Raw genomic sequence first — 57,671 nt, forward strand, 5'->3', positions numbered from 1 at the left:
GAGCACCTGGGCTTGGCTGGCGAAGGGTGTTCAGAAGGGCCGGCGGTTTCCGCGTCATCTTCCGGCCCGCCCCCGACGGCCGCCTCCCCGCCCCGCGGGGCGGGGCCGCGCCGCCCGGACGTCTCGTTTCGAACTTCATCAAGGCGATCAAGTCCCTTCACCTCCGCATGACATGAGAACCTGAAGACGGGAGAGGGGTTCGGACGTAGCCGTCGAGGTGTGTGCCGACAGGGGGTCCTCGGTGTTCGGGGCAGAGTTGTTCACCCAGACCGCTGCCGCCGCAGCGGGCACGATGGTCGGGCTGATGACCACGGATGCCTGGCAGGCTGCCCGGCAGCGGATGGCGAGGTTCCTGCGACGGGAGGACGTCGAGCGGCTGGACCGGGCACGGGCGGAGCTCGACGCGGCACCACCGGCCCGGCAGGAGATCATGCTGCGGGAACAGCGGCAGGAGTGGGACACCACCCTGCGCGACCTGCTGGCCCGCAACCCCGATCTGTCCGGTCTGCTGGCCGAGTTCGTCCAGGAGTTCTCCGGCTTCGCCCGTCCGCTCTTCATCCAGGTCCAGCAGTCCCCGGGCCCGCTGGAGCCGGTCCGTGGCCCGGGTGCGCTGACCGTCGCGCCTCCTCTGGGCCGGCTGGACCGCCGGGTGCGCGGCCGTGAGCCGCTCCTGGACACGCTCAAACAGCTGGTGGGCAAGCCGACTTCGGGTGTGCAGGTGCTGCACGGCATGGGCGGGAGCGGGAAGACGACCGTCGCCCTGGAGATCGCCGCCTACGCCGCCGCGCTGAACGTCGACGTGTGGTGGGTGACGGCGAAGAACCCTGCCACGCTGAGCGCCGGGATGCGCGAGGTGGTGGCCGCGCTCGGCACGCCCGCGGATCTCATCGACCGTGCCTGGTCGGGGCGTTCGAGCGCGACCGATCTGCTGTGGCGGCGGCTGTGCGACACCGCGAGCCCGTGGCTGCTGGTGGTGGACAACGCCGACGAGCCCGAACACCTGGCACCCTACGGCCGGTTGGCGGAGGGCACGGGCTGGGTCCGGCCCGCCGCGGAGCTGCCCGGCCTGGTGCTGATCACCAGCCGGGACAGCAGCCCGAGGACCTGGGGGCCGTGGGCCACGCTGCACTCGGTCGACGCCCTGGAGGAGGACGACGCCACCGAGGTGCTCTGGGACCTCGCCGGGGAACGGGCCGGTTCACGGGAGGACGCGCGGCTGCTGACCCGGCGGCTCGGCGGGCTGCCGCTGGCGCTGCGCATCGCGGGCTCGCATCTCGCGGCGGCCTCGGCGTTCCCCGCCTGGCCGGGCACGACGACCGTGCGGACGTACGCCGACTACCGCGTGGCCCTCGACGAGCGCTTCACCGAACTCCTCGACGAGCGCCCGCCCGGCCGGCAGGGCAGCAACTACTCCGTCCCGGTCACGGGTACCTGGGAGCTGTCGCTGGACCTCCTGGAGCGGCGGGGCATCGCGCAGGCCCGGCCGCTGATGCGGCTGTTGTGCTGTCTGGGCGAGGCGCCGGTGCCGCTGGTCGGCCTGTTGCGCCCCGACCGGCTCGCGGAGTCGTCGCTGCTGCCCGGCGTCACCCCCCAGGAGCTCTACACCGCGCTCACCTCGCTGGCCGACTTCGGTCTGGTCGAGCTGCACACCCCGCCCGGCGGCGACGACCACACGCGCACCCTGCTGATGCACCCGCTCGTCCGGGACGCCGGCCGGTTACAGCGGGACCTCGCCGAGCACATGAGGGAGTACGCGGCCGTCGTCGCCGACCTGGTCGTGTGCGCCACGGCCGAACTCAGCGAGGACGACCCGCGCGACTGGCCGCGCTGGCGGCTGCTGCTCCCGCACTGCGACGCCCCGCTGCCCCTGATCGGTGACCCGTACGAGGCGGACGACGAACTGGTCTCGAAGGCGCTGCGAGCGGCGGCCGCCGGGGCCCGGCATCTGATCCGGCGGGGCTGGCTGGACCGGGCGGAGGAGGTGCTCGGGGCGTGCGAGCCGGTGGTGCTCGCGTGCGGTCCGCGTGACCCCGACGCGCTCGAAGTACGGTCCGCCGCCGCACACCTGCTTCATCTGCGCGGCCGGCTGCCGGCGGCCGAGTCGCTGCTTCGCACGGTGCTGGAGGACACCCGGGCCCTGTTCGGCGACGCGGCCTGCGAGACGGCCGATGCCCGGTACGCACTGGCGAACCTGCTCAACGCCCGGGGCCGCCCGGTCGAGGCGGAGACCGAGTACCGCGCGGTCCACGCCATCCGGCGGGCCCTGCTGGGCGAGCGGGACCCCGGGACCCTCGCGGCCCGTAAGGGCGTGGCCTGGATGGCCCGGTACCGAGGGCTGCTCGCGGAGGCCGAGGAGGAGTACCGCCTGCTCCTGGACGCCTACCGGGAGACCCTCGGCGCGAACCACCCCGACACCCTGGTCACCCGGCACGAGATGGCCCAGGTGCTGCACGAGCGCGGCATGTTCCGGCAGGCCGAGCAGGAGCTGCGGGAGACGCTCGGGGTGTGCGCGGACGTACTGGGCGAGCGCCACCCGAGCACCCTCGCCGTACGCCACGACCTCGCGGACGTCCTGCGCGACCGGGGCCTGCTCGCGGAGGCCGAGCACGAGTTCCGTACGGTGCTGGGACTGCGCGCCGACGCCTATGGCGAGGACCACCCGGAGACCGTGGCCGCCCGGCACGGCCTGGCCACCGTGCTGCGCGACCGGGGCTGGCCCACCGACGCGGAGACCGAGTTCCGGGAGGTCTTCGAGGTCCAGCGCAGACTGCTCGGCGACATGCACCCGCACACCCTGGTGGTCCGGCACAACCTGGCCGACCTGCTGATGGAACGGGGCCAACTGGAGGCGGCGGAGGCGGAGTTCAGGGAGGTGTACGCGGCACGCCGGGAGGTGCTCGGCGAACAGCACCTGCTCACCCTCTCGGTACGGCACGGCGCCGCCCACGTCCTGCACCTGCGGGGTCGCACCGACCGGGCCGAGACCGAGTACCGTACGGTCCTCGCGGACTGTGTGGAGACCCTGGGCCCGCTCCACCCGGGCACCCTCGCGGTCCGTCACAACCTCGCCGACCTGCTCAAGGACCAGGGCCGGCTCGCCGCCGCGGAACAGGAGTTCAGGGAGGTCTACGAGGCCCGGCGGACCGTGCTCGGCGAACAGCATCTGCTCACCCTGTCGGTACGGCACGGCGCCGCCCACGTCCTGCACCTGCGGGGGCACGTCGAGCAGGCGGAGGCGGAGTACCGGACGGTGCTCGCGGATTGTGTGGAGACGCTGGGGCCACGGCACCCCGGGACGCTGGCGGTCCGGCACAACCTGGCCGGACTGCTCCGGACGAAGGGCGAACTCACGTCTGCCGAGGCGGAGTTCACCGAGGTACGGGATGCCTGCCAGGAGGTGCTGGGGCTACGGCACCCCCGGACACTGGCCGCCCAGGAGGCCCTTGCCCGTCTGCGTTCCGAGGATCAGGCGCCCAGGGATCCCGACTCGGCGGCCACCGGCTCGTAGCCCGGGAAGTGTGCCGGGATCTGCGCGAGGTCCCACAGGGCGAGCGTCTTGTCGTCGTAGAAGTCGTCGGACTCGTCGTCGCCGATGACCTGAAGCGGTTCGGGCAGCCCGAAGGGGGCCAGCCGGAGGTTGATCGGCCGCCACCAGCCCGTGACGATGTCGGTGTTGGCGGCCGTCCGGGAGAAGGTCGTGGTGAGCAGGTAGCGCGAGCCGCTCTCGCGGAAACGGGTCAGCGCCTCCACCACATGCTGGTAGGAGAAATGCACGAGGGCGTCCCGGCACACGATGAGGTCGACGCGTGGCACGGGCTGGGCGGTGAAGTCGAGCAGCTGGAACTCCCGCCCCGGGCCGGGGTGGTGGGCACGGTTGGCCGCGACGAGTTCCGCGACGACGTCCCCGCCCAGGTACGAGGCCCCGTGCAGTTCGACGTGCTGCATCCAGTTCAGGTCCCCGCACGGCGCGTCCAGTACCGAGCGGACACCCAGGTCCTCGATGAGCGCGCCGAGTCGGGCGATCACCCGCTTCATGCGCTGCAGCTCGGAGCCCGGTCCCGAGCGGGTCTCGTCGGAGCCCCAGCGGTTGGTGCGGTAGATGTCCGTGAACACGTCGTGCAGGTCGGCCTCGTCACGGGCATCCGTGACGTCGAGGTAGCGCCGCGCGTCCACGTCGTAGACGGGCTCCCCAGGATTGCTCAGGTACCGCGGGGTCAATGACGTCCTCTTTCGCTGCCCGTCGGCGGGACGTACGGCAGCCCACCGGTACAGGTCGGCAGCATAACGCCCCTCAGGGCCGGACCTGGATGAGCGCACGCGTCCCGCCGGTCCGCCAGCGCCGCCCCTCCGCCTCGGTCAGCGCGGCCTCCGTACGCCCGTCGAGGCCGGTGATCACATCGGACTTCAGGGTGCGCAGGGCGGCGACGGGTCCCGGGAAGTGGCCGGTCGCCTCGGCGAATGGTGTGGTCGGCGCCCACCACCTGTCGCCCACCAGACGCCGGTAGTTGAGGTCTCCCTTCAGGACGGTGAGCGCGGCCCCGCCGATCTCCGTACGAAGGTCGTCCGGCATGTCCGCGTACGGCAGCGGAGCGCAGGAGAACGCGTGCGCGCGGACATCGAGACGGCCGGCGGCCATGGCGTCCCACAGCCGGCGCCCGTACGCCGCGGCCTCCCCCTGCGCTCGCACGAGGCGGCGCAGCGCGTCGACCACGTCGGAGGTGGTCGCGTCGGAGACGTAGTAGGGGTACGGCTTCACATGCAGCACGGCCCGCTCGACCCGGCCGTGTTCGAGGAGGTGGGCGAGGAGAAGCAGATCGGGGATGAGCTCACGTCCGGCGTTGTCGGCGATGAGGCAGAGGGTGCCGGCGCCGCCCAGCAGCGACCAGAGCCGCTCGCTGTCGTCGGCGACCAGATCGGGCACGGCGTCCCGCCCCTCGGCCTCCCCGTCGGAGAGCCGGAACCCGAGGTCGGCGCGGTTGCCCCACAACGACCCGTGCAACAGGGCCGACCCCTGCTCCTCGACCGACCGGACGGCGAGTGCGTCCAGCGCCGCGAGTTCTTCGTCGGTCTCGCGGGAGTCCAGCTCGGCGAGCTTGGAGGGCCGGAAGGGGTCGATGCCGTGCCAGGGCCCGTCTCCGAAGTATCCGACGGCGTCGAGAAGCCGCCGGTAGAAGTAGCTCTCGGCCCAGAGCCAGGGCACATCGAACCAGGAGCGCCCCACATGGGCGTCGATCCCCCACTCGCCCCACGCCCCGCCGGGAAGCGGCTCGATCACACCCTTCGTACAGCTGTCGAGCAGCGCGTCGAGCGCGCGGTGCTGCTCGGGCCCGTACGGAAACGCCCCCCGCACCTGCTCGATGATCGCGGGATGCCGCTCGGCGAGCACGCTGTGCGGAAAGGAACCGGGTTCACTGCTGAGGATGACGGCGGCGCCGATAGACATGCACCGACTGTAACCACGAACCCGCTCACCCGCCGCTCCGAGCCTCCTGTTCCAACTGACTGACCAGGGCCAGATACCGCGCCCGTCGAGGAACCGGGACCAGGCCCCGGATCATCACGTGCCACATCTGCGCGAGCCGCCGCGGCTGCCGCCCCACCGGCTCCAGATGCGGCCCCACCACCCTCGTCCCGACGAAGAAGCACACCACCGAGTGCGCCACGGCGTCCACATCGGTGTCCGGGTGAAGGTCGGACTCCTTGACCGCGCCCTGCAGCTTCCCCGTGGCCAGGTCCAGCCACTCCGTGAACGGATGCCGCAGCGGCGGCCGCACCTCGACTCCCCCCGTGGCGAGCCGGAGCCCGGCCCGGAGCACCGGCCCCTCGACCGACAGGCGGGCTATCCCGAAGGTGACGCGGACCAGCGCCTCCAGTGAGGTGTACCCCCGGGCATCCACGTCCCCCGCCAGCTGCCGCGAGGCCCGCGACTGTATCTCCATGATCGCGTGCGCGAGATCGTCCTTCGCCGCGAAGTGGAAGTACAGCGCGCCCTTGGTGACTTGGGCGTGCGCGACGATGTCGCTGAGACTGGTCGATTCATAGCCGCGGCGGTCGAACAGATCGGCGGCGGCGTTGATGATCGTCGCTCGGGTCTGTTCAGCGCGTAACTGCCTCGGCATCGACTGCACACTCCTGGTACCGAAAAGAACGGGTCATGCCGTTTGTTTCTAACTCCCTGTACACGATAACTCACACTGCGGCGAGTCCCACCCGGCACCCGAAGACCTTCGACTCCCCTTGCAGCGCTATGACTTGTACGTCGGCGCCGCCCTCCCCGCTCACCTCCATCCAGACCGGTTGGTCGAGCTCCGCGTACTGGTGAAACATGGCGTGGAACGACGCCACCGCCCGGCCCTCCTCCCCTCCATGGGCCCGTACGGCCTGGCGGGCGGCCTCCAGGAGGAGCATGCCGGGGACGTGGTCCAGGGGATGGTCGAAGAAAACAGGATGTGCGGTATCGACGCGGAGCCGCCAGCGGCCGGGGCGTGCGGCGGGCGAGAGGAGGACGTCGGTGGGCAGGGCCCGCCCCACCGTGTCGGCCGGCAGCGGCGGTGACGGCGGACGCGGCAGCCGCAGGGCTCCGACATCGGCGGTACGCCCCGCGCGCAACCGGCGGTAGACGGACTCGTTCGCCCAGGTCACAGCGATACCGCCGGTCGCGACCTGCTCACCGCCCAGGTGCACGACGGCGTCGTAGCGGAGTGCGGTTGGGCGGCCGGCACGGCGGCGGAGCTCCGCGACGGTGATGTGGATGACGGGTTCGGCGGGGGCGGTACCCACGGCCAGGTGCTCGGGGCGAGTGGCGACCCGCAGTTCCTGGAGGACGAACTGATGCCCCAGCGGGACCTCGTACGCCGCGTGGGCGAGCAGCGCCCCGCACTGGCGGACCGTTTCTGCAACCAGCAGCGGCTCGTACGCCGAGCGGTCCGGGGACACGTGTAACTGGTGGGCGCGCGGCCACTGCGCGGTGATGGTGAACCGGTCCGCGGCCGTCCTGGTCCAGCCCGTGAGGAGGATCTCCGCGACGGCCACCCGGTGCACGAACTCACGCGGTACGGTCGCGGTCAGGGGCCCGGACCAGGCCCGGGCCTGCGTGAACTGCCGTAACTCTGGCATGTCTCCCCCTCGTTCCTCCGAAGCGATGACGGACGGTGAGGTGCCCGTGCCGGTGAGCGATAGAGTACGAGGGATTCCGGTCTGTTTTCAATGTGACCTGATCGAGACCGGACGAAATCCGAACTCGGCGCATGGGAGGGGTTCTTATGGCGAGACAGGAGCGCGCCATCAGGACACGCAGGACGATCGTGGAGGCCGCGGGCGCCGTCTTCGACGAGCACGGATACGCCGCGAGCACCATCGCGATGGTGCTGGAGCGGGCCGAAGTCACCAAAGGTGCCCTGTACTTCCACTTCCCCTCCAAGGAATCCCTGGCCCAGGCGGTGCTCGACGAGCAGTTGGCGCTGGGGGCCGTGCCGCCGCATCCGTGCAAGGTCCAGGAGATCGTCGACATGACGTTCGTCTTCGGACAGCGGCTGCGGAGCAACTCCCTGCTGAAGGGGAGCGTGCGGCTCACCGTGGACCAGTGCGCGCCGCCCGGTGTCGATCACACGGGACCGTTCCGGCAGTGGAGCGAGCATCTGGTGGCCATGCTGCAAGCGGCCCGGGATCAGGGCGAGTTGCTGCCCACGGTCGAGCCGCGGGACACGGCGGACCTGCTGGTCGGGGCCTTCGCCGGGGTGCAGTTGATGTCGCGGGCGCTGCACGGGCGGGAGGATCTCGGGCACCGGATCTCGGTGATGTGGGCCCATCTGCTGCCGAGTATCGCGGTGCCGGGACTGCTGATCGGCCTCGACAGCCGGCCCGACCGCGGGGCCCGGGTGCTGGCATCCGTCGAGAGCGGTGAACTGGTGGGCGCCGACGCGTGATCGGTGGCGTCCGTGTCATGTGCGGTATGCGAGAGGGGCCGGCCGGTGCACATCCGCACCGGCCGGCCCACTCGTTCAGGTCGGCCCACTCGTACAGGTCGGCCCACTCGTTCGGGTCTGTCCGCTCAGAAGGTCAGCTTCCAGCCGTTGAGCGTGCCCGTGTCCTGCGCGGCCGTGTCCTGCACGCGGAGCTTCCAGGTGCCGTTGGCCGTCTCGGAGGAGGCGTTCACGGTGTAGGTGGTGTTGACGTTGTCGGCGGAGTCGGAGGAGCTCGCCGCCTTCAGGCTGTACACCGTGCCGTCCGGGGCGACGAGCCCGATCACCAGGTCACCGCGGTAGGTGTGGGTGATGTCGACGCCGACCTGGAGGGTCGAGGGGGCGTTGCCGCTGCGGCCGCTGACCGTGATGGGGGACTCGATCGCGGAGCCGTTGTCCGGGATGGAGACGGCGGTGGTGCTGGAGAAGGTCGTCCCCGTCGTCGTACCGCCGCCGCTCACGGCCGCCACCGTCTTCGCCGCGTCGGCCAGACCCGCGCCGCAACCGCCGGAGCAGGCGCCCGGCAGTGGACGGGCGTTGTTCTTGATGGCGGTCTCGATCTGGGCCGGGGTCAGCGAGGGGTTCGCCGACTTCACCAGCGCCACCAGGCCCGCGATGTGCGGGGTGGCCATGCTGGTGCCCTGGTAGTAGGCGTACGACTCCGAAGACGGCGTCGAGGCACCGGAGTTGAGCGTGGACAGGATGCCGTTGGCGGTTCCGGTGCTGGTCTGGCCGCCGGGCGCCGAGATGTCCACGAGGGAGCCGTAGTTGGAGTACGAGGCCTTGGCGCCGGAACGGTTGGTCGCGGCGACCGAGATGATGTTGTTGCAGTTGCCGGGCGAGTGACCGGAGACGTTCTCGTTGTCGTTGCCGGCGGCCACGACGACGGTCGTACCGCGGCTGACGGCGTTGTTGATGGCGGTCTGGGTCGCCGAGGTGCAGGCGCCGTCGCCGCCGAGGCTCATGTTGATGACCTTGGCGACATTGGTGTTGGCGGGCACGCCGGAGACGGTGCCGCCGGACGCCCAGGTGATGGCGTCGATGATGTCGGAGTCGTAGCCGCCGCACTTGCCGAGGACGCGGACCGGGGAGATCTTCGCGCCGTACGCGATGCCCGCGACACCCTTGCCGTTGTTCGTGACCGCGGCGATGGTGCCGGCGACGTGCGTGCCGTGCCAGGAGGAGCTGGAGGCCGGGATGCCCGAGCCGCACTCGTTGGCCGCGTAGTAGTCGCCGGGGTCGGCCGGGTTGCTGTCGCGGCCGTCACCGTCGACGGAGACCGCGGTGTCGGAGATGAAGTCGTAGCCACCGACGATGTTCGCGGCGAGGTCGGAGTGGGTGACATACCCGGTGTCGATGACGGCGACGGTGACGCCGCTGCCGGTCGAGGTCGCCCAGGCACCCGGCACGTTCATACCGGCCGTGGTCTCGAACAGGTCCCACTGCTTGGCGTACTCGGTGTCGTTCGGGTCGGCCTGCGGCTTGTTCAGGCGGTCCGGTACGACGTAGGCGACCTGCGGGTCGGCCTTGAACTCGGCGACGGCGTCGGCCACTTCGGCCCTGCTCGGGTCCGCGCCCAGGTCGACGAGGGCGGCACCGGTGCCGAGTCTGCGCTGGAAGTCGGCGTCCTTGGCGGCGGCGTCGGCCTCGGCGGCCTTGTTCGAGGTGGCCTCGGCGGCGCCGGACTTGTAGCCGACGATGAGGCGCTCGGCCTGGATGCCGGGAGCTGCCTCGGTGAGCGCGGCCGGGACGGCGGCCGACCGGGCGGGGGCGTCCTGGGCGACAGCGACGGAGGCCGTGCCGACGGAGAGGAGGGCCGCGGAGACGGCTGCGGCGGATATCAGCTTCCGCCGCAGGGAGGGGGAGGTACGCAAGGGCTTGCCTTTCGTGGCCGTGCTCCGGGCAGCGCGGAGCATCAGTCGATTCGCTTCGTCGATGAAGCGGGCGGGGGGTGAAGCCAGGAGCGCGGCGGCCGGCCATACGTGGGGCGCGTGACCCGTTCGGGGTTACCTGTGGGTCAGCTGTGGTCGAACGATAGGCAAAGAGCAGGTCATGCGGATACAGGGGAAACCCTTGACCGGGCCGGAAACACCCCCTCTACGGTGGCCGGTTGCACGGGGGTGGCCGCTTTGCCCGCGTCTGCGCGGGGCGGACGCCCCGGTGTGCCGATGAACGCGCGGGGCCCGCGCCCCGTACTGCACGGAAGCCCGTCGTTCCCGCGCCGCCCGAGGAGGCGTTCCGGATGTTCCGGATGCCCTGGACAACCGCCCGTCGTACCAGTGCGGCGGCCGCCACCGCCCTGACCCCGCTCCTGCTGACCTTGTTCGCCGCGGCGCCCGCGCAGGCCCACGGCGCTCCCACGGATCCGGTCAGCCGGGTCTTCGCCTGCTCCCCCGACGGCGACTCCTCGGGCACGGCAGCGTGCCGGGCCGCCGTGGCGGCGAACGGCTCGCCCTTCACGGCGTGGGACAACCTGCGGGTCGCGAACGTGAACGGCCGGGACCGTCAGACGATTCCCGACGGGAAGCTGTGCAGCGGCGGCCTGCCCGCCTACAAGGGCCTCGACCTGGCCCGCTCCGACTGGCCGTCCACCCGCCTGTCCCCCGGTGCGACCCTGACCATGAAGTACGTCTCGACGATCCCGCACACCGGCACGTTCCGCATGTACCTCACCGAGCCCGGTTACGACCCGTCGAAGCCGCTGAAGTGGTCCGACCTGCCGGAGCGGCCGTTCGCCGAGGTGAAGGACCCGGCGCTGACGGACGGTGCGTACCGGATCAGGATGACGCTGCCGAAGGACCGGACCGGTCGGCAGGTGCTGTACACGATCTGGCAGAACAGCAGTACGGCGGACACGTACTACTCGTGCTCGGACGTGGTGTTCCCGGCGGCGGCCGAGGACAGCGGTGCCGGGGCGGGTACCGCCGCTTCCCCGACACCGTCGAAGACCGCGAAGAAGGAGCCCGCGAGGAGTCCAGCGCCGACCACCGCGGCCGCGGTCGCCTCGCCGAAACCTTCCGTGGCGCGTTCGGCGGCCGGTGCCGTCCCCGACTCCACTCCGGTGGCCGCCGACGCCGATCCCGGTTCCGGTCCTTCCGCGCCCATGCTGGCGGGCGGCGCCGCCGGGGTACTGGTGCTCACCGGTGGCGCCGCCCTGGCGCTTCGTCTGCGCCGACGCTGAACTACGTGGTCACGGAGTTCAGTTGACGTAGACCGGCTGGCCGTCGGCGGTCACCGGGCTGTACTTCGCGGTCCAGAAACCGCTGGCGGGGCAGAGCGAGGAGCCGGACGTCCGGGTGAACTGCTGGTTGGCAAACTTGATGCTGTTGTCGCTGTTGTCGGCCGTGCCGGACAGGCCGGCCGCCGCCTGGTAGACACAGCTGACGCTGCCCAGCAGGGTGCGCAGCACGACGGTGGTCTGGATGGTGGAACCGCTCGCCGGGGTCACGGTGACGGAACCGTCGGAGGACACGTCGGTGGTGTACGCCAGGTTGTTCACCGTGATGCTGGTGACGCCGAGGACACCGACCACGTTGGAGGAGCAGCCGCTGAAGGTCTGCCCGGTCAGGGACTCGGTGGCGGTGCCCGGCGCGGTGGGGTTGCTGCCGACCGTGGCGTTGAAGGTGGACGCCGTGCAGGTGATCCCGCTGGTACCCGTCGAGCTGGAGTAGAGGGTCGCGGTGGTGCCACTGGCCAGGGACGCGCTGATGGCCGTGCCCTCGGCGACGGGGGCGCCGCCGACCGAGCCGGTGGTGAGGACCGCGACGTCGTCCGCCGCGGCGGGGGCGGAAGCGGCCACGGCCACGGGGAGCGCGAAGGCGGCGGCAGCGGCGGTGAGGGAGAGCAGAGAACGCATACGCATGCGGGGGTGCCTCTTTCGTGAGGTGAGGGTGGGTGTGGGGGGGCGCGGACGCGCGGCGGCGTCCGCCGTTGCCGACCCGTCACGCCTTCTCCGTACGTGACGGACCGGCAACGGCATCAGGCCGGTGACCGGCCGGACGCCCAATGGGGGAGGGCTCCGGCCGGACCGGGCGAGAGATGGCGAGCCCGATACGGCCCAGGGGGGAAACGGCCGGTTCGGGTGCCGTGGAGGGTCGGACTCGGGCGGTGCAGAGCCCGTGATGGACAACTCGTCCGGGAACGCGGGCAGATGCCGCCCGACGGCTTGGATCCGGCGCCACGGATCTGGGGAAGCCAGGGAGAGTTGTAGACCTGATCATCCGTCAACGTCAAGGTGCTGTAAGCGAGTTGATCATCGATCGACGGGTTTTTATCACCGTCGGAGGCGTTGTCGATCACGGGTGGCACATAATCGACACCCTTTACTCACAACTTGCTTGACCCACGGCCGTAACCGCCGGTAACTTCCGTGGCATTACTGCGGAGTACGGGAAAGCCCTTCCAGCCGCCGGGGGTTGAAAGGAGAGGTACGCCGCAGCCACTGTCCGCGCCAGGACAACAAGCCACTGAAGCCGCACATCCGCACGTGAGCATCACTTGCGTTGACTATGCCCCTGGGAGCAGCACATGGCCTCGTCCGTCGGCACCACCTCCGAGACCCCCGAAAGCGGTTCCACCCCCGAAGCCCCCGACAGCCCCGCAAGACGCGGGCGGGTCCGGGGCCGCCGGGCCGCGATCATGGCCGTGCCGGCCGTCGCGATCACCGCGGGCCTGGCGATCATGACCGCCCAGGGCGCTCTCGGTGTCCAGTTCGCCATCTCCGGCATGCCCTTCACAGTCACTGCGGACAGCCTCGACGGCACCGGGTTCGAGCAGTTCGGCGGCCTCGACAACATGGCGGACAACAGCCCGAACGCCGGCGACACCGGCGGGCAGGTGCTGGTCGTGACCTCGGCCATCAAGAACGCGACCCTTTCCAAGCTGTGCCAGAGCGTCGACCTGGGCGGCACGAATCTGAAGATCGAGGCGGGCGCCGGGCAGGACAAGGTTCAGGCGACCGACCTGACCACGGACTCGACCGAGATGTTCGGTAACGCCTCCTTCCGCAACATCGAGATCGGCAACGACGCCAGCACCCTCACCAAGGCGGGGGTGAAGGGCCCCATCGGTGTCTTCAGCCAGCAGGCCGACGTCGTGCACATCGACGCCCTGCGCCAGACCAACTACGCCACCACGGCAGGCGTGTTCAAGCTGCCCGGCCTCAAGCTCACCTTCAGCAGCAAGGCCTGCTGATGGAGGGTCAGGAGCCGGTGAGCGGGCCCGCTGACCCAATGGGGGGACAGCAGCCCGTGGCCCAGCAGGACGCGTTCACCCGCTGGGTGTACGGACGCCCCTTCTTCGGCGGGCTGTGGCTCACCCTGGGCGGGGCATGGATCCTGCTCACCATGAAGGCCTCGGTGAAGGTCGTCCTGCACGTCGGGATGCAGGGCGTGGCGGGCTACCTCCTGCCGACCCTGATGGTGCTGCTGGGGCTGCTGATCCTCTTCAGCCCCGCCCAGCGCCTCTTCTACTCGATCACCGGCGTCCTGATCTCCATGGGCACCTGGGCCACCTCGAACCTGGGCGGCTTCATGGTCGGCCTCCTGCTGGGGGTCGTGGGCAGCGTCCTGACCTACGGCTGGCTGCCCGACCAGGATCCGCACGTGAGCCGCCGCGAGCGGCGCGGGCCGCCACGGCAGGCGCCGCAGGACGGGTCGGCGACCGGCGCGGGAGAGGCCGGTACCGACACGTACAGGGCTCAGGCCGTGACAGCCGCCGGCACACCGAGGGCTGCCCAGTAACCCGGACGTGCGGGCCGCTCCCGCAGCCGGCCCGCGCAACCGCCTTCCCCTCCCGGGGCCCGGACCGCGCAGACCCGCCCGTCACACCCCGGGCAGCCTGCGCGGTTCGACGCGTTCCTCGACCGCCCTGCCGCCGTCGCGGCTGACGCCGTAGGCGCCCTTTCCGGGCACCTCGGTCACGGCCTCGACGAGTTCGGTGCCGCGGTAGACCAGTCCGACGCCGTCGTCCGTGCAGTGGGTGACGGGCAGGGTTCCGTCCGCGACGAGGCGGTGGATCAGGGGGCGGCGGCCCGGGTCGCTGTCGTAGTGCACCCCGTTGCCGTACGGCAGGAAGCCCAACGCGTCGGTGAGGGGCCGGAGTTCGGGGCCGTACGAGCCGGTGGTGCCGCCGTCGAACCAGCACAGGGAGCCCGCGCCGACCCCGCCCATGACCCCCACCACGTCCTGCTCCAGACGGTGCCCTCGACGTCGTCCAGGTTGGGCATGGGGAACAGCAGGAGCTGCGCGAGGTCGAAGCCGGCCACCCGTGTCGCCTCGTGCACGCGTGCCGTGAAGTGCGATCGCCGGTGCGGTGTCCTCCGGCGGTGGCGACGATCGTCGGTTCTGCGGCCATTGACGAGATCCTGGTCAGCGGCCGATCGAGGACGGGGGTGAGGACGGGGAGGACGCTCGATGACCTCGACCGCGGGCTGATCCACCCCCTGCACACCGACGAGCGGGCGTCGTGCAGCCGGATCGCCTCGGTACGGGCGTCGCCGGCCGTCGCCGGGAGTCGAGCCGTGCCGCGGGCCGAGAGCGCAAGCCCGCCGGCCGCCATCTCCTCCTGCATGCTGACGGGAAGATCATTACGATGCGGAACCGAGAAGTCACTACAAGCGGCTGATCACTTGACTACCGGCGGTCACACGCGGTTGGCTCCTGGCCAGTGAAAGTTCAATCGGCCGACGCGCCCGCGTTCCGGCCGCACTTTCGCGTTCCGCCTGCCAGGCCGCACAGCGAGGTGCCGCAGCCCATGAACACTCCTCCCCCACCTCGGACTTCCTTGAGACTCCCGCGCGTGGCCGCCCTCGCCTCCGTCGCCCTCCTGCTGCTCGCCGGCTGCTCCGGGGCCGGTGACGACTCCCGGCTCGACACGGGGACGGGCGTGGCGAAGGAGGCGGGCGGCGCGGGGCTGAGGATCGCGCTGATCACCCACGGCGGCGAGGGCGACGCCTTCTGGGAACGTGTGCAGAAGGGGGCCGAGGCCGCCGCCGCGAAGGACGGTGTCGACCTGACGTACGCCAACGACTCCGATCCGGCGGGGCAGGCCCAGTTGGTCCGTGACGCGATCGGTGAGCGGGTCGACGGCATCGCGGTGACCCTGGCCAAGCCGGCCGCGATGAAGGCTCCGGTGGCCGCGGCGCGGGCGGCCGGCATCCCGGTGGTGGGCCTCAACTCCGGTATCGACGCCTGGAAGTCGCAGGGGCTGCTGGAGTACTTCGGCCAGGACGAGATCGTGGCCGGCGCGGCCGTCGGCGACAAGCTGAACGGCCTGAAGGTCAAGCACGCGCTGTGCGTCATCCACGAGCGGGGCAACGTCGCCCTGGAGGCGCGCTGCGCCGGAGTGAAGAAGACGTTCGGCGGCGAGACCGAGAACCTGTACGTGGAGGGCACCGACCCCCAGGCGGTGGACACCGTCCTCACGGCCAGGCTGCGACAGGACCCCGGCATCGACGAAGTCGTCACCCTCGGCGCGCAGTTCGGGCTGGACGCCGTGGACTCGGTGAAGGCCGCCGGCAGCCGGGCCCACGTCGCCACCTTCGACCTCAACAACGACCTGGTCAAGGCGGTCCGCGCCGGGGACGTGCAGTTCGCCGTGGACCAACAGCCGTATCTGCAGGGCTACCTCGCCGTGGACTCGCTGTGGCTGTACCGGACCAACGGCAACATCAGCGGGGGCAGCGTGGCTCCCGTACTCACCGGGCCCGCGTTCGTCACCCGGACGAACGTCGCCGCGGTCGCGAAGTTCGCCGCTGCCGGCACGCGGTGACCCCCCTTTCCCACAACCGCTCCCCCCGGAACAGCCCACCCCGCTCTCACTGACCGCCCAAGGACGACCATGCCCGACCGGAAAGGCGCCCGGCGCCGCCTCGGCTCCATACGTCTCTCCCTCATCATGCTGGCGCTGGTGCCGAGCGTCACGCTCGCCGCGATGTGGGGTGTGACGACCACGCAGGTGTTCGCGGAAGGCCTGCGACTGCGCTCGCAGACCGAGCTCAGCAGGTCGACCGGCGCGATGGGCACCGAGGCCACGCTCGCGCTGCAGGGCGAACGCGCGGTGTCCGCCGCCTGGCTGGCCAAGGTGCCCGGTTCCCGGGCCGCCCTGGACGAGAAGCGGGCGGCCACGGACGCGGCGGTCGCCAAGCTCGTACAGCAGTCCGAGGAGATCCAGCGGGCGCCCGCGCGCATCGCCGACCAGCTGTACTCGGTTCTCGGCTCGGTGGGCAGCCTGGAGTACTACCGCGACCAGGTGGACCACCCCACGGACATCACCGCCGAGCAGGCCCTCGACCAGTACACGTCGATCGTCGACGACCAGATACACGCCTTCCAGCAGCTCTCGCAGGTCGACGACGGCGACCTCACCTCGCAGGCCGGGCCGCTCGTCGCCCTCGAGCACGCGGCGGAGCTGACCTCGCAGGAGGATGTGGCGCTCACCCTGGCCTGGCCGTCCGGGCATCTCGACGAGAAGGCATGGGAGCACTTCGTCCAGCTGGTGAACACGCGCCGGTGGCTCGTCGAGGACCAGATCGTGCCCGCGCTGAGCGGCGAGGCGAAGACGCAGACCCAGCGGATCCTCGCGAGCGAGGACTGGCGGACCCTGACGGCGGTCGAGGACCAGGTCCTCGCCGCGCGGCCGGCCGACGGCTCGGGGCGGGTGGCCCTGCCGGACGCGGGGAAACGGTGGTCGGCGGCGATGGAGAAGGTCTCCGTCCGCTACACCGCCCTGATCCGGCAGCAGACCTCGGGGCTGCTGACCCGGAGCGCGGACAAGGCGCACGAGCAGCTGCTGACGGCGGCCTCGCTCAGCGCGGGCGGGCTGATCGCGCTGCTGGTGTGTCTCGTCATGTCCTGGCGGATCACCCGTTCGCTGTCCCGGCGGCTGCGGGGCCTGCGGGAGGCCACGCTGGGCCTCGCCCAGGAGCGGCTGCCGGACGTGGTCGCGCGGCTGGAGCGGGGTGAGAAGGTCGATGTGGACCGTGCCGCACCGGAGTTGGACTACGGATGGGACGAACTGGGGCAGGTGGCCAAGGCGTTCAACGCGGCACAGCGGACCGCCGTGGTGACCGCCGTCGAACTCGCGGACACCCGGCGGGGGTTCCAGAAGGTGATCCTCGGGATCGCCCGGCAGAGTCAGAACCTGGTCAACCTCCAGCTCAGCCGGCTGGACACGCTGGAGCGCGAGCACCAGGACCCGGACGTCCTGTCGGGGCTGTACGAACTCGACTCCACGGCCAGCCAGTTGAGGCGGTACGAGGAGAACCTGGTCATCATCAGCGGTGGCCGGCCGCGGCGCAGCTGGACCGAGCCGGTCGCGCTGATCGACATCCTGCGCAGCGCGGTGGGTGAGGTCGCCGAGTACCAGCGGGTGGAGGTGCACACCGAGGAGGAGGTCTGCCTGGCCCCGCCGGCGGTCGCGGACGTGATCCACCTGCTGGCCGAACTGATCGAGAACGCCACGCTGTACTCGCCCGCGCCGAGTCCGGTCGGGGTACGGGCCGGGCTGGTCGCCAAGGGGCTGGCCATCGAGGTCGAGGACCGGGGCCTCGGCATGTCGGAGGACGAGTACGCCGCCTTCAACGCCCATCTGGCCGAGGCCCCCAAGTTCGACGTGGTCGCGCTCGCCGACGATCTCCGCCTCGGCATGTTCGTCATCGCCCGCCTCGCCAACCGCCACGGGATCCAGGTGACCCTGCGCTCCTCGCCGTACGGCGGAACGACGGCGATCGTCCTGATCCCGCACGAGATCGTCGTACGGGAGGAGGTCGAGCCGGAGGGCCGGGGTGAGGTGAGGGCGGCGGTGAGCGCGAGGACGACGGCCGGGGTCAGCGCAGCCGCAACGGCCGGCGAGGAGGGTCCGGCCGCGGCTCCGACGGGCGCGGGGCGCGGGGCGGGCCCCGCGGGGACCAGGACCTCGACCGGCACGGACCGTACGGCGGACTCGGCCGACTCGGCGGGCGCCCGTCCCGACGACCCGGCGGACCCCTCGGAGACCAGAACCTCGACCGGCACGGACCGTACGGCGGACTCGGCCGACTCGGCGGGCGCCCGTCCCGACGACCCGGCGGACCCCTCGGAGACCAGAACCTCGACCGGCACGGACCGTACGGCGGACTCGGCCGACTCGGCGGGCGCCCGTCCCGACGACCCGGCGGACCCCGCGGGCGTCCCGGGAGCTGCGGACCCGGCCGAGCCGGGCGGTGTGCGGGACGCGGAGTCGGCGGCCGGGGCGGTGTCCGGCCGAGCGTCGTCCCGACCGGACACCGCGGCGCAGGACACGCCCACCCCCCGCCCCGACGGCCTCACCCCGCTTCCCCGACGGGTCCCGCAGACCAGTCTCGCCGTCGAACTGCGCGAGGAGGCCACGACCACCTGCCCGGAAGAGGACGCCGACGAGTTCACCGCGGACCGCGCGGCCTCCTCGCTCGCCGGATTCCAACGCGGCACGCTCCGCGCCCGGGACGAGGACGACGATGCCCTCGACACCCCGCAGGCCCCGACCGCGAGGCGCTCCCCCGCCGACGACCCACACGGTCCAGCACAGGTCCCCGCCCCCGCCGACGACCACTCCGGCGCCCACGAACCCACCGACGGGACCCACCCACCGCAGGACCCGCCCCCCGCCGCCGTATCGAAGAAGGCGACCGCTGACGGGACCGACCCGCTCGACATCCCCGAGGACGTCACCACCGACGACCCGCACGGTTCGCCCGGCACACCGCAGGCCCCGGGCCCCGCCGGGCCCCCCGCCCCGCAGGACCGGGCCGTCGCCGCCCGTACTCCCCACACCGATCGCTCATGAAGGACACGCCATGACACGCCCCACCCCCGCCACGCACACCCAGCTGGACCAGCTGCTCACCGGACTCGTGGAGCGGGTCGCCGACGTGACGCAGGCTGTCGTGCTCTCGGAGGACGGGCTGGTCGTCAGCAAGTCCACCGGGTTCCTGCGCGACGACGCCGAGCGGCTGGCGGCGACCGCGTCCGGTCTGATGAGCCTGAGCAAGGGCGTCAGCATGGATTTCCGGGGCGGCCCGGTGCGCCAGGCGCTCATCGAGATGGCCAACAGTTTCCTGATCCTCACCTCCGCGGGCCCCGGCGCTCATCTCGTCGTCCTCACCGGCCCGAACGCCGACGTCGGTGTCGTGGCCTACCAGATGAACATGCTGGTGAAGAAGATCGGCGAGCACCTCAGCGCGGCACCACGGGCCGGCATCGGCCCCACCGGCGGGTGAGGTGACCGACAGTGACGCCTCGGGCAGGCTGGTGAGACCGTTCGCCCTGACCGGCGGCCGGACCAGACCCAGCCGCGCCGACTTCACCCTCATCACGACGGTGACCGCGGTGGATCCGCCACCGGAAGGGGCCCCGCGCCCGCAGGCCGAGCAGACCCGCATCCTGCGCCGGTGTGCCCGCCCGGTCGCCGTGGCGGAGCTGGCCGCGCTGCTCGACCTCCCGGTCAGCGTGGTCGTGATCATGCTGTGCGATCTGCTGGAGGCGGGCCTGATCACCGCGCACCCGCCGCGTCCCGTCTCGCCCCGCACCCCGGACCTGGACCTGTTGCAGAAAGTGAGGGAAGGCCTTGGCCGGCTCTGACACGTTCCCCACCGAGACAGCCGGTACTCCCGCCGCACCCGACACCGTCAAGATCCTCATCGCCGGCGGCTTCGGCGTCGGCAAGACCACCATGGTCGGCTCGGTCAGCGAGATCACGCCGCTGCGCACGGAGGAACCCCTCACCGTCGCGGGCCTGGGCGTCGACGACCTCGCCGGGATCGAGGCGAAGCGGGCCACCACCGTGGCCATGGACTTCGGCCGGATCACCATCAGCGACGAACTCGTGCTCTACCTCTTCGGCACCCCGGGCCAGCAGCGGTTCTGGTTCATGTGGAACGACCTCGCCGTCGGCGCCCTGGGCGCGGTCGTCCTCATCGACGTCCGCCGCCCGGAGTCGAGCTTCGCCGCCGTGGACTTCTTCGAACGCCGCCGCATCCCCTTCGTCGTCGCCGTGAACGGCTTCGACGGGCAACACCCTTACCCCGCCGAGGACATCAGGGAGTCCCTCGCCCTCCCGCAGGACGTCCCGGTGGTGTTGTGCGACGCACGGCGACGCGAGTCCTCCCGGGACGTGCTGATCGCCCTCCTGGACCTGCTGATCGCCGCGGCCGTCGAGTAGCGGCGCACAGCCGTCGGGGAGCGGCGCTCACCCGTCAGCCGCCGGAAAGTCCTTGTCCGGGGACGGGATCAGTCGGGCCGTCAGGTCCGGTTCGGGCATGCCGCGGTCGAAGGGATCCTCGGCCCGCGGATGCGGTGACGGTCGTCGACCTCGGACCTCGGCACCCGCGATGACGGCGACTGTGGCGCCCACGCCGGACTGTACGGCTGTGTCGCCGGCGGACGGGCCCGGAAGCGCGGCGTAGCCGACCGCCGGGCCGACACCTATTAGAGCCCCCACTCTCGGGCGTCGGCGGAACTCGGGACGCGACCTTCGAGTCCGGGGAAGCGGGAGGAGACTCCCCCTTCCCCGGACTCACCGGGTCTGTCCGACCGGCACCGCGTCAGCCGAGCCCGTTCGCCTTCAGCCACGCCTTCGCCACGTCCAGCGGGTCCTTGTTGTCCAGCTGGACCTGGGTGTCCATGTCGAGGAGCGCCTTGGTGTCCAGCTTGGCCGAGACCGCGTTCAGGGCGGCCACGCCCTCCTTGCTGAGACCGGACTTGTAGACCAGCGGGGTCACGTTCGCGAAGCCGAAGAGGTTCTTCGGGTCCTGGAGGACGACGAACTTCTCCTTGGTGATGGTCGGGTCGGTCGTGAAGATGTCCGCGGCCTGCACGGTGTTCTTCTTCAGCGCCGCCTGGGTCAGCGGACCGCCCGCGTCGAGGGCCTTGAAGGACTCGAACTTCAGGCCGTACTGGGATTCGAGCCCGAGCAGACCCTGCTGCCGGGTCTGGAACTCCGGGGAACCGCCGATGACCAGGTCCGGGGCGATGTCCTTGAGGTCGGCGAGCGTGGACTCGGTGGTCAGGTTGTACTTCTTCGCGGTGGCCGCGTTGACCGTGACCGAGTCCTTGTCCTCCGCCGGCGCCGAGTCGAGCAGCGTCAGCTTGGAGTCGAGCTTGGCCTTGGCCGCGGCGTCCACGGCCTCCAGCGACTCCTGCTTCGCGTCCTTGTCCAGGTAGGCGAGCAGCGAGCCGTTGTACTCGGGCAGGACGGTGATGGAGCCGTTCTTCAGCAGGCCGTAAGTGGTCTCGCGGCTGCCGATGTTGGGCTTGTAGGTGACCTCGATGCCCTTGGCCTTCAGGGCCTCGCCGTAGATGTCGGCGAGCAGGATACTCTCGGCGAAGTTGTTCGAGCCGACGACGACGGTGTCGCCGCCTGCGCCTCCCGTGTCCTCGCTCAGCGGGTCGGAGCCGTCGTCGGAGGACCCACATCCCGCGAGCAGGACCGTGGCGGCGGCGAGCGCGACGGCGGCCACGCCGGGGTTCTTCCTGATGGACCTGCGGTGTACGGCGGTAGAAGTCACGATTCCCGTTCCGGAACTCAGGGGATGCAGGGTGGGTCAGGGCCTCCGAGAAGGGAAGCCCTTGCACTGATCCAATCCAGCCTGTTCTGGCTCAGTCAAGACCAACCTGGTCACAATTGGTGTCAACCCGTAGTCGGTTGTGAAGGAAGCGCGAAACCGGCACGCGGAGCGTGGGTCAGGTTGTAACGGATTCTTGACTCAGGGTGGCAACAAGCGCTGTCCGAAGAGGCTGTAGTCTCGCCGAAGTTGGCGCCGGTCACACAGGCGTGCGGGAGCCACTCAGGTGTCCCTACGCACCGTCCCGTAGTGATCAGAACCGGCCAGGAGCGCTCCCGCGCACCGGCCGAGACACCCATGAAGGAGGGCTGGTGTCCACGAACGAGGTGGACGCGTCCACCCGGTCGGCACCGCCGCCGTACCGGGACGGTGCACGCGGCAACCGGGGCCTGCGGGACTTCGCCGAGCGCTGGCCGTTCCGGCGCAAGCTGAACATCCTGGTGGGTGTGCCCCTCGCGGTGGTCGCCGTACTGCTGGCCTATCTCTTCGCCGATCAGGTCGGCCAGTCACAGGACGCGTCGGACGCGGCCCAGCTGGTGCGGGACAGTGCGCAAGTGGCCAAGCTGGTCGGGCAGTTGGAGGCCGAGCACCAGCAGGCCGTCCTGCTCTCCGTGCGCCACCAGGCCAGCTGGGACGGCGCCACCCCCTCGCGGTCCGCCTATCGCGAGGCCCAGATCCGCGTGAACAACCAGGTCGAGAAGGTCCACGCGGCCTTCGGCGACCGGCTGCCCACGGAGGAGGCCAAGGCCCTTCGCGAGGTCAACGGCCTGGAGGACCTGCGCAACACCATCGAGAGGTCCTACCTGCCCGCCGACAACATCGACCCGGCCTACAGCGACGCCGCAAAGGGCCTGATCGACGGCCTCGGGCTGGACCGCGACCCGGCCCTCGCCGCCACCTTCACCGGCAACCTGCTCGACTCGCTGCTGCGCGCCGACGCCGCGCACGGCTCCTTCGAGACGGGCGTCTTCTCCGCGACGACCGGTGACTCCAACGCCCTCATCGAACTGATCGGCGCGATCGGCTCCTACGACGAGTACACCCACCAGGTCGAGCGCTTCGGCCGGTTCGCCACGCCGGAGCAGACCGAGGAACTCGGCGACATCGAGCACAACAGCGCCCAGGCGACGATCGCCCGGCAGTACGCCGAGCTCCAGATCGACCCCGGCGCGCTCCAGGCGGAGAGCCCGGCCGAGATCAAGAACGCCTTCCAGACGGCGCTCGACTCCTACCCGGACTACCGCGCCCAGGCCCGGACCCGGCTGAAGACCACCACCTCGCTCATCGACCAGATCGCCGACCGCGCCGACACCGCCTCCCGGGACGCGCGCTCGAACGCGGCCTGGCTGCTCGGCTCGGCGCTGCTCGGCTTCGTGCTCTGGCTCGCCTTCTCGGTCGCCGTACGGCGCTCGGTGGTGCGCCCGGTGCAGGCGCTCACCGGTGCCGCCAAGCAGGTCGCCGAGGTGGCGGGCCGTGAGCTCGCCCGCGTGGCCGACGACGACACCGAGGACGACGGTCCGCCGCGGCTCCAGGAGATGCCGGTCACCGCGAAGGACGAGATCGGCGACCTCGCCGACGTGTTCAACCAGGTGCAGACCACGTCGCTCGCGCTCCTCGAACGCCAGGTGCTCAGCCGCCGCAATGTCGCCGAGATGTTCGGCAACGTGGGCCGCCGGGTCAGCAACTTGACCACCCGGCAGCTGGCCCTGATCGACGCGGTCGAGCGCGGCGAGACCGATCCGGCGCTCCTGGAACGCCTCTACAGCATCGACCACATCGCGGTCCGGCTGCGCCGCAACGCCGACAGCCTGATGCTGCTCGCGGGCATCCGCGAGACCGGTCTCGGCTCCGGGCCGCTCGCCCTCACCAACGTCGTCCGCGCCGCGCTCGGCCAGATCGAGGGCTTCCGGCGGGTCTCCCTCCAGGCCGGCACGGAGGTGATGGTCGAGCCGGACATCATCGGCGACCTCACCCTGATGGTGGCCGAACTCGTCGAGAACGCCGTGTCGTTCTCGCCCGCCGGCAGCCCCGTCGAGGTGATCGTCAAGGACAGCCACGAGGGTGCGCTGATCGTGATCTCCGACCACGGTCTGGGCATGAGCGCCGAGCGCCTGCAGGAGGAGAACGCCCGCCTCATCCGCCGCGAGCGCCTCGACCTCGTCCCGACGAAGGTGCTCGGCCTGTTCGTGGTCGGCACCCTGGCGCGCCGCTGGGAGGTGAGCGTGGTCCTCTCCCGCACACCGGGCGGCGGCGTGACGGCCGAGGTGACCATCCCCTCCGCCCTCCTACTGGCGATGAGCCCGATGGCGGTCGCCGCGGGCGCGGACTCCGGCGCGGTGTCGGGTACGACGGCGGATTCCCGTACGGTCTCGGCGGCGGCCCCTGGCACGCGCCCGATACCCGCTTGGGCGTCGGACACCGGCCCGGACCCGACACCGGCCCCGGCTCCGGTCCGAGTGACAGCTCCTACGGCCGTACGGCCCGAGTCCGGCCAGGAGGCAGCCGCCGCCCCGCCCGCCCGGAGTACCGCGGCCACCGAGCCCGGCGTCACGGGAACCGCTTCCGGCGACGGCGATCACGCCCCTCTCCCCCGCCGGGTCCCCCACCGCGACACAACCGCCGCCGACCCGACCGCCGCCGACCCGGACGCGGCGTCCACGGCCCCACCCCCGTTCATTCCGAAGGCCCGCACCGGCGAAGCACCCGGGAACGGCGACGGAGGCGACGCGGCCCGCCCGCTGCGCCGCCGAGTGCGCGGCGCCACCCTGCGGACCACCGTCGGTGCCGACGCCGTAGCGAAGAAGGCCCCGCTTCCGCCCGCCGACGCCGAGGCCGTACGCGACGCGCTCGACGAGTTCGAGGCGGCCGTGGAGCGCGCCCACCGGGACAGCGAGACCGGCAGCCACACCAGACCCGTACTCGGCAACGACGTGGAAACCCACCCGACCGCATCCAACCCCCCGCACGATCAGAACCACTCCCCGGAAGGAGCGGAGCAGTGAGCACGTCCACAGGTGACACGCCTACGGAAGGCACCACGCCCGCCGACCTGCAGGCCGCCGCAGCCGACTTCACCTGGCTGCTGAACCGTTTCGCGACGGAGACGGCAGGCGTCGTCGACGCCATCGCCGTGTCCTCGGACGGGCTGCTCATAGCCGTCTCGGAGCTGCGCGAGCACGCGGACTCCGAACGCCTCGCCGCGATCGTCTCCGGCATCACGAGCCTGGCCGCCGGAGCCTCCGGCAACTACGGACTCGGCGGCCTCAACAAGGTCATCATCGACCTGGAGGGCGGCCACGTCCTGGTCTCCGCGATCGGCAGCGGCGCCGTGCTCGGCGTCGTCACCGACAAGGAGGCCAAGCTCGGCAACATCGCGTACGAGATGACGCTGTTCGCGAACCGCGCCGGTGCCGCGCTCAGCCCCCAGCTCGTACTCGAACTGAAGAACAGCGTCGGCACCGTGTCGAAGCGCTGACCGAGGAGGAAGCGCAGTCATGGCGGACGGCAGCACGCCTCCGAACCCGGAGCCGGGCGGTCCCGCGCCCGCCGTACGGCCGTTCCTCGTCACCGCCGGCCGGGTGGCACCCGATCCGTCCGGCCGGACGATGCCCGTCGAGACCCAGGTGGTGGCCACCGCCGAGGGGCTCGCCGTGCTCGACCGGCTCGCCTTCGAACAGCACGACATCGTCGCCGCGTGCCGCATCCCGCAGTCCATCGCGGAGATAGCGGCCCGGCTGCGGCTGCACCTGAACGTGGTCAGGATCCTCGCCGAGGACCTGCGCACGGCCGGTCAGCTGACGGTGCACGTGCCCGACACCGACGTCACCCACGACGCCTCCGTCCTGCGCAGGCTCATCGACGGCCTGCGTGCCATCCCCGACTCCCGAGGGGTACTCCGTGACACCGACTGAACCGGCCACCCGGCCCTCGGCCGCGCCCTCCGCCGCCGTACGACCGCCGTTGCCGGTCAAAATGGTGATCGCGGGCGGCTTCGGGGTGGGCAAGACCACCGCGGTCGGCTCGATCTCCGAGATCGAGCCGCTGACCACCGAGGCCGCCATCACCGAGGTCGCCGCCGGGGTGGACGATCTCAGCCACACCCCGCGCAAGACCACGACGACGGTCGCGATGGACTTCGGCTGCATCACCGTCGACCCGACCCTGAAGCTGTACCTGTTCGGCACGCCGGGCCAGGAGCGCTTCGGGTTCATGTGGGACGACATCGTCGAGGGCGCGGTGGGCGGACTCGTCATCGTCGACACCCGCCGCCTGGACGACTGCTACGCCGCGGTCGACTACTTCGAGCACAAGCAGATCCCGTTCGCGGTCGCCGTCAACGCCTTCGACGGCAGGGTCGAACACACTCTGGACGAGGTCCGCTGGGCCCTCGACGTCAACGACCGGGTCCCGGTGATCGTGTTCGACGCGAGGGAGCGCGGTTCGGTGAGGGACGCGCTGCTGGTCGTCCTCGAACAGGCCTTGGAGCGTACGGGGGGATGACGACGAGGACCGGGGCTGCTGCCCCGGTCCTTCGTCTAGTTGCTCCTGAGCACTCCACGCGACACGGTCAGCCTGGTGATCCCCCAGAACAGAGCGAGCGTGACCAGCGCCAGCGCGGCGACCAGCGTCGCGCCGCCCACCACCTTCTCGTAGTTGCGCTGGTAGAGCCCGTCCACGATGTACCGCCCGAGCCCGCCCAGGGAGACGTAAGCGGCGATCGTGGCGGTCGACACGATCTGGATGGCCGCCGACCGCAGTCCGCCGAGGATGAGCGGAAGGGCGACCGGAAGCTCGACCCGGAACAGCACCTCCACGTCGTGCATGCCCATCCCCCGGGCCGCGTCCACCGGAGCGGGGTCCACCGACCGCATCGCCTCGTAGCTGGTGACCAGGATCGGCGGCACGGCGAGCACGACCAGCGGGATCATCACGTTGATCAGGCCGAACCCGAGCGACAGGGTCATCAGCACCAGCAGACCGAAGGTGGGCACGGCCCGCCCGGCGACGGCGATGAAGGCCAGCGCGTTGCCGCCCCGCCCGTAGTGCCCGGTGACGAGGCCCACCGGCAGTCCGATCGCCGCGGCGATGGCGAGCGCCTCCAGGGTGTACTGGACGTGCTCCCCCAGCCTCGTGGGAATGCCGTCGTAGCCCTGCCAGTGCGCGCTGTCGCTGAAGAAGGCGTTAATGAAGTTGAGGACGTTCACCGGGCGGCGACCTCCGGTTCGGGCCGCTGCGCGCGCCGCGCACGCGCGCCGCTCGGCATCCACGGCGTCAGAAGCAGTCGTACGGCGACCAGCAGCCCGTCGGCGAGGATCGCGAGGACGGCCATGGTCACCACGGCGTTCACCGCGAGTTCGGGCCGGTTGTAGATGTTGGCGTCGTTGATGAGGTTGCCGAGCGCTCCCTGGTTGCCGATGAGCGCGCCGACGCTGACGAGGGAGATACTCGACACGGTCGCCACCCGCAGCCCCGCGATGATGGCGGGCACGGCGATCGGCAACTGGACCTGGAGGTAGCGGCGTACGGGTCCGAAGCCCATCGCCGTCGCGGCCGCGAGGGTCTCCTGCGGCACCGAACGGACGCCGTCGACGATCGCCGGGACCAGGATGACGAGCGTGTAGACGGTGAGCGGGATCATCACCGTGAGTTCGGTCTGGCCGGTGTAGTCGATGAGGACCACGAAGAAGGCCAGCGAGGGGATGGCGTACAGCACGGTCGTCACCCACAGCACGGGCGGGTACAGCCACCGGAAGCGCACGCACAGCTGGGACAGCGGCAGGGCGATCAGCAGCCCCACGAGGACGGGCAGCAGGGCTTCCCTGAGGTGCAGCCCGATCAGCCCCAGCCAACTGTGCTGGAGGTCGCTCGGAATGTCGAAGAACCCGCTCATGGACCGACCTTGGTGTCCGTACGACCCTCGGCGTGCGCCCCGCGGATCGCCTCGCCGATGGCCTGCTGGGAGACCACGCCGGCCACCCGTCCCTCGGCGTCGACCCCGACGGCCCACCCGGTGGGCGAGAGCACGGCACAGTCGAGCGCGGCCCGCAGCGAGTCGCTACCGGCGACGAACGGCCGCCCGTACGGCAGCAGCCGTGCCGGGTCGACACTGCCCGCGGTGAGGTCTCCCGGCTCGCTCCAGCCGAGGGGCCTGCCGTCCACGTCCGTGACGAGGAGATAGGGCGCGTCGGCGGTGCCGCGGGCGGCGATCTGCTCGGCGGTGGCGTCGACCGCGACGACCGGCGTGGTGAGCAGCCCGAGTCCCGCGGAGGGGAAGAAGGAGAGCCGCCGGATGCCCCGGTCGGTGCCGAGGAAGTCCTCGACGAACGCGTCGGCGGGGCTGGAGAGGAGTTCGGCGGGCGGCGCGTACTGGGCGAGCTTGCCGCCGGTGCGCATCACGGCGACCATCGTGCCGATCTTGACGGCCTCGTCGATGTCATGGGTGACGAAGACGATGGTCTTGCCCAACTCGTCCTGGATACGCAGGAGTTCGTCCTGGAGCCCCTTACGGACGATGGGGTCGACGGCCGAGAACGGCTCGTCCATCAGCAGCACCGGCGGATCGGCGGCGAGCGCCCGCGCCACGCCGACGCGCTGCTGCTGTCCGCCGGAGAGCTGGTAGGGGTACCGCTTGGCGAGCGAGCCGTCGAGCCCGACCCGCTCCATCAGCTCCCGGGCCCGGGCCCGCGCCTTCTCCTTGCCCCAACCCAGCATCCGGGGCACGGTGGCGATGTTGTCGACGATCGTGCGGTGCTGGAAGAGACCGGCGTTCTGGATGACGTACCCCATGGACCGGCGCAGCGTGTTGACCGACTGCTGCCTGCTGTCCTTGCCGTCGATCAGGATGGTCCCCTCGCTGGGCTCGACCATCCGGTTGATCATGCGCAGGGTCGTCGTCTTGCCGCAGCCCGAGGGACCGACGAGGACCGTGATGGAACGGTCGGGGATCTCCAACGAGAGCCGGTCGACCGCCACCGTGCCGTCCGGGTACCGCTTGGTGACTGAATCTATCCGTATCAAAGCGCCGAATACCCTTCGGGTCTGGCAGAAGTCGTCCGTATTCGGCCGGTCCAGCAGGCCGTCCGGCAGAGTCTAGACCGGTTGTGTTACGTCACCGTGGTCGGTGTCGGGGCGCTGTGGGTGTCCTGTGGGTTCCCTGATTCTCATCCTTCGTTCAGCGAAGCCACAGGGATCGCCCAGGACCGGGCTCGATGGTCATGACAACCACCGCTCGGAGACCTGGAGTACGTGCCATGACGACCCTCGCCCCACCGCCCGCGCCGACCACCCAGGACGGCCGGCACCGGGCCGCGCCGCCCGCCGCGGGCAGCCGGCTGCGCAGACTGTTCACCGGCGCCCCGGAGGACCCGCGCTGGGCCCGCCCCGCCCTCTGGGCGATCCTGGTGCTGGCCACGGCGCTGTACGCCTGGAACCTGTCGTCCATCACCGGCAACACCTTCTACGACGCGGCCGTCTACTCCGGCACCAAGAGCTGGAAGGCGTTCTTCTTCGGGGCCCTGGACTCCGGCAGCTTCATCACGGTCGACAAGCCACCCTTCGCCCTCTGGGTGATGGGCCTGTCCGCCCGGGCCCTCGGATACGGCACCTGGCAGTTGATGCTGCCGATGGTCGCGCTCGGCACCGGCTCGGTGGCCCTGCTGCACCGCATGGTCAAGCGGGACTTCGGCGCCGTCGCGGCCACGATCGCGGCGCTCGCGCTCACTCTCACGCCCATCACCGTCGCCATCAACCGGGACACCAATCCCGACCCGGTCCTGGTCTTCCTGATGCTGCTCGGCGCCGCCGCGCTGATGAAGGCCGTACGCACCGGACGCTTGCTGCCGCTGGTGTGGTCGGGGGTCGCGATCGGCTTCGCGTTCAACACCAAGATGATGCAGGCGTACGTCGTCCTGCCGGTCTTCTTCCTCGTCTACCTCTGGGCCGCTCGGGCCGGTCTGGGCAGGCGCATCCGCAACCTCGCCGTCGGCACGGTGGCCCTGGTCGTCTCCAGCGCCTGGTGGATGGTGGTCGTCGATCTCATCCCCGCCTCCTCCCGGCCGTACATCGGCGGCTCCACCGACAACACCGTGTGGGACCTGGTCATCGGCTACAACGGCTTCGGCCGGATCTTCGGGGCGAGTTCCTCGGTGGGCTCGCAGGGCAACGGCGCGAGTTTCGGCGGCGAGGCGGGCCTGTACCGGTTGTTCAACAGCATCATGGGCGGCCAGATCTCCTGGCTGATCCCCTTCGCGATCATCGCCCTGATCGGCGGACTGGTGCTGTGCGGCCGGGCTCCCCGTACGGACGCCAAGCGGGCGGCGCTGCTGCTGTGGGGCGGCTGGTTCGTCCTGCACTACCTGACCTTCGCGCTCGCCGAGGGCACCTTCCACCCGTACTACGTCACCGCCATGGCACCCGGCGTCGCTGCTCTGGCCGGTATCGGCGCGGTGATGCTGTACGGGGCCTTCCGGCAGGGTTCGGCGGCGAAGTGGGGCTGGGTCCTGCCGACGGCGATCGCGGCCGGCACGGTGTGGGCGGTCGTCCTGCTCCAGCGGGTCTCCGGCTCCGGGACGATCTACACGGTCGCAGAGGTGGTGGCCGGGGTCGCGGGTGCGGTCGCGGTGATCGGACTGCTGCTCGGCCTGTTCACCGGGCGACAGCGCCTGACGGGCATCGCGGCCCTCGCGGCGGTCGTCGCCCTGCTCGCCGGTCCCGCCGCGTACTCCGCGTCGGCGGTCGGCTCCAGCACCAACGGCACCAACCCGACGGCCGGACCGAGCACCGGCGGGATGGGCGGGGGCGGCGGCATGGGCGGCGGTCAGCGGCCCAGTGGGAGCGGCGGCCCGGGCGGTGGCACCGGCACGAGCAAGAGCGGCAGTGCACCGAGCGGCTCCAGCAGCTCCAGCAGCCGGTCCACGGGCCAGTCCGCGTCCGGCCGTACCGCCGGAGGCATGGGCGACACCCAGGTCTCCTCCGCGACGATCACGTACCTGAAGCAGCACCAGGACGGCGCCACCTGGCTGGTCGCGGTCGCCACCGACCAGACCGCCTCCTCGATCATCCTGGAGTCCGGTGAGCCGGTGATCTCCATGGGCGGCTGGTCCGGCTCCGACAACGCCATGACCCTCGCCAAGCTCAAGAGCCTCGTGAAGTCCGGCAAGCTGCACTACATCGTCGTCGGCGACAGCGGCCAGGGCTCCTCGAACTCCGAGATCTCCACCTGGGTCAAGAAGAACGGCACAGCGGTCTCCACCTACAGCGGCTTGTACCGCCTCGGCTGACCGGCACGACACGCAGAGGGCGGGCCGCAGGTGAACAGAACCGGCGGCCCGCCCTCGCGACGTGTCCTGTCAGGGCACGGCCGGAAAGTCCGGCGTACGCAGCACCCGGCGCTCCGCGTCCACCGCGAACACCTCACAGCCCGCCAGGGAGGCGGCCCAGTCGACGCCCTCGGGGCCCAGGGCGAAGGCCGCCGTGGCGACCGAGTCGGCCTCCGTGAGGGTCGGGGCCACGACGGTGAGGCTGAGCAGGCCCGTCGCCGCACGTCCGGTGCGGCCGTCGATGATGTGGTCGCCCCGCTCATAGCGCGCGGACGTCGCGACCGCCCCGGCGTCGAGCGAGAGGACCGTGCACAGCTTGTCGGCGTGCTCGGGGTGCCGTACGCCCACCCGCCAGGGACCGCCGGCGGCGACCACGTCACCGCCGGCGTTCAGGACGAACCGCGTCGCGCCTGCCGAAGCCAACAGCTCCGCCGCCCGCTGCACCGACCAGCCCTTGACCACCGCGCAGGGGTCGAGACGGCGGCCGGGCAGCCGTACGTCGAAGGCGCCGCCGGTGGCTTTCCGGTAGTGCTCGCACAGGGCGAGGATCTCGCGCAGGTCCGTGCTCAGCTCGTCCGCTGACAGCTCGCCCCGGTCGTACCGCGACACCTCGCTGTCGTCCTTGAACGGGCTGAACCGGGCGTCGACCTCGTGCAGCCACGCGAAGACGCCGTCCGCCGCGGCCTCGGGGACGTGCTCGTCGTCGACCCGGAGCGAGACCGGGAATCCCATGACGTGTTCGACGCGGTGCAGCATGGTCGGTACTTCAGCCCCTCGCGTCGATCGCGGCCTGGAGGGACTCCTTGTAGGCCTCGCTGGTGATCGTGGCACCGGAGACGGTGTCGATGTCCGCGCTCTGCGCCTTCAGCGTCTCCGCCACCAGCACCGGCACGGCGGCCGTCGTCTGCGGGTGGTTCGGCTGCTGGAGCATCTTCACCGCGGTGATCTTCGTACCGGCGAAGGTCACCTGGACCTGCACGGGTCCCTTCTCCGTGCTGAGGGCCGAACCGTCGACGGTCTGGGAAGACGCCTCGGAAGCGGACGTCGAGGGCGAGGCCGACGCCGTCTTCGCGTTGTCGTCGATCGCGGCCTGGAGGGACTTCTTGTAGGCCTCGCTGGTGATCGTGGCACCGGAGACGGTGTCGATGTCCGCGCTCTGCGCCTGGAGGGTCTCCGCGACCAGCTTCGGCACGGCGGCCGTCGTCTGTGGGTGGTCGGGCTGCTTGAGCATCTTCACGGCGGTGATCTTCGTACCGGCGAAGGTCACCTGGAGCTGCACAGGGCCCTTCTCCGTGTCGATCGTCGTGGTCGTGACCACGTTCGTGCCGGACGGCCCGGAGGACGAGGACGAGGAGGACGTCGAGGGCGCCGGAGTGGTGGCCTGGACGGTGGAGGTGCCGCTCGACGGCTGGTAGAGCCACACGGGGACCAGGCCCGCGATGCTCAGGACGACGACAGGTATGGCTCGTTTCACGGTCGTTTCCTCATCCCGCCAGGCTGAAGCGCTCGAAGTGGATCTGCGGCTTGGGCACGTCCAGTTCGCGCAGGCTGCCCAGGACCGCGTTCATCATCGGGGGCGGCCCGCACAGGAAGACGTCCCGGTGGGCTATGTCGGGCACGAGACGCGCCAGCTCACCGGCCGCCAGCTTGTCGGGCACCGGCGGGCCGGTGACCAGGTGGAGTTCGGCGCCCTTGGCGAGCGCGAGGTCGCGCAGCTCGTCGTAGAGGACGGCGTCCCGGTCGGAGCCGACGCGGTAGATGACGACGGCGTGACCCTGCACCTCCTCCAGGAGGGCCCGGATGGGGGTGACGCCGACGCCGCCGGCGATGAGGACGGACTCGGGGCGGGTGCGGTGCAGCGCGGTGAAGGCGCCGTAGGGGCCCTCGGCGAAGACGCGGGTGCCGACCTTGACGTGCCGGAGGGCGGCGCTGCCCTGGCCGGCCGCCTTGGCGGTCAGGCGCAGTGTCCTGCCGTCGGGGGCGGCGGACAGGGAGAAGGGGTTGGCCTGCCACCAGCGGTCCGCGGTCAGGAACCGCCACAGGAAGAACTGTCCCGCGCGGGCGGGGAGTTGGTCGAGGTCCTTGCCGCTGATGTAGATCGAGACGACGTTGTCGCTCTCGGGGACGACGGCGGTGACGCGGAACTGGTGGCGCCAGTTGCGCCACAGCGGGAGCACCGCGCGGCCGAGGACCACGGAGCCGAGCGCGACGCCCCAGACGCCGTACCAGTAGGCCGTGGCGACGGACGAGGAGGTGAAGGTGGTGCCGACGGAGACCTGGTGGGTGAAGGCCAGCACCACGACGACGTAGGTGTACAGGTGGATGAAGTGCCAGGTCTCGTAGGCGAGGCGGCGCCGGGCGTAGCGGGCCGAGACCGCGCCGACCACGAGGATCAGGAAGAACGCGACGACCGCGCGGAGCACGCCCTCGGTGGTCTCGGCGAGGTCGACGATCTCGCCGATGGGGCCGACGTCCGTCCCCTCGGCGTAGCCGAAGCTGATGAAGACGACGTGCGCGAGGAGCGTCCACAGGATGCCGAAGCCGGTCCAGCGGTGCCAGGAGGTCAGCCGGTCCATGCCGATGCGGCGGTCGAGCCAGGGCAGCCGGGCCACCAGGACCAGCTGGAAGGCCATGATGAGCGCGGCGTACAGGCCGGTGAGGCGGCCGAGCACGATGAGCGCGTTGGAGGCGAAGCCCGCCTGGGCGAAGAACCAGGCGACAACGGCCGCGTTGGCGGCCAGCACCGCGTACAGCCCGGTGCGGGCCAGCACCCTGGGGCGTTTGATCGCCGTGGGGGGCGCAGGGGGCGATTGGACGGTCGTCACGGGAGGGAGCTCCTTGATCGGGGCCTGGGTAACCGAGCTTCCCCGGCGATAGCTGTCGATCTGCTGTCGTACAACTTTCAAGAGCTTATCGATGTGGTCCCGGGGCCCACCCGGCGCCCGCTTTCCGGCCGCTGTGAAGCACTATGAGCGGGTGGAAAAAGTACGACTCCTCGTCGTGGACGACGACCCGCCGATCGCCGATCTCGTGGCGACGGTCGCCCGCTACGAGGGCTGGGAGGCGGTCACCGCCAACTCCGGCGAGGAGGCGCTCAGCCGCGCCGCGGAGTTCCGGCCGGACATCGTGGTGCTCGACCTGATGCTGCCCGACCTCGACGGCTTCGGTGTCCTGGACCGGCTGCGGCGCTCGGGCACGATGGTGCCCGTGGTGTTCCTCACGGCCCGGGACGCGGTCGCCGACCGGGTGGCGGGACTGACCCGGGGCGGGGACGACTACCTCGTCAAGCCGTTCGCGGTGGAGGAGCTGATGGCCCGGCTGCGGACCGTGCTGCGGCGCAGCGCCGGGCCCGGTTTCCAGCGCTCGGTGCTGCGGGTCGCGGATCTCACGATGGACGAGGACACCCGCGAGGTGCGGCGCGGCGACAAGCTGCTCACGCTCACCCCGACCGAGTACGAGGTGCTCCGGTACCTGATGCGCAAGTCGCCGACCGTGCTCACCAAGGCGCAGATCCTCGACCATGTGTGGGAGTACGGCTTCGGCGGCCGCTCCAACGTCGTCGAGCTGGTCGTCAGCCGGTTGCGCCGCAAGCTGGACGACACGGGCGAGCCGCTGATCCACACCGTGCGGGGCTTCGGGTACGTGATCCGGCAGGCGGCCGAGTGATCCGGCGGCTGCGGTCGGCTTACCGGAGGATGCGGCTCGGCACCCGGCTGGCGCTGGGCCTCGGGGCGCTCGCCCTGGTGGTGTTCGCGGTCGTGGGTACCGCGCTGACCACGTACATGCGGGACTATCTGTCGGCCCAGCTCGACACCCAGCTGGCGCAGGCCCAGATCGCCCAGTCCAAGAGCATCGCGGACTACGGCACGCTCACGGGCAAGAAGTACTACAGCTGGTTCTACGCCGTGTACGACGTCTCGGACGGCACCCCCGAGCTCCGCAAGCCCGAGGACCCCGCCGACCTGCCGGAGGACGTCGACGACTTCACCGCCCTGGCCGGGGCGCAGAATGCCGCGCACACCGAGCTGGTGCGCACCGAGCACATCGGCGGCGTCGGCGACTACCGGCTGCGCGCCTGCGAGGTCGAGCCGGGCGTGGTCCTGGTCAGCGCCGCGCCGTTGGCGGACATCGACGACACCGTGCGGCGGCTGATCACCGTCCAGGTGATCGCGTTCGGGCTCGCCCTCCTCGCGCTCGTGGTGATCGGACGCAAGCTGCTGCGGCGGGGTCTCAAGCCGCTGAGCGACATGGCGCACACCGCGCACGGCATCGCCCTGCACGACCTCACCGAGACGGCCGCCCGGCTGCCGCTGCGCGCCGACAAGCGGGGCGGCGGTCCGGAGGTCGAGGAGCTGCGGACGGCGTTCAACACCATGCTGGAGCACATCGACGACTCGCTCGCGGTCCGCGCGGAGGCCGAGCAGCGGCTGCGCCGGTTCGTCGCGGACGCCTCGCACGAGCTGCGCACGCCTTTGATGTCGGTACGGGGCTACGCGGACCTCTTCCAGTACGCCGCCGCCAACGCCCCCGAGGAGCGCGACAAGCACCTGGCCCGGCTGCGTGCCGAGGCGGCTCGCATGGGTTTCCTCCTGGACGACCTGCTGCTGCTCGCCCGGCTGGACGCGGCGGAGGTGGAGACCCCGCTCAGGCCCGTCGAGGTGGATCTGGTGGAGCTGGTGGAGCACGCGGCCGACGCCTTCCGCGCGAGCCACCCGGACCATCCGCTGTCCGTCGAGGAGGGCCCGCAGGCACTGAAGCTGCGCCTCGACCCGCAGCGCGTGCGCCAGGTCCTCGACAACCTCCTCACCAACGCGGCCGTGCACACCCCGGCGGGCACCGAGGTGTCGGTCGGGGTGCGGGTGCGGGACGGGCACGCCCGGGTACGGATCGCGGACACCGGACCCGGCATTCCGGCCGCCGACCGGGAGCGGGTCTTCGACCGCTTCTACCGCGTCGACAAGGCCCGCAGCCGGGACCGGGGCGGCAGCGGACTGGGCCTCGCGGTGGCGAGCTCCCTGGTCCGTGCGCACGGCGGCACGATCGAGCTTCGCAGCGAGCCCGGCTCGACGGTGTTCACGGTGTCGCTGCCGCTGAGTCTTACGAAGCCGTGACGTGCGGGCGCGCTCCGGTCGTCCGGGCCGGTCCCGGCCCTAGCGTGAGGGCATGCGCGTACTGGTCACCGGCGGTGCCGGTTTCATCGGGTCCCACATCGTCGAGGCACTTCTGGCACACGGCCACGAGCCCCTCCCGTACGACGTCCGGGCCGACCCGGCGTCCGACGTGCGGGACCCCGACGCCGTCCGCCGCGCCCTGACCGGAGTGGACGCGGTCTGCCACCAGGCGGCCATGGTCGGCCTGGGCGTGGACTTCGCGGACGCCCCGGACTACGTCTCGCACAACGACCTCGGTACGGCGGTCCTGCTCGCCGCGATGGCCGAGCTCGGGGTGCGGCGGCTGGTGCTCGCCGGGTCGATGGTGGTGTACGGCGAGGGCCGGTACACCTGCGCCCGGCACGGCACCGTACGGCCGGGCCCGCGCTCCGTCGCCGACCTGGACGCGGGGCGCTTCGAGCCGCCGTGCCCGCGGTGCGGCGCGGATCTCTCCCCCGGTCTGGTCGGCGAGGACGCCCCGGTCGACCCGCGGAACGTGTACGCGACGACCAAGCTCGCCCAGGAGCATCTGGCGGCGTCCTGGGCGCGGGCCACGGACGGTTCGGCGGTGGCGCTGCGCTACCACAACGTGTACGGGCCGGGCATGCCCCGCGACACCCCGTACGCGGGCGTCGCCTCCTTCTTCCGTTCCGCGCTCGCCCGCGGTGAGGCCCCGCGCGTCTTCGAGGACGGCGGTCAGCGCCGGGACTTCGTCCATGTACGGGACGTGGCCGCGGCCAACGTGGCGGCGCTGGAGGCGAGTTGCGGGGACGGCGCGCTCACCTCGTACAACACCGGAAGCGGCGAGCCGCACACCGTGGGCGAGATGGCCCACGCGCTGGCCGAGGCGTACGGCGGCCCCGCCCCGGAGGTCACCGGTGAGTACCGCCTCGGGGACGTACGGCACATCACGGCGGACTCGGCGCGGCTGCGGGCGGAGCTGGGGTGGAAGGCGCAGGTCGGATTCGCCGAGGGGATGCGGGAGTTCGCGGGCGCCGGGATGCGGGACGGCTAGGCCCGCTCGGACCGGTGGTGCCGCCCGTGAAAGAAAGCGGCCGCGGGCGGCACCACCCTTTTTTTCTGACGGTCGTGATTCCGGCGGCCGCGTTCTCAGGCGGCCGCGTTCTCAGGAGGCCGCCGTCGGCAGCACCACCTCGAAGCGGCAGCCGCCGGGCACGTTCCGTACGGTGGCCCGGCCCGCGTGGGCCTCCACGATGCCCCGGACGATCGCGAGCCCGAGTCCCGCGCCGGCGGGCGGCGTTCGGGCGTGCGTGCCGCGCCAGCCGGTGTCGAAGACGCGGGGCAGGTCCTCCTCGGGGATGCCTCCGCAGCCGTCCGTGACGGACACGACGACACCCTCGGCACGGTGCTCGGCCGCCACCGCCACCGTGCCGTCGGCGGGGGTGCGGCGGATGGCGTTGACGAGGAGGTTGCCCAGGACGCGGCTCATCTCCTTGCCGTCCACCTCGACCGGCACGGCCGCCACGCGGTCGCCCACCAGGCGTACGCCGTGCTCGCGGGCCAGTGGGTCGGCGCCCGCCAGCGCGTCCGAGACGAGGTCGTACAGGGAGATCCGGCTCGGGCTCAGCGCCAGCGTCCCCGCATGGATGCGGGACAGTTCGAACAGGTCGCCGACCATGTCGTTGAGGCGTTCGACCTCGGTGCGGATCTGCCTCAGGTAGCGGGCGGGGTCGGCGGCGACGCCGTCCTCCAGGGCCTCGGACATCGCGCGCAGGCCGGCGAGCGGGGTGCGCAGGTCGTGGGAGATCCAGGCCACGAGCTCACGCCGGGAGGACTCCAGGGCGCGTTCGCGCTCCCGGGACTCGGCGAGTTTGGCGCTGGTGGCCTCCAACTCGCGGCTCAGGTCGTTGAGTTCGGCGGTCGTGGGGCCGCCGGGCGAGGTGAAGTCGCCGCCGTCGCCGAAGGAGCGGGCGGCGAGCGCGAGGGCCCGGCTGCGGGCGCTGACCCAGCGGCCGAGCAGCAGGGCGGTGGCCAGCGAGACCACGGCGGCCATCAGGACGACGGTCGTGACGACCCGCAGGTCGTGTCCGGACAGGAACATGGCCTGGGCGACCGCGAGGGTCCCGGCCAGCATCGCGGTGACACCGACGGCGGCGACCACGGTGAGGTGCAGGGAGAGCGAGCGGCGCCGGATCAGCAGCAGCACCCAGGCGCCGAGGAGTCCGGCGGCGACGGCGCCGAGGAAGGCGTAAAGGGCGATGAGGAGGGTGTCGCGCACGGGTCACACCTCCGTCGGTGAGCCGTCGGACTCCGGTGAGCCGTCGAAGCGGTAGCCGACGCCCCACACGGTCTGGATCAGGCGGGGCCGGGCCGGGTCGTCCTCGACCTTGCCCCTGAGCCGGCGCACATGGACGGTGACGGTCGACAGGTCGCCGAAGTCCCAGCCCCACACCTCACGCATCAGGTCCTCGCGGCTGAAGACCCGGCCGGGGTGCCGCAGGAAGAAGGCGAGGAGGTCGAACTCGCGGATGGTGAGGGCGAGTTCGGTGCTGTCCTTGAGGGCGCGGCGGGCCGCCGGGTCCAGCGAGAGACCGGCGGCGCCCAGGTGGCCCGCCTGCGGGGCGGGCCGGGAGCGGCGCAGCACGGACTCGACGCGCAGGACCAGTTCGCGGGGGCTGAAGGGCTTGGTGACGTAGTCGTCGGCGCCGACCTCCAGGCCCAGGATGCGGTCGTCCTCGTCGCCGCGGGCGGTGAGCATGATGACCGGGACGGGCCCGCGCCCCCGCATCCGGCGGCACACCTCCAGGCCGTCCATGCCGGGCAGCATCAGGTCGAGGACGACGAGGTCCGGGCGGTGCGCGGCGGCACGGGCGAGTGCGTCGGGGCCGTCGGCGGCCCGGTCCACGAGGTATCCGGCCCGGTCCAGGTAACCGGAGACCACCTCCGCGACGGTGGGGTCGTCGTCGACGACGAGGACCCGGGGCCGGGGCCGGGTCTGTGCGTACTGCTGCTGCTCCATGCCGCCAGCCTCGCACCGCGCGCGCGAATGTGCCGCAGGCGGCCGCCGACGTCCTTGTTTCGTAAGGAGCCGGAGCCCGGTTTGTCCGGTTCATGTTCGTAGGGTGAACGTCGTGACGACCCCATCAGTGAACGAACAAGCGGCGTCCGTGGACGTCGTGCTGCCCTGTCTGGACGAGGCCGGGGCCCTGCCGTGGGTGCTGGAACGCATCCCGCGCGGCTGGCGCGCGCTCGTCGTCGACAACGGCTCCACGGACGGCTCCGCTCGCATCGCCCACGCCCTCGGTGCGACCGTGGTCCGCGAGGAGCGGCGCGGATTCGGCGCCGCCTGCCATGCGGGGCTGACCGCGGCCACGGCCGACATCGTGTGCTTCTGCGACTGCGACGCCTCTCTGGACCCTTCGAACCTGGTGCCGTTCGTGGCCGAGGTGCTGGCCGGTGAGGCGGACCTCGTGCTCGGCCGGCGCCGACCGCAGTCCCGCGGTGCCTGGCCGCCGCACGCCCGCGCGGGCAACTTCGCGCTGGCCCGGCTGCTGCGCCGCCGCACCGGTCTGCGCCTGCGGGACCTGGGCCCGCTGCGGGCCGCCCGGCGCGAGCCGCTGCTCGCCCTCGATCTCACGGACCGGCGCAGCGGCTACCCCCTGCAGATGGTGGTGCGGGCGGCCGACGCGGGCTGGCGGATCACCGAACACGACGTGCCGTACCACCCGCGCACCGGCGCCTCGAAGGTGACGGGCACCTGGCGGGGCACCTGGCAGGCGGTGCGGGACATGAGCCAGGTCCTGAACGAGACGGGGGTGCGCGCGTGACCACGCTTCTCGTCATCGCCAAGGAGCCCAGGCCGGGGCACGTGAAGACCCGGCTCACCCCGCCGTTCACGCCCGAGCAGGCGGCCGCGCTGGCCGAGGCGTCCCTCGCGGACACCCTCGACGTGGTGGCCCGCACCCCGGCCCGGCGCCGGGTCCTGGTCCTGGAGGGCACGCCGGGCCCCTGGCTGCCGTCCGGTTTCGAGGTCGTACCGCAGTGCGCGGGCGGGCTCGACGAACGGCTGGCCGCGGCCTTCGCGGGCTGCGACGGCCCGGCCCTGCTCATCGGCATGGACACACCCCAGGTGACTCCGGAGCTGCTCACGGTGGACTTCGCCGACTGCGACGCGTACTTCGGGCCGGCCGAGGACGGCGGCTTCTGGGCGCTGGGTCTGGCCGCACCGGACCCGTCCCGGCTGCGCGGGGTCCCCATGTCGACACCCCACACCGGCGCGGCCCAGCGCGCCCGGCTGACCGGACTGCGGGTGCGGGAGCTGCCGCCGCTGCGGGACGTGGACACGGCGTCCGACGCGGAACTGGTGGCGCGGGCGGCACCGGCCGGACGGTTCGCGGCACAGCTGGCCCGGCTCGCGGGGGTGGCGCGGTGAGGGGGCTGCGGGCCGGCGTGGCGACACGGCCGACCACGGACGCGGCACCCGTACGACCGGACGGCGGGACGGGGGCCGGGCCCGACGCGGACTCGGAGCCGGTCGCGACGGCGACGGCGACGACCGGCACGTTCCCCGGCCCCCGGCCGACAGTCCCGGGCGTCGGTGTCCGGCCGTACGACATCACCTCCGGTGCGGGGCGGTCGGGTGCCCTCGTGGGTGGAACCGGGACCGGCGGCCCGGGGTCGCAGGCGACGGACGGCACCCCCGACGACGGCACCTGGTCCGCCGACCCTTATGCACGGGCCCTTCGCACCGGCCGCGGGCCCCTCTTTCTGCGCCGCTCCGACGGATGGCTGCTGCCGCTCGAACTGGAGCGCTGGTGCGCCGCCGCGGACGCCGCGGACCTGGAGGTGCTGCGGCGCTGCGAGGGCGCGGTGCTGGACGTCGGCTGCGGTCCGGGGCGGCTCGTCGCCGCGCTCGGGGCCCGGGGCCGGCGGGTGCTCGGCATCGACGTGAGCGAGGCGGCGGTCGCGCGGACCGTCGCGCTCGGCGGACAGGCCCTGCGGCGGTCCGTCTTCGACTCCCTGCCCGGAGAGGGGCGCTGGGGCACCGCGCTGCTGATCGACGGCAACGTCGGCATCGGCGGCGACCCCCAGGCCCTGCTCTACCGGACCGCCCAACTCCTTGAGCCCGGCGGCCTGTTGATCGCCGAGACGGTCACCGACCCGGACCTCGACGAGCGGGTCCAGGTGCATGTCACCGACGCCCGTGGTGCCGTCGGCAGCCCATTCCCGTGGGCCCGGCTCGGCACCCGCGCCCTGCTGCGGCACGCGGCCCGCAGCGGCTGGGCGCCCGTGGATCAGTGGACGGCGGGCGGCCGTTCCTTCGTCGCCCTGCGCCGCCGTACGACGAGGACGAGGGCCGAACCGCCGAAGAGCGCGGCCGTCACCAGCAGCCAGCGGGCCAGGAAGCCGTCCGGGGACAGGCCGGTCGCCCCGGCGTAGCGGTGTGCGACCTGCCCCGTGATCAGCGGGAACCACACGAGCAGGAGCAGCAGGGAGAAGGCGGCGGGGACCCGGACGTACATGACGTGCCGGCCCGCCGTCTTCACCAGCGCCCGGTCCGCCGCCGCGTACAGCGGCAGCAGCACCAGGTCGTGCAGGACGGCCGCCGCCACGAACCACAGCGCGACCCCGAACCAGTCTCCTGCCAGCAGCCGCACCCCCGCATATCCCGCGAGGGCGAACGAGCAGACGAGCAGGAGGAGTTGGAGGGGACTGCCGAGAGGGATCCGCATCACAGGTCTCCGAACGTCAGTCGCGCCACCCACTTGGTGTTGAGCACACCGGGTGCCGCGGGCACGATGATCCGGGCCGGGTGGCCGTGGTCGGGGGTCAGGTCCTCGCCGTTGACGGACAGGGCGAGCAGGGACCGCGGGTCGGCGACCTGGTTGGCGCGCAGGGCGGCCCGCCGGAAGGCACCGTGCCGTTGCAGCGACTCCACGAAGAGGTCCGGCGGATCGCCCTCGTACCCGACGAGCGCCGCGAGGTCCCGCAGCCGCACCCCGCGCCACCACTGGTCGGAGGTCGACCAGCCCTCCACACAGGCGATGGGCAGTGCCGAACTGTGCAAGGGGAGCTGGAGGAGATCGGCACGGCTGAGGCGGACAGCACGGCCGTCGCGCCCCGTGACGACCAGCCGCCATGCCTCCTCGCCCGTCTCCGCCGGGTCGATCCCCGCGTACGCTGCGGTCTTGTTGATCTGGAAGCCGTCCGGCCCGGATCCCGGCTCGGCGCCGCCGTGCGGGGTGAGGAAGGCGGTTCGGCGCAGGACGCCGTCGAAGCTCCGCCCGGCCGTGGTGACGAACAGCAGCAGCGACCCGCCGCCGACGAACCAGAGCGCCCCGCGCCGCGACACGGTCGGCTCGGCCGGGTCCGGTGACACCAACTCGCTGTGCTCCTCGGGGAGTTCCGGACGTGCCCGGAGTCGGCGGAGATTGCGCAGGGCGAGCGGCGTCTTGAGCACGGCGTGGGCGACGAACGCGGTGAAGAACACCCACGCCCCGTAGAAGTGCAGCGGGTAGAAGGAGCCCGGGAAGACGTAGTCCAGCTGGACGTTGAGCACCCCGGTCACGAACTCGAACAGGGCCCCGCCGACCAGCAGCAGCAGCGAGAGCCGCTCCAGGGCGTGCGCGAGCGACCGCGCGGGCGGCAGCGTGAACAGCTTCGGCACCACCGACCACAGCTTGGCCAGCAGCACGGGGACCAGGGTGACGCCGAGGGTGACGTGGACGCCCTGGTTCAGCCGGTACAGCCACACCGGGTCGGTCGGCCAGGAGAAGAGGTAGAAGCCGAGGATCCCCTTGTCCGGGGTCTTGTCGTTCACCGGCGCGAGGTTCGGGTTGTAGGCGGCGTACGACAGCAGGCCCGTCACGAACAACAGCGTGATGCCGCCGAGGAGCACGACCCCGAGGACCGAGGTGAGCCAGGGGCCGCGCAGCGGGCTGCGCCAGAAGGAGGGTGCGAAGGGAGACCGTGCCATGCCCCGACGGTAGGCCCGCGCCACCCCGTGGACCGGCCCGCGAACCATGACGAAAGTCTGACGTCGTCGCATGTCAGCCGTACGGGGGTGAGGGTGCGCCCTAGCGTCGTCCGGGTGAACCGGGACCTTGTTCGTGACCTTTACGCGGCCGTGTGCGCCGCGCTCCTCGTGCTGGCTGCCGTGCTGGTCGGCTGGGCGATCCAGCACCGGAACGGCTCGCTCCGCGTCGGCTGGCCGCCCCTGCTGGCGACTTGGGAGCCGCATGTCGGCCCCGGCACCCCGGCCGCGGTGCTCGTCGCGGCCGCCGTGGTGGCGTACGGCCCCTCACTCGCGGCGCGGCTCACCTGGCGCCCGCTGCTGCTCGCCGTCTGGGGCGCGGGCATGGCCTGGACCTGGTCCCTGGCCCTCGTGGACGGCTGGTACCGGGGCGTCGCCGAGCAGCTCACCACCAGGAACGAGTATCTGCGGGCCGTCGGTCGCTTCCACGACATCCCGGCGGCCCTGCGGGACTTCACCCGGCACATCCTGATCGACGCACCGGACAACTGGGGCGCCCATGTCGCCGGGCATCCCCCGGGCGCGACCCTGACCTTCGTCCTGCTCGACCGGGTCGGCCTCGGCGGCGGGGGCTGGGCCGGGACCTGGTGCATCACCGTCGGCACGACCGCGGCGGTCGCGGTCCTGGTCACCGTGCGGACCCTGGCCGACGAGTCGCTCGCCCGCCGCGCCGCGCCCTTCCTGGTCCTGGCCCCGGCCGCGGTCTGGGTGGGCACCTCCGCGGACGGGTACTTCGCGGCGGTGGCCGCCTGGGCGGTGGCCCTGCTCGCCCTCGCCGTGCGCGGGTTCCGGCCGGTCCTGAACGGCTGCTGCTCGGGGCTGCTGTTCGGCCTGACCGTCTATCTGTCGTACGGCCTGACGCTCATGGTCCTCGTCGCGGGGGCCGTGCTCCTGCTGGGCTCCGCACGCCGGCCCTTGTTGTTCGCCCTGGCCGGTTTCCTGGTCGTGCCGGTGTTGTTCACCGTGTCGGGGTTCGCCTGGTGGGAGGGGTACCGGCTGCTGACGACGCGGTACTACCAGGGGGCGGGCGGGGTGCGGCCGTACGGGTACTGGGTGTGGGCGAACCTCGCGTGCACGGTGCTGATCGTCGGGCCGGCGACGGTGGCGGGGGTGCGGCGGGCTGTCGTTCGGCTGTGGCACGGTGGGCGCTGGTCGCGCGGCTCCAGGCGCCCCTGGAGTCAGTGGTGGTCGGACCGTGGCGATCTCCGGCTCTGTCTGCTGGTGCTCAGCGCTCTCCTCGCGCTGCTCGCCGCCGACCTGTCCGGGATGAGCAAGGCGGAGACCGAGCGGATCTGGCTGCCGTTCGCCGCGTGGCTGCTGCCCTCGTGCGCCTTCCTGACGGGAGCGCGCGGCTGGCTCGCCGGGCAGGCCGTGCTGGCGCTGCTCGTCAACCATCTGCTGCTCACGGGGTGGTGAGGGCCCTGTCCGGACCGGCCGTGCGCGCCCGGCCCGGACAGGTGGGGGGTGGGGTCAGCAGGTGGCCATGTCGACGACGGCGGACCGTTTCGCAGCGACGCCCCACCCCGTCCTCGCCCACCCGCCCGCGCTCCTTCGGCTGCCGGACATTTGAACGTCACACCGAGCGGGAACGTTTCCCTCGTCCCCTCTGCATCGCCTTGCCTCCGTCATGCCCCGTGTCCCGCACGGGGCATGACGCGAAAGGACGACGTGCGCCGTGTCCCTGCTTCCGCTCGAAGGTCCCCCGGGGCCGCTCCCCGCCACCGCCCCGGCCCCGCTCCCGATCCGCGCCCCGGCTCCGGCTCCCGCCGGTTCCCGCCGCTCACTGACCCGTCTGACCCGCCGCCTGCTCACCGTCCTCCCGCTCGCGTTCATCGGCATCTGGGCGGTGCTGGACTGGCGTGCCCTGTACGACGGCACCGCGCGGCTGACCTCGGCCGATCCCGGCTGGCTGCTCGTCGGACTCCTCTACACCTGTCTGGGCTGGATCTCCGCCTCCGTCGTACGACAGGGCGCGCTGCCCGAGCGGCTGCCACCGGGGCCCCTGGTGGCCTCGCAGTTCGCCGCCGGCGCCGCCAACCACGTACTGCCGGCGAGTCTCGGCGCCCACGCCGTCACCCTGCGCTTCCTCCAGGGCCAGGGCATTCCGCTGGCCCGTGCCACCGCCTCGCTCGCCCTGTACGCGCTGGTCAGGCCGATCGCCAAGACGCTCGTCCTGATCGGTTTCCTGATCGCGCTGCCCGGCCTGCTGCGGCTCGGTGATCTCGTCCCGGACCGGCGCATGCTGTTCCTGCCCCTGGTGGCCGCGGGACTCGGACTCGGCGGCACACTGCTGCTGTTGACCCTGGTCCGCCCGCTGCGCCGCCCGGCGGTCACGTTCGTGCGCACCGCCCTGACCGACGCCCGCCGTCTGCACACCATGCCCAGCCGGATCCTCGCCCTGTGGGGCGGTGCGGCCGCCGCACCGCTGCTCCAGGCGAGCGTGATCCACGCGGTCGGCGCCTCGCTCGGGGTGACGCTGTCCTGGGCGCAGGTCGCGTTCGCGTACCTCGCCGCGAGCAGCGCGGTCGGATCGGTGCCCGCGCCGGGCGGCATCGGCCCGGTGGACGCGGCCATGGTCTTCACCCTCGCCGTCTACGGCGTCCCGGTGAGCGTCGGCACGGCGACCCTCATCGGCTACCGCGTCCTGACGGTGTGGCTGCCGCTGCTGCCCGGGGTGCTGTGCATGTCGGCCCTCGTGCATCGGAAGGTTCTTTGAACATTCGCCCCATTGAATGCTTCATTCAACATCCATAGCCTTCCAGGGTGGATTCATTCATCAGTCTCAGACGTACGGCCGTCGTCCTGCTCCTGGCCCTCGGCCTCGCGGCACCGGCGGCACCCGCCACCGCCGAGTCCCGGCAGTCCGCGCCCCAGGTCTGGCCGACTCCGCAGAGCATGAGTGTCGGAAGCGGCCGGATCCCCGTCCCCCGCCGGGTCGTCGAGGTCGTCGGCCCCCACACCGACCCGTCCGCGAGACGGGTTGCCGAGGCGGCCCTCAGGGCTGCCGGAGCCGACCGCATCACCGCGGTCGACGCCGGTGACCGGCCGCCCGCGGCCGCCCTGACCGTCTACCTCGGCGGCCCCGGCGAGAACCCCGCCACCGCCCGGGCCCTGACCCGCCTGGGCGCCGCCTCCCCGTCGGGCCTCGTCTCCGGCGGCTATGTCCTGGCCGCCGGCCGCAGCCACGGCCAGGCACTCCTGGCCCTCTCCGGCGTCGACCCCACCGGCACCTTCTACGCCGCCCAGACACTGCGCCAACTCCTCGCCGGCAAAAGTGAGTTGCCCGTGGTCAAGGTGCGTGACTGGCCCACCGCCGCCCTCCGCGGAGTCATCGAAGGCTTCTACGGCACCCCCTGGACGCACGCCGAGCGGCTCGCCCAGCTCGACTTCTACGGCCGTACCAAGCAGAACGTCTACGTCTACTCCCCCAAGGACGACGACTACCTGCGCGCCCGCTGGCGGGACGAGTACCCGGCGGCAACGCTGGCGCAGCTGAAGGAACTGGTCGACCGGGCGGACGCCGACCACGTCCGCTTCACCTACGCCCTCTCCCCCGGCCTGTCGGTCTGCTACTCCTCCGGCGCCGACGTCAAGGCGCTCACCGCCAAGTTCGACTCGCTGTACGCCATCGGTGTCCGCTCCTTCGCGATCCCGCTGGACGACATCAGCTACACGAAGTGGAACTGCCCAGAGGACGAGCGGGAATTCGGGACGGGGGGAGGTGCGGCCGGTGCCGCGCAGGCGCATCTGCTGAACACCGTCTGGAAGGACTTCTCCGCCACGCACCCGGGTCTCCAGCCGCTGGAGACGGTCCCGACCGAGTACTCCGACCTCGCCGACTCCCCGTACAAGAAGGCCCTCAGGGAGCGGCTCGACCCGTCCGTGGTCGTCGAGTGGACCGGCGTCGGCGTCATCGCGCCCACCATCACCACCGACCAGGTCGAGCAGGCCCGCCAGGTCTACGGCCACCCGATCCTGGTCTGGGACAACTACCCGGTCAACGACTACGTCACCAGCCGTCTCCTCCTCGGCCCCTACACGGGCCGCGAGCCGGGCGTCGCCGCGGCGGCGACCGGAGTGACCGCCAACCCGATGGTCCAGGGCGAGGCGAGCCGACTGGCCCTCTTCACCTCGGCCGCCTACCTCTGGAGCCCGAACGCCTACGACCCGCGCAAGGCGTTCCTCGCCTCGGTCCGGGACCTCGCGGGCCCCAACGCGGCCAAGTGGCTGCGGATCTTCGCCGAGAACAACTACTCCTCCCAGCTGGACGCGACCGAGTCCCCCACCCTCACCCGGCTGATCGCCGCCTTCCGCAAGGCCTACGAGCACGACAGCGGACTCGACCGGGCCGCGGCCGCGCTGAAGTCCTACTTCACCGACATGGCCGCCACCCCCGCCCAGTTGCAGGCCCGGCTCGACAACCCCGGCTTCCTCGACGAGACCTCCGCCTGGCTCGACAAACTCGGCAGCTACGGCACCGCGGGCGGGACGGCCGTGGAACTGCTGCTGGCCCACAAGGCCGGTGACACGGACGCGGTCTCGACGTACTGGAAGCAACTCCAGCGGGATCGCAAGGAGTTGGACGCCATACCGCAGCAGGTCTCGCCCGGCGTGATGGATCAGTTCCTGTACACGACGATGCTGGAGAACGCCCCCGACCCCGGAGTGGACGCGTCCTTCTCCCCCGCCTCCCTCTCCCTGAAGCCCGGAGCCTCCGCCACGGTCGCCCTCGACCTCTCCGACACTCAGGGGAAGACGGTCAGTTGGAAGCTCGACGTGCCGGACGGCGTCACCGCCACGCCCTCGGAAGGCACGGACACCAAGGCCACCATCACCCTCACGGGCAGCACGGAGGGCGTGCACTCGGTCGTCGTCGAAGGCACCGGCATCCTCGACCGGGCCCTGCCGGTCCAGGTCACGGACGGCACCGGCACGCCCCGAGCCCTGACGGCGAACTTCAGTGGCGCGTCGGTGAGTTCGATCGACCTGGCCTCCGGAACGACGACGAACATCGCCGTCGGCGCCAACCCCGGCGAGGTCGTGGTGAGCGCGAACGGCCGTACCGCGTACGCGGCGAACCAGGGCAGCAACACGGTCAGCGTGATCGACGTGGCGAGCGGCAAGGTCACCGCCACGGTCGCCGTGGGCAAGGTCCCCGCGGGCCTGGCACTCACCCCGGACGGTGACACCCTCTGGGTAGCCAACTACACGGACGGCACCGTGCAGTCGATCGACACGGCCACCCTGAGGACCGGGACACCGGTCCCGGTCGGCGCCGGCCCCGAGAACATGGCGGTCACCCCCGACGGCAGAACCCTCTACGTGGCGAACATCCACGACAACACGGTCACCCCCGTCGCCCTCGCCACCGACAAGGCGGGTACGGCGATCCCGGTCGGCCCGAGCCCCTTCAACGTCGTGGCCGCCCCCGACTCAAAGACCGTCTACGTCTCCAACTCCGGTGGTTCCACGGTGACCCCGATCGACACGGCGACGAACGACACCGAGCCGACCTTCCTGGTCACCGGCCAGGCATACGGCCTCGGCCTGTCCCCGGACGGCCGCACCCTCTGGGTGAGCCCGAGCAACGGCGACACGATCACCCCGGTGAACACGGTGACCGGCGCCCCCGGCGCCACGGTCAAGGTCGGCAGGTCGGCCTTCGACGTATCCCTCGACTGGAACGGCGGCACGGCCTACGTGACGACGGCCGACGGCAACGCCCTGGTGCCGGTGGACACAAGCACCGGCAGCACCGGTAAGCCCTACGCAACAGGCGCCTATCCACTGGCGGTCGCCCTGACTCCGGTACCTGTCGAGTAAGGGCTCTCACACATAGGGGCGCGGGGAACTGCGCGACCAGCCCCCACCGGCCCGCAGCTCCCCGCGACACCCCAGACAACCCCTAGGTCGCAGTACGCCGAACCCGCCCCGCGTACTTCTTCTCCAGCTCAAGGTTCCCCTCGAACCCACCGGGAACATTGGCCGACACATAAACCGGCGGCCGCTCCCCCGCAGCAAGCAGCAACCCCGAAGCCTCGGCCACCACCATCTGCACCAGCATCACGCCGGTCAGAGTGGACAGCGCCCCCACCGCCCCACCCCCCGGCAACGAAAGCGTCGCGTCCCCGACCGGCGCCGCGTTGTCCAGCACCACGTCCGCCAGATCCACCAGCTTCTTCCCGCTCTCGTGCCCCGCGGGCACCGCCCCGGTGTGCGTGAGGGAGGTGATCGCGAGGACCTTGTGTCCCCGCGATCTCGCATGCAACGCCATCTCCACGATGACGTTGTTGACACCGGAGTTGGAGATGATCACGAAGAGGTCCTGGGCCTGGGGAGCGGCAAGGTCGTACAGCCGGACCGCCACTCCCGGCTCACGTTCCAGAAGCGGGTCGTCGAGCACGCTCGGCGCGTCGCCGCCGTAGAGGACCAGGTCCGACATCTGGAGCCGGTTCGTGGGCACCAGGCCGCCCGCGCGACCCGCGACCTCCAGGACCATCGCCTGGGAGTGGCCGGTGCCGAAGGCCTGGATCACACCGTCGGCGCGAATGCAGTCGGCGATCAGCTCGGCGGCGCGGCGCACGTCCTCGCGGGCGGACTCGATGACATGACGGAGGACGTCCAGGCTCTGTTCGGCGAAGCGCTGGGCGCTGACTGGCTCGACGGACACGCGACACTCCCCACTGATGGATTGAACCACCATTCAACCACCCATGGATGAATCAATAAACCACAACGCGGTCCTGGTATTCAATCAGAGGCGCTAAGGGTGGCTGATACCTTCTTTCCATGCCTCCGACCGACGTCACCACACTGATCCGCACCGAGCTGCCCCGGCTGGCCGGTTCCCTGCGGAAGGTCGGCGAGCTGATCCTGGAGGATCCGGCCGCCGTCACGCACTGCTCCGCGGCCGAGCTGGGCCGCCGCACCGGAACCTCGCAGGCCACGGTGACGCGGTTCTGCCGGGCCATCGGGCTCGACTCCTACCAGCATCTGCTGATCGAGCTGGCCCAGGAGCGCGGCCGCGGCGAGGTCTCCGACTGGGGCTCGGCCGAGATCGGTCCCGACATCTCCCCGGACGACAGTCTGGAGCGGGTCGTCCAGGTGGTCGGCAGCGCGGACCTGCGCGCGATCCAGCAGACCATCGAGCGCATCGACCTCGACGCCCTGGAGCGCGCGGCGCAGGCACTGGCCAAGGCCCGCCGCATCGACGTGTACGGCGTCGGGGGCAGCGGCGCGGTCGCCCAGGAGACCGAGACGCGCCTGTTCCGCATCGGCTGCCAGGTGCGCGGCTGGACCGAGGTGCACGGCGCGGCAACCTCCGCGGCGCTGCTGACCCCGGCCGACGTGGCCATAGGGATCTCCCACTCGGGCGCCACCCGCGAGACCCTCGAACCCTTCGAGATGGCCAAGGAGCGGGGCGCGACCACCATCGCCATCACCACCGACCCGCGCTCCCCGCTGGCCAAGGCGGCCGACATCCGGCTCATCTCGGCGACCTCGGAGACCAGTTTCCGCACCGGCAGCATCGGCGGCCGGCACTCCGTCCTGATGATCGTCGACTGCCTCTACGTCCGGGTCGGCCAGGTGGCCTACCAGCGGGCCAGCTCCTCCCTCGCCCTCACCGACCACATCACCCCGCAGCACGCGGTGAAGACCCGCCGCACACGCTGACCCGCGCCCGTGACCGATCTTGCATGGATGAACCACCGAGATAACACGAAGATGGTTGTTTGAATCATCCCCACGATGCCAGGATGGGGCTCCCCCGAGTCATCTCGTAGGAGCCCCATGCGCGTCACCTCTGTTGAGTCGACCGAGCTGTTCGTCGGTACACCCGAGCAACCGCTCCAGGTGGTGGCGGCCGGGATCGAGCACGTCCCGGGCCGCTCGGTCCGTGTGACGGTCCAGGGACGCGGTGCCGGGGAGACCGTCGTCACCGTCGGCGAGGACGGCACCGTACGCGCCGAGATACCCGTGACCGGCACCGACGGACCGATCACGGTCACCGCGACCGACGGGGACGAGACCGCGAGCGGCACCGGCGAGTTCACGGTCGCCGAGCCCGGCTGGACCATGTTCATGGTCAGCCACTTCCACTACGACCCCGTCTGGTGGAACACCCAAGGCGCCTACACCGAGACTTGGGACGTCGCCGACGCCCCGGCCACGACCGGTCTGCCCGCCCGCACCTTCGACTCACGGGGCCAGTCCGGGATGAGCCTGGTCCGGGCGCACTCCGATCTGGCCCGGCGCGATCCGGCGTACACCTTCGTGCTCGCCGAGGTCGACTACCTCAAGCCGTACTGGAACACCTTCCCGGAGGAGCGCGGCTTCCTGCGCGAGCTGATCCGCACCGGCCGCGTCGAGATCATGGGCGGCACCTACAACGAGCCGAACACCAACCTCACCGGCGCCGAGGCGACCGTACGCAACGCCCTGTACGGCGACGGGTACCAGCGCGCGATCCTCGGGGCGTCCCCGGAGACCGCCTGGCAGCTGGACGCGTTCGGGCACGACCCGCAGTTCCCGGGGCTGATGGCGGACGCGGGGGTCACGTCGAGCTCCTGGGCGCGGGGGCCGTTCCACCAGTGGGGCCCCACGCTCTCCGTGTTCGGGGAGGAGCCGCGGGATCCGCGGCGGATGCAGTTCCCGGCCGAGTTCGACTGGATCGCCCCCTCGGGGCGCGGGATCCTCACCGCGTACATGGTCAACCACTACGGCGCCGGCTGGCGGATCGACAACGCGCCCACACTGCCCGAGGCGGAGGCCGAGGCGTTCAAGTTGTTCCGGGGGCTCAAGAAGGTCGCCCTCACGCGCAACGTACTGCTCCCGGTCGGCGGGGACTATGCCCCGCCGTGCCGCTGGGTGATGGACATCCACCGGGACTGGAACGCCCGGTACGTCTGGCCGCGGTTCGTCTCCGGCATCCCGCGGGACTTCTTCGCCGCCGTGCGCGCCGAGTTGGACGCCGAGGGCCGCAGGGCCTCGCCGCAGACCCGGGACATGAACCCGGTCTACACCGGCAAGGACGTCTCCTACATCGACACCAAGCAGGCCCAGCGGTACGGCGAGACGCTGCTCGCCGACGCGGAGGCCTGGGCGACCCTCGCCTCCCTCGTCACCGGGCACCCCTATCCGGACGCGGCCCTCGACAAGGCGTGGCGGCAGCTGGTCTACGGCGCCCACCACGACGCCATCACCGGCTCGGAGTCGGACCAGGTGTACATCGATCTCCTCACCGGCTGGCGGGAGTTGGCCGACCTGGCGGAGACCGTGCACGCCGACGCGACGAAGGCGCTGGCCGACCGGGTGGAGCCGGGTACAGGATCCGACCTGGTGGTCTTCAACTCCGTCACCTGGGAACGACAGGACGTGCTGACCGTCGACGACCCCGGCCTGGTGCCGGTCGGCGACGACTTCCAGCCGCTGCCCGCCGTGCGCGAGAAGGACGGCACCCTGCGGGTGGTCGTCCCGCAGGTGCCGGGCATGGGCCTCAAGTCGCTGCCCCTGGCCGCCGGTTCGCTTCCCGAGTGGGCCTCCGGCGAGGGCACGACCATCCGCAACGAGTTCTACGAGGTGACGGTCGACCCCGCGCGCGGCGGTGCCGTGAGCAGTCTGCGGGCCGTGGCCGAGGGCGGCCGGGAGCTCCTGCCCGCCGGTGACATCGGCAACGAACTGGTCGTCCAGGAGGAGTTCCCGAGGCACCCGCGTTTCGGCGAGGGCCCCTGGCACCTCACCCCGACCGGCACGACGGCCGCCCGCAGCGGGGAGGTGACCGCCGACGTCGGCGTCGAGCACTCCCCGGCCGGGTCCCGGATCACCGTCCGCGCCGACCTCGGACTGTTCAAGTGCACGCAACAGCTCACCCTTTGGACCGGTGTGGACCGGCTCGACGTCTCCACGACGATCGACGGCTACGACGGCGAGGACCGCCTCATCCGGGTCCGCTGGCCCTCCGACGTGCGGGGCGGGCTGCCCGTGCACGAGGTCGCCGACGCGGTGATCGGGCGGGGCTTCGGGTTCGTGGAGGTGGACAGCGAACAGTTTCCGTGGACGCTGGACAACCCGGCCAACTCCTGGTTCGCACTGGGGTCCACGGCCCGGGTGGCGCTGCGGGACGGCTCCGGGGCGCTGCTCGGGCAACGGGCCTTCGGGGTGGCCGAGTTGGTGTACGCCGACTGGGACGAGGCGGGTGAGCTGGGCGCCCCGCTCGCGGCGGCCCTGGTCCGCGCGGGCGTCACGGCGACCTCGACCATCGCCGGTGGCCCCCGCTACGGCGACCTCGAGGTCGACTCCAACCTTCCCGACATCCGGATCGCCGTCGGCGGCCCCGAGCGCAACTCCCTGGTCGCCGAGGCGCTCGCCATGGACCCGGCGGCCGACCGCGAGCTGCGCCGCCAGGTCGCCGCGCAGGGGGTCGCGGCCGTGTGGGTCGCGCCGCGCGCCTCGCTGCGCGAGGAGTGGGTGCCCGGCGCCGACTTGCGCGATCTGGAGCGGCTGCCGCTGCTGGTGATCGCGGGCGCCGACCTCTCGGGGGACGCCAAGGCCGTCGACGCGCTGATCGCGGACCTGGAGGACTTCACCGTCACCGCCACGGCGGCGGGCGGCGGCGAGGCACTTCCGCCCGGTGACGCCTGGGACGGGCGCGGGTTCGCCGTCCTGAACCGGGGCACGCCCGGCTGTGTGGTCACCACCTCCGGAGACCTCTACATGTCCCTGATGCGCTCCTGCACGGGCTGGCCGTCCGGCATCTGGGTGGACCCGCCCCGTCGCACGACTCCCGACGGCTCCGGCTTCCAGCTCCAGCGCTGGTCGCACACCTTCCAGTACGCGGTCGTCGCGGGCGAGGGCGACTGGCGGGACCTCCAGCTCCCCGCGCGGGGACACGAGTTCAACCATCCGCTCACGGCCCGGGTGCGCGGCGAGGGCGCGTCCGCGCTCCTGCCCCGCAAGACCTCCCTGCTGGAGGTGGAGCCGGCCCGGGAGGTGCTCCTCGACGCCTTCAAGCCGCTGGGCTCCCCGCTGGCCAGGGGCAGCGCGGCGCCGGTGGATCCGGGGCGCGGAGTCGTCGTCCGCGTGCACGAGGTCAACGGGCGGCCGGTGCGGGCCCGGGTACGCGGACCGGTCGCCTGGACCGAGGGTGCCCGGGCGGACGTACTGGAAAGGCCCGGGGAGCCCCTGCTCCCGGACACCGAGGGGGCGCTGGAGGCCGGGCTCACCGGCTTCGAGGTGGCCACCGTCCTGGCCACGCCCCCACAGGCACCGGAGCCCGGCACCGACCCGGGCGTCGCCGCCCACGAGCCCGCACAGCCGGTCCACACCCGCTACTGGCTGCACAACTCCGGCCCCGCCCCGCGCGGCAACATGCCGGTGTCCGTGTACCTCTCGCCCACCGCGCTCACCGTGACCGGCCCGGTCACGGCGACGGTCCGGATCGGCTCCGAGCTCACGGACACCTCGACGAAGGGCACGGTGGTCTTCGAGGTGCCGCCCGGCTGGTCCGCGGAGCCCGCCGAACTGCCGTACGCGCTCGGGCCCGGCGGCTTCTCGCTGACCGAGGTGACGGTGACACCGCCGCCGGACGCCGAGCCCGGCCGGCACTGGCTCACGGCCCGGTTGTCGTACGGCGGCCAGACGTACGAGGACGTCGTGGGCCTCGATGTACCAGGCGGACCGCCCCCGGGGCGGGGCCTGGTGTGCGACCTGGCCGCCGACCGGATCACCGTGCGCAGGGGTGAGCGGGCTCAGGTTCCGGTGAGCCTGCACAACTCCACCCGCGGCCCGGTCGGCGGTCAGCTGTGGGCGGTGTCGTCCTGGGGCACGTGGCAGGGCGTGACACCGGGCCTCCAGGGCTTCACGGTGCCGGGCGGGGAGCGGATGCAGTCCGTCATCGAGGTGGACGCCTCACTGATCCCCCCGGGCGCGTACTGGCTCATGGCGAAGGCGGCGTGGAACGGCCAGGTGGCGTACACGAGGACCATCCCCCTGGAGGTGACCCCGTGACGCCGGAACACGCAGCACTGATAGACGGCGAACCCCTGCCGAGGGAACGGGTGGACTCGTTCCTGGAAAGGCGCCCCTTCAGGGGCGCGGGGAACGGCGCGACCAGCCACAACGAGCCCGCACCCGCCAGACGGCAAACAGAGGCACCCTCTGTCGCGAGACAAAGACGCCGCTGGGCCACACAAGTCGTGGTCACCGACGAACTCGCCCGAAGGGCCTGCACGGACCGGGGCCTGAAGGTCCCGGAAGAGGTGTCCCCCGCCTCCGTCCTGGCCGTCGCCGAGACAGACGTGGCGGACCTCGGCAGCATCGTCGCCGCAGCCCTCGCCCACTCCCCCGCCGCCCGCACCCTCCTCGCCGCCCTGGAAGCCGAACAGACGGTCCCCGAGACGGCCGTACGGGACTACCACGACCGCAACCAGGACCGCTTCCTCACCCACGCGGCGCTGAGGCGGGGCGTCAGCCCCTTCGACGGGGCGGACCCGGAAGATCTGCTGCCGTACGAAGAGGTCCGCGACAGCATCGAACGCGAGCTCCGCAAGGCAGCCGGCCGCCAGGCGTTCTTCGGTTGGCTGGACCAGGCACGCGGCGGCGTGACGTACTCCCACGGGCACGAACACCCCGGCGATCCCTCCCATCCGGACCACGAACACCGTCACTGATCTCGTACGGAACCTAAACGCAACACAGCAAACCATTGACCTCCGATGAATTCTGGTCCACCTTTTCATCAATCGGAGTCGGAGTTGGTTCATTGAACCAGCCGTGGAGGGCATCACATGCGCGCAAAGAGACTGACCCGCACCCTGACCTGTATCGCCGTTCTGTCGCTCGCGGCCACCGGCTGCGGCCTCAGCGGCGGCTCCGACAGCGGTGACGCCACCGCCGGCGGCTGCAAGGTCGACAAGGGCAACGTCGGGTCGGGGAAGCTGACCGGAGACGTCAAGGGCACGATCACCTTCCAGACCACCAACCTGAAGAAAGACTTCGGCGACTTCTTCAACGGAGTCATCGCGGACTTCCAGAAGGCCCACCCCGGCACCAAGGTCAAGTGGATCGACGACCCCGGCGACAACACCTTCACGAGCCGGACCGTCGCCGACGCCCAGGCCTGCACCATGGCCGACGTCATCAACGTCAACGCGCCGACGGCGACCGCCCTCACCAAGGCCGGCTATCTGCTCGACCTCGACACCAAGGACCCGGACGCCTCCAAGCCCTTCGTCCCGTCGTTCTGGAAGACCGCCACCTTCGCCAACGCCTCGGGCAAGGCGATCCACACCACGCTGCCCTGGTACACCGGCGGTGTCCTGCTGACGTACAACAAGGACCTGCTGGCCAAGGCCGGTGTCGACCCGGCGAAGCCGCCGACGAGCATCTTCGGGCTCTTCGCCGACTACGAGAAGGTCGCCAAGGCCGCCGACGGCAAGTTCTTCGCGACGATGGCCAACCCGATCTGGCGCATCCCCGCCGACTTCGACCAGATGGGCATCAAGGTCCTCTCCGCCGACGGCAAGTCCGCCGTCTTCGGCGACGACCCGCGCACCACCCAGTGGGTCGCCTGGATGGCGAAGCTGTACAAGGAGGGCGCGATGCCAAAGGACTCGCTGTCCTCCAGCAACGACCCGTCCACGCTCTACAGCCAGGGCAAGGTCGCCTACGGCTCGACGAACCCGAGCTTCGTACGGTTCGTGAAGCAGAACAGCCCGTCGGTCTACGACAAGACGGCCGTCGGCCAGCAGCCCTACGACGCCCTCGGCCGCGCCTCCGCCGGCGCCCCGCAGTACATATCGGTCGCCGCGACCAGCAAGAACGCGCCCACGGCGCTGTCGTTCGCGGAGTTCCTGACCAACGCCGAGAACCAGACGGCCTGGTGCAAGGACCCCGACGTGGTGATCTTCCCGACCACCACGGAGTCGCTCAACGACCCGTTCTTCCAGAACGTCACCGGCAGCGACCCGTTCTCGCAGGCCCGCAAGCTCGTCGCCGACCAGCTCAAGACGGCCGACACCAACCAGACCAACCTCTCCCCGGCCGTGCAGAACGCCATCGTGTCCCAGGTGCAGCTGGCCATGCAGGGCAAGAAGAGCGCCGCGGACGCCGTCAAGGACGCCCAGGAGAAGTCGAACGAGCTGCTGAAGCAGGGCAGCTGACGGTGACGGCACAGATCACGCATCCGGTGTCCGGCGTGGAGGCCCCGACCCCCGCGCCGGGCCCGGCCCCGTCCCGCCTCCGCCGACTCGCCAGGGCCGCGCTGCCCGGACCCGCTCCCGGGGCCAACGGAGCGGCCATGTACCGCCGTTGGTGGCTGCCGTGGCTGTGGACCGCCCCCGCGATCGGGTGTGCGGTGGTCTTCGGGGTGTTCCCGTTCCTCAACACGCTCCTGCTGTCGTTCACCAACGCCAAGCCGCTGGGCGGCACCGCGGGTTTCGTCGGGCTCGACAACTACACGCGGATGCTCCAGGACGACGACTTCTGGCTCGCCACCCGCAACAGCATCCTCTACGCGGTGATCGTCGTACCCCTGATGGTGCTGCTGCCGCTGATGCTGGCCGTCCTGGTGGAGCGGAACCTGCCCGGCATCGGCTTCTTCCGCTCCGCCTTCTACACGCCGGTGCTCGCCTCCAGCGTGGTCGTCGGTCTGAGCTGGCAGTGGCTGCTCGC

General features: G+C 71.5%; 46 protein-coding genes and 2 pseudogenes (1 of these 48 running past the window's edge). 29 read left to right on the plus strand and 19 right to left on the minus strand.

Annotation, left to right across the window (positions count from 1 at the left end):
* Positions 1 to 304: 304 nt before the first annotated feature.
* Positions 305 to 3,508 (plus strand): tetratricopeptide repeat protein, encoded by a 3,204-nt coding sequence (locus tag ABZT93_RS16800; protein WP_356104850.1) that lies wholly within the window; start codon positions 305 to 307, stop codon positions 3,506 to 3,508.
* Here ABZT93_RS16800 and ABZT93_RS16805 read toward each other — a convergent pair.
* The 4 genes from ABZT93_RS16805 to ABZT93_RS16820 form a co-directional block, all read right to left on the minus strand.
* The gene (locus ABZT93_RS16805) at positions 3,466 to 4,218 is read right to left on the minus strand and encodes a class I SAM-dependent methyltransferase (protein ID WP_356104853.1); all 753 of its coding nucleotides are present in this window, start codon (positions 4,216 to 4,218) and stop codon (positions 3,466 to 3,468) included. The two genes, ABZT93_RS16800 and ABZT93_RS16805, sit on opposite strands and share 43 nt — an antisense overlap.
* 73 nt (positions 4,219 to 4,291) lie before the next feature.
* Entirely contained in the window at positions 4,292 to 5,443 is a 1,152-nt protein-coding gene (locus ABZT93_RS16810; RefSeq protein WP_356104856.1) for a damage-control phosphatase ARMT1 family protein, read from the minus strand.
* Between the two features lie 25 nt (positions 5,444 to 5,468).
* Positions 5,469 to 6,119, minus strand: a complete 651-nt coding sequence (locus ABZT93_RS16815; protein WP_356104859.1) for a ScbR family autoregulator-binding transcription factor — start codon at positions 6,117 to 6,119, stop codon at positions 5,469 to 5,471.
* 70 nt (positions 6,120 to 6,189) lie between these two features.
* Positions 6,190 to 7,116: a ScbA/BarX family gamma-butyrolactone biosynthesis protein gene (locus ABZT93_RS16820; RefSeq protein ID WP_356104862.1), complete on the minus strand. Its 927-nt coding sequence runs from the start codon at positions 7,114 to 7,116 to the stop codon at positions 6,190 to 6,192.
* A 146-nt stretch (positions 7,117 to 7,262) separates the two neighbouring features.
* On the opposite strand from ABZT93_RS16820, the gene ABZT93_RS16825 reads away from it, so the two are divergent.
* Complete coding sequence (locus ABZT93_RS16825; RefSeq protein WP_356104865.1) at positions 7,263 to 7,925, plus strand: ScbR family autoregulator-binding transcription factor; 663 nt, start codon at positions 7,263 to 7,265, stop codon at positions 7,923 to 7,925.
* Between the two features lie 125 nt (positions 7,926 to 8,050).
* Here ABZT93_RS16825 and ABZT93_RS16830 read toward each other — a convergent pair whose 3' ends face one another.
* Positions 8,051 to 9,835 carry a S8 family serine peptidase gene (locus tag ABZT93_RS16830; protein WP_356104868.1) on the minus strand — a complete coding sequence of 595 codons (1,785 nt, stop codon included), beginning with the start codon at positions 9,833 to 9,835 and terminating at the stop codon, positions 8,051 to 8,053.
* Positions 9,836 to 10,203: 368 nt separating this feature from the next.
* Here ABZT93_RS16830 and ABZT93_RS16835 point away from each other — a divergent pair, with 368 nt between their 5' ends.
* Positions 10,204 to 11,142 (plus strand): lytic polysaccharide monooxygenase, encoded by a 939-nt coding sequence (locus ABZT93_RS16835; protein ID WP_356104871.1) that lies wholly within the window; start codon positions 10,204 to 10,206, stop codon positions 11,140 to 11,142.
* 18 nt (positions 11,143 to 11,160) lie between these two features.
* On the opposite strand, the gene ABZT93_RS16840 is transcribed toward ABZT93_RS16835, so the two are convergent.
* Complete coding sequence (locus ABZT93_RS16840; RefSeq protein WP_356104874.1) at positions 11,161 to 11,823, minus strand: Tat pathway signal sequence domain protein; 663 nt, start codon at positions 11,821 to 11,823, stop codon at positions 11,161 to 11,163.
* 665 nt (positions 11,824 to 12,488) lie between these two features.
* On the opposite strand from ABZT93_RS16840, the gene ABZT93_RS16845 reads away from it, so the two are divergent.
* Entirely contained in the window at positions 12,489 to 13,154 is a 666-nt protein-coding gene (locus ABZT93_RS16845; protein WP_356104877.1) for a DUF6230 family protein, read from the plus strand.
* A 38-nt stretch (positions 13,155 to 13,192) separates the two neighbouring features.
* Positions 13,193 to 13,702, plus strand: coding sequence for a DUF6114 domain-containing protein (locus ABZT93_RS16850; protein ID WP_356104879.1), 510 nt, complete (start codon positions 13,193 to 13,195; stop codon positions 13,700 to 13,702).
* Between the two features lie 81 nt (positions 13,703 to 13,783).
* Here the strand turns inward: ABZT93_RS16850 and ABZT93_RS16855 are convergent.
* A pseudogene (locus ABZT93_RS16855) lies at positions 13,784 to 14,315 on the minus strand (peptidase E).
* A gap of 399 nt (positions 14,316 to 14,714) precedes the next feature.
* Between ABZT93_RS16855 and ABZT93_RS16860 the strand changes: the two are divergent.
* The 5 genes from ABZT93_RS16860 (at position 14,715) to ABZT93_RS16880 (ending at position 20,138) form a co-directional block, all read left to right on the plus strand.
* On the plus strand, positions 14,715 to 15,731 hold the full coding sequence (locus ABZT93_RS16860; RefSeq protein WP_356104882.1) for a substrate-binding domain-containing protein: 1,017 nt from the start codon (positions 14,715 to 14,717) through the stop codon (positions 15,729 to 15,731).
* Between the two features lie 69 nt (positions 15,732 to 15,800).
* The gene (locus tag ABZT93_RS16865) at positions 15,801 to 18,764 is read left to right on the plus strand and encodes a nitrate- and nitrite sensing domain-containing protein (RefSeq protein ID WP_356104884.1); all 2,964 of its coding nucleotides are present in this window, start codon (positions 15,801 to 15,803) and stop codon (positions 18,762 to 18,764) included.
* Positions 18,765 to 18,774: 10 nt separating this feature from the next.
* Positions 18,775 to 19,197: a roadblock/LC7 domain-containing protein gene (locus tag ABZT93_RS16870; RefSeq protein ID WP_030313681.1), complete on the plus strand. Its 423-nt coding sequence runs from the start codon at positions 18,775 to 18,777 to the stop codon at positions 19,195 to 19,197.
* 1 nt (position 19,198) lies between these two features.
* On the plus strand, positions 19,199 to 19,558 hold the full coding sequence (locus ABZT93_RS16875) for a DUF742 domain-containing protein (protein ID WP_356104887.1): 360 nt from the start codon (positions 19,199 to 19,201) through the stop codon (positions 19,556 to 19,558).
* Entirely contained in the window at positions 19,545 to 20,138 is a 594-nt protein-coding gene (locus ABZT93_RS16880; RefSeq protein ID WP_356104890.1) for an ATP/GTP-binding protein, read from the plus strand. The genes ABZT93_RS16875 and ABZT93_RS16880 overlap by 14 nt, the downstream gene beginning before the upstream one ends.
* 27 nt (positions 20,139 to 20,165) lie before the next feature.
* Here the strand turns inward: ABZT93_RS16880 and ABZT93_RS16885 are convergent.
* Both ABZT93_RS16885 and ABZT93_RS16890 read right to left on the minus strand, forming a co-directional pair.
* Positions 20,166 to 20,396, minus strand: a pseudogene (locus tag ABZT93_RS16885) (hypothetical protein); the annotation flags it as partial.
* Positions 20,397 to 20,520: 124 nt separating this feature from the next.
* Positions 20,521 to 21,483, minus strand: a complete 963-nt coding sequence (locus ABZT93_RS16890; RefSeq protein WP_356104892.1) for an ABC transporter substrate-binding protein — start codon at positions 21,481 to 21,483, stop codon at positions 20,521 to 20,523.
* Between the two features lie 368 nt (positions 21,484 to 21,851).
* Here ABZT93_RS16890 and ABZT93_RS16895 point away from each other — a divergent pair, with 368 nt between their 5' ends.
* Genes ABZT93_RS16895 through ABZT93_RS16910 form a run of 4 tightly spaced genes read left to right on the plus strand, consistent with a single transcriptional unit; the run spans position 21,852 to position 26,040 of the window.
* Positions 21,852 to 24,542, plus strand: a complete 2,691-nt coding sequence (locus ABZT93_RS16895; protein ID WP_356104894.1) for an ATP-binding protein — start codon at positions 21,852 to 21,854, stop codon at positions 24,540 to 24,542.
* Complete coding sequence (locus tag ABZT93_RS16900) at positions 24,539 to 25,015, plus strand: roadblock/LC7 domain-containing protein (protein ID WP_356104897.1); 477 nt, start codon at positions 24,539 to 24,541, stop codon at positions 25,013 to 25,015. Before ABZT93_RS16895 ends, ABZT93_RS16900 begins: the two co-directional genes overlap by 4 nt.
* A 19-nt stretch (positions 25,016 to 25,034) precedes the next feature.
* Positions 25,035 to 25,451 (plus strand): DUF742 domain-containing protein, encoded by a 417-nt coding sequence (locus tag ABZT93_RS16905; RefSeq protein WP_355734981.1) that lies wholly within the window; start codon positions 25,035 to 25,037, stop codon positions 25,449 to 25,451.
* Positions 25,438 to 26,040 carry an ATP/GTP-binding protein gene (locus ABZT93_RS16910; RefSeq protein WP_280848704.1) on the plus strand — a complete coding sequence of 201 codons (603 nt, stop codon included), beginning with the start codon at positions 25,438 to 25,440 and terminating at the stop codon, positions 26,038 to 26,040. The genes ABZT93_RS16905 and ABZT93_RS16910 overlap by 14 nt, the downstream gene beginning before the upstream one ends.
* Positions 26,041 to 26,075: 35 nt before the next feature.
* On the opposite strand, the gene ABZT93_RS16915 is transcribed toward ABZT93_RS16910, so the two are convergent.
* From ABZT93_RS16915 to ABZT93_RS16925, 3 genes are read right to left on the minus strand one after another with little or no spacing between them, the layout of a single operon-like run.
* A complete protein-coding gene (locus ABZT93_RS16915) occupies positions 26,076 to 26,744 on the minus strand; it encodes an ABC transporter permease (protein WP_356104901.1) in 669 nt (222 codons plus the stop codon).
* On the minus strand, positions 26,741 to 27,430 hold the full coding sequence (locus ABZT93_RS16920) for an ABC transporter permease subunit (RefSeq protein ID WP_356104904.1): 690 nt from the start codon (positions 27,428 to 27,430) through the stop codon (positions 26,741 to 26,743). Before ABZT93_RS16920 ends, ABZT93_RS16915 begins: the two co-directional genes overlap by 4 nt.
* The gene (locus ABZT93_RS16925; protein WP_356104908.1) at positions 27,427 to 28,557 is read right to left on the minus strand and encodes an ABC transporter ATP-binding protein; all 1,131 of its coding nucleotides are present in this window, start codon (positions 28,555 to 28,557) and stop codon (positions 27,427 to 27,429) included. Before ABZT93_RS16925 ends, ABZT93_RS16920 begins: the two co-directional genes overlap by 4 nt.
* A gap of 233 nt (positions 28,558 to 28,790) precedes the next feature.
* Between ABZT93_RS16925 and ABZT93_RS16930 the strand changes: the two genes are divergently transcribed.
* Complete coding sequence (locus tag ABZT93_RS16930; RefSeq protein ID WP_356104911.1) at positions 28,791 to 30,818, plus strand: glycosyltransferase family 39 protein; 2,028 nt, start codon at positions 28,791 to 28,793, stop codon at positions 30,816 to 30,818.
* Positions 30,819 to 30,887: 69 nt separating this feature from the next.
* On the opposite strand, the gene ABZT93_RS16935 is transcribed toward ABZT93_RS16930, so the two are convergent.
* The 3 genes from ABZT93_RS16935 to ABZT93_RS16945 are packed head-to-tail and all read right to left on the minus strand — an operon-like array spanning position 30,888 to position 33,682.
* A complete protein-coding gene (locus ABZT93_RS16935; protein WP_356104914.1) occupies positions 30,888 to 31,613 on the minus strand; it encodes an FAD:protein FMN transferase in 726 nt (241 codons plus the stop codon).
* Between the two features lie 10 nt (positions 31,614 to 31,623).
* Complete coding sequence (locus ABZT93_RS16940; RefSeq protein WP_356104917.1) at positions 31,624 to 32,331, minus strand: FMN-binding protein; 708 nt, start codon at positions 32,329 to 32,331, stop codon at positions 31,624 to 31,626.
* A 10-nt stretch (positions 32,332 to 32,341) separates the two neighbouring features.
* Positions 32,342 to 33,682 (minus strand): ferredoxin reductase family protein, encoded by a 1,341-nt coding sequence (locus ABZT93_RS16945; RefSeq protein ID WP_356104920.1) that lies wholly within the window; start codon positions 33,680 to 33,682, stop codon positions 32,342 to 32,344.
* A 151-nt stretch (positions 33,683 to 33,833) separates the two neighbouring features.
* Here ABZT93_RS16945 and ABZT93_RS16950 point away from each other — a divergent pair, with 151 nt between their 5' ends.
* Genes ABZT93_RS16950 through ABZT93_RS16960 form a run of 3 tightly spaced genes read left to right on the plus strand, consistent with a single transcriptional unit; the run spans position 33,834 to position 37,022 of the window.
* Positions 33,834 to 34,523, plus strand: coding sequence for a response regulator transcription factor (locus tag ABZT93_RS16950; protein WP_329268591.1), 690 nt, complete (start codon positions 33,834 to 33,836; stop codon positions 34,521 to 34,523).
* On the plus strand, positions 34,520 to 35,968 hold the full coding sequence (locus ABZT93_RS16955) for a HAMP domain-containing sensor histidine kinase (RefSeq protein ID WP_356104923.1): 1,449 nt from the start codon (positions 34,520 to 34,522) through the stop codon (positions 35,966 to 35,968). The genes ABZT93_RS16950 and ABZT93_RS16955 overlap by 4 nt, the downstream gene beginning before the upstream one ends.
* A 52-nt stretch (positions 35,969 to 36,020) precedes the next feature.
* Positions 36,021 to 37,022 carry an NAD-dependent epimerase/dehydratase family protein gene (locus tag ABZT93_RS16960; RefSeq protein ID WP_356104925.1) on the plus strand — a complete coding sequence of 334 codons (1,002 nt, stop codon included), beginning with the start codon at positions 36,021 to 36,023 and terminating at the stop codon, positions 37,020 to 37,022.
* 111 nt (positions 37,023 to 37,133) lie between these two features.
* On the opposite strand, the gene ABZT93_RS16965 is transcribed toward ABZT93_RS16960, so the two are convergent.
* Both ABZT93_RS16965 and ABZT93_RS16970 read right to left on the minus strand, forming a co-directional pair.
* A complete protein-coding gene (locus ABZT93_RS16965; RefSeq protein ID WP_356104927.1) occupies positions 37,134 to 38,246 on the minus strand; it encodes a HAMP domain-containing sensor histidine kinase in 1,113 nt (370 codons plus the stop codon).
* A 3-nt stretch (positions 38,247 to 38,249) separates the two neighbouring features.
* Positions 38,250 to 38,987, minus strand: coding sequence for a response regulator transcription factor (locus tag ABZT93_RS16970; RefSeq protein ID WP_356104930.1), 738 nt, complete (start codon positions 38,985 to 38,987; stop codon positions 38,250 to 38,252).
* Between the two features lie 148 nt (positions 38,988 to 39,135).
* Between ABZT93_RS16970 and ABZT93_RS16975 the strand changes: the two genes are divergently transcribed.
* Genes ABZT93_RS16975 through ABZT93_RS16985 form a run of 3 tightly spaced genes read left to right on the plus strand, consistent with a single transcriptional unit; the run spans position 39,136 to position 41,407 of the window.
* Positions 39,136 to 39,795 (plus strand): glycosyltransferase family 2 protein, encoded by a 660-nt coding sequence (locus tag ABZT93_RS16975; RefSeq protein WP_356105348.1) that lies wholly within the window; start codon positions 39,136 to 39,138, stop codon positions 39,793 to 39,795.
* Complete coding sequence (locus ABZT93_RS16980) at positions 39,792 to 40,400, plus strand: DUF2064 domain-containing protein (RefSeq protein WP_356104932.1); 609 nt, start codon at positions 39,792 to 39,794, stop codon at positions 40,398 to 40,400. Before ABZT93_RS16975 ends, ABZT93_RS16980 begins: the two co-directional genes overlap by 4 nt.
* A 17-nt stretch (positions 40,401 to 40,417) precedes the next feature.
* Complete coding sequence (locus ABZT93_RS16985) at positions 40,418 to 41,407, plus strand: methyltransferase domain-containing protein (RefSeq protein ID WP_356104934.1); 990 nt, start codon at positions 40,418 to 40,420, stop codon at positions 41,405 to 41,407.
* Positions 41,408 to 41,699: 292 nt separating this feature from the next.
* Here the strand turns inward: ABZT93_RS16985 and ABZT93_RS16990 are convergent, their stop codons facing one another.
* Positions 41,700 to 42,944, minus strand: a complete 1,245-nt coding sequence (locus ABZT93_RS16990; RefSeq protein ID WP_356104937.1) for a molybdopterin-dependent oxidoreductase — start codon at positions 42,942 to 42,944, stop codon at positions 41,700 to 41,702.
* 114 nt (positions 42,945 to 43,058) lie between these two features.
* On the opposite strand from ABZT93_RS16990, the gene ABZT93_RS16995 reads away from it, so the two are divergent.
* The 3 genes from ABZT93_RS16995 (at position 43,059) to ABZT93_RS17005 (ending at position 48,824) form a co-directional block, all read left to right on the plus strand.
* A complete protein-coding gene (locus ABZT93_RS16995) occupies positions 43,059 to 44,417 on the plus strand; it encodes a hypothetical protein (protein ID WP_356104939.1) in 1,359 nt (452 codons plus the stop codon).
* Positions 44,418 to 44,676: 259 nt separating this feature from the next.
* Positions 44,677 to 45,717: a lysylphosphatidylglycerol synthase transmembrane domain-containing protein gene (locus ABZT93_RS17000; protein ID WP_356104942.1), complete on the plus strand. Its 1,041-nt coding sequence runs from the start codon at positions 44,677 to 44,679 to the stop codon at positions 45,715 to 45,717.
* 47 nt (positions 45,718 to 45,764) lie between these two features.
* Complete coding sequence (locus ABZT93_RS17005) at positions 45,765 to 48,824, plus strand: beta-N-acetylglucosaminidase domain-containing protein (RefSeq protein ID WP_356104945.1); 3,060 nt, start codon at positions 45,765 to 45,767, stop codon at positions 48,822 to 48,824.
* Between the two features lie 82 nt (positions 48,825 to 48,906).
* Here the strand turns inward: ABZT93_RS17005 and ABZT93_RS17010 are convergent, their stop codons facing one another.
* Positions 48,907 to 49,671: an SIS domain-containing protein gene (locus tag ABZT93_RS17010; RefSeq protein ID WP_356104948.1), complete on the minus strand. Its 765-nt coding sequence runs from the start codon at positions 49,669 to 49,671 to the stop codon at positions 48,907 to 48,909.
* Positions 49,672 to 49,790: 119 nt separating this feature from the next.
* On the opposite strand from ABZT93_RS17010, the gene ABZT93_RS17015 reads away from it, so the two are divergent.
* The 5 genes from ABZT93_RS17015 to ABZT93_RS17035 form a co-directional block, all read left to right on the plus strand.
* Complete coding sequence (locus tag ABZT93_RS17015) at positions 49,791 to 50,675, plus strand: MurR/RpiR family transcriptional regulator (RefSeq protein WP_356104951.1); 885 nt, start codon at positions 49,791 to 49,793, stop codon at positions 50,673 to 50,675.
* 117 nt (positions 50,676 to 50,792) lie between these two features.
* Complete coding sequence (locus ABZT93_RS17020) at positions 50,793 to 55,007, plus strand: NEW3 domain-containing protein (RefSeq protein WP_356104954.1); 4,215 nt, start codon at positions 50,793 to 50,795, stop codon at positions 55,005 to 55,007.
* A complete protein-coding gene (locus tag ABZT93_RS17025) occupies positions 55,004 to 55,669 on the plus strand; it encodes a peptidyl-prolyl cis-trans isomerase (RefSeq protein ID WP_356104957.1) in 666 nt (221 codons plus the stop codon). Before ABZT93_RS17020 ends, ABZT93_RS17025 begins: the two co-directional genes overlap by 4 nt.
* Before the next feature lie 117 nt (positions 55,670 to 55,786).
* Positions 55,787 to 57,160 carry an extracellular solute-binding protein gene (locus ABZT93_RS17030; protein WP_356104960.1) on the plus strand — a complete coding sequence of 458 codons (1,374 nt, stop codon included), beginning with the start codon at positions 55,787 to 55,789 and terminating at the stop codon, positions 57,158 to 57,160.
* A gap of 2 nt (positions 57,161 to 57,162) precedes the next feature.
* Positions 57,163 to 57,671: the 5' portion of a sugar ABC transporter permease gene (locus tag ABZT93_RS17035; RefSeq protein ID WP_356104963.1), read on the plus strand. 505 nt of this gene lie beyond the right edge of the window; 509 of the gene's 1,014 nt are visible here — the first part of the coding sequence; it begins with the start codon at positions 57,163 to 57,165; the stop codon falls past the right edge of the window.

Source organism: Streptomyces sp. NPDC005303 (assembly GCF_040607335.1).
Taxonomy (GTDB): Bacteria; Actinomycetota; Actinomycetes; order Streptomycetales; family Streptomycetaceae; genus Streptomyces.

Bases quoted from the DNA above. Each gene is read 5' to 3' on its own strand.
- ABZT93_RS17020 (WP_356104954.1), top strand. From the start codon at position 50,793: ATGCGCGTCACCTCTGTTGAGTCGACCGAGCTGTTCGTCGGTACACCC.
- ABZT93_RS16835 (WP_356104871.1), top strand. From the start codon at position 10,204: ATGTTCCGGATGCCCTGGACAACCGCCCGTCGTACCAGTGCGGCGGCC.
- ABZT93_RS16810 (WP_356104856.1), bottom strand. From the start codon at position 5,443: ATGTCTATCGGCGCCGCCGTCATCCTCAGCAGTGAACCCGGTTCCTTT.
- ABZT93_RS16860 (WP_356104882.1), top strand. From the start codon at position 14,715: ATGAACACTCCTCCCCCACCTCGGACTTCCTTGAGACTCCCGCGCGTG.
- ABZT93_RS16800 (WP_356104850.1), top strand. From the start codon at position 305: ATGACCACGGATGCCTGGCAGGCTGCCCGGCAGCGGATGGCGAGGTTC.
- ABZT93_RS17015 (WP_356104951.1), top strand. From the start codon at position 49,791: ATGCCTCCGACCGACGTCACCACACTGATCCGCACCGAGCTGCCCCGG.
- ABZT93_RS16905 (WP_355734981.1), top strand. From the start codon at position 25,035: ATGGCGGACGGCAGCACGCCTCCGAACCCGGAGCCGGGCGGTCCCGCG.
- ABZT93_RS16990 (WP_356104937.1), bottom strand. From the start codon at position 42,944: ATGGCACGGTCTCCCTTCGCACCCTCCTTCTGGCGCAGCCCGCTGCGC.
- ABZT93_RS16960 (WP_356104925.1), top strand. From the start codon at position 36,021: ATGCGCGTACTGGTCACCGGCGGTGCCGGTTTCATCGGGTCCCACATC.
- ABZT93_RS16850 (WP_356104879.1), top strand. From the start codon at position 13,193: ATGGGGGGACAGCAGCCCGTGGCCCAGCAGGACGCGTTCACCCGCTGG.
- ABZT93_RS16935 (WP_356104914.1), bottom strand. From the start codon at position 31,613: ATGCTGCACCGCGTCGAACACGTCATGGGATTCCCGGTCTCGCTCCGG.
- ABZT93_RS16840 (WP_356104874.1), bottom strand. From the start codon at position 11,823: ATGCGTATGCGTTCTCTGCTCTCCCTCACCGCCGCTGCCGCCGCCTTC.
- ABZT93_RS16865 (WP_356104884.1), top strand. From the start codon at position 15,801: ATGCCCGACCGGAAAGGCGCCCGGCGCCGCCTCGGCTCCATACGTCTC.
- ABZT93_RS16930 (WP_356104911.1), top strand. From the start codon at position 28,791: ATGACGACCCTCGCCCCACCGCCCGCGCCGACCACCCAGGACGGCCGG.
- ABZT93_RS16970 (WP_356104930.1), bottom strand. From the start codon at position 38,987: ATGGAGCAGCAGCAGTACGCACAGACCCGGCCCCGGCCCCGGGTCCTC.
- ABZT93_RS16870 (WP_030313681.1), top strand. From the start codon at position 18,775: ATGACACGCCCCACCCCCGCCACGCACACCCAGCTGGACCAGCTGCTC.
- ABZT93_RS16845 (WP_356104877.1), top strand. From the start codon at position 12,489: ATGGCCTCGTCCGTCGGCACCACCTCCGAGACCCCCGAAAGCGGTTCC.
- ABZT93_RS16825 (WP_356104865.1), top strand. From the start codon at position 7,263: ATGGCGAGACAGGAGCGCGCCATCAGGACACGCAGGACGATCGTGGAG.
- ABZT93_RS16815 (WP_356104859.1), bottom strand. From the start codon at position 6,119: ATGCCGAGGCAGTTACGCGCTGAACAGACCCGAGCGACGATCATCAAC.
- ABZT93_RS16920 (WP_356104904.1), bottom strand. From the start codon at position 27,430: ATGAGCGGGTTCTTCGACATTCCGAGCGACCTCCAGCACAGTTGGCTG.
- ABZT93_RS17030 (WP_356104960.1), top strand. From the start codon at position 55,787: ATGCGCGCAAAGAGACTGACCCGCACCCTGACCTGTATCGCCGTTCTG.
- ABZT93_RS16820 (WP_356104862.1), bottom strand. From the start codon at position 7,116: ATGCCAGAGTTACGGCAGTTCACGCAGGCCCGGGCCTGGTCCGGGCCC.